This window comes from Paenibacillus sp. RRE4 (assembly GCF_031844205.1).
Lineage (GTDB): Bacteria > Bacillota > Bacilli > Paenibacillales > Paenibacillaceae > Paenibacillus > Paenibacillus xylanexedens_B.
On the sequence record NZ_JAUZUT010000010.1, the window covers coordinates 1 to 57671 of the forward strand.

Genomic DNA, 57671 nt, shown 5'->3' on the forward strand with positions numbered 1-57671 from the left:
CATCAGCGACGTTAGACGCTGTGAAACTCATCGGGGTATTGAAAAGAGCGATAAGCTCATTTTGAATCTGACGAGATTAAAAATCTCATTTGTGTTCCAGTTTTCATACAGCCAGATGGCATGTACCAAAGACCTTCACGTCATCCTGCAAGCAGAATGTTTACTCACTCGTTGTTCAGTTTTCAAAGATCAAACACGATTGTTTTACTTACTCCTTGCCTTCACCAAGTTTCGGCGGCGACTTGAATAATGTAACACATTTCGTTTGTTTTCGTCAAGAACTTTTTTTTAATTTTCTTTTTCATTACTTCATGTTCTTCACTTTTCCTCAACTGAATTTGTCATTTTCTGATGATTCACTCATTTGGGGAACGAAATATAATGTACCATAATCTACAGATCAGAGTCAACACCTAAACATATAAATTATTAAACAAACAAAAAAGGAAGGTTTCCCCTCCTTTTATACATCACTTCTCAACAGCAGATTCTGCAAACAGGTCAGGTCTCGATCCAATAGCGAATTTCCCTGCCTTCCCCTTCCAGTGAGGGCCATCCAGCTGATTCTTTTACTATAGAACGAAACACAAGTTTTCGAAGTACCAGCGGCAGGTCCTTACGAACAAATCTTAATTGAGGATGATGAACAAGTTCATTAATACTCCATGGCTCTTTTCGGCTTCTAATCACACGGAGCAGAAGTTCAGAGCATTCTCCCATTTTCGACATGACAGAAAACTCACAAGCGAGCAATACAAGCTCCACGCGCTGTTCCAAAGTTTCAGAACTTACCGTCAGCTCCTGATACAGCTTCCATAATGCACGATCTAATTGCTGCACATGAGTCCAGACGGCATGATCAGGGTAGATGCCCTGTTCAATAAGCACGATCCTAGCCCAGCTTCCCAGCGCCTCCAATGCATTGTAATAGGCATCTACAACATGCCCCTGCTGGATATGACGCTTCGCCTCAACATACATCCTTAGAAAACTGGTAAACTCGTGAAACAGTTTCTGCTCACGCAACTCATTCCCAAACGAAGATAACTCTTCTCTCAAATCGCTAATCTGGTTGCCCGTTTCCCAGATAATCTCCCCTTCAATCAGGCATTGCATGAGATTATCATGTTCTCCCGTAACCGCAGTAATCTGTAAATCAGACTGGCTGACATAGATCAACTGATAACGAAGATCTCCGTATCTGTAATGTTCGACCGTTGACATCGATTGATCTGTGTTATGCACAATCAGTACCATCAAGTCAAAATCCTGGATCAGGGAGCCGTGGAATCGCTCTCCCGGGTGGGAATAAGCGATAGCCCCAACTGCCCCTGTCTCTTCCGACTGCTCGGACAAAAAAGCAAGGTTCTTTAATTCCACGATTCCCTCCATACAATTTATACAATTCATGGCAGTTTAGCGCCAAGTCAGTTATAATGTAATTCGACATGATATACAATGTTTCCTTCTTTTTCAGGTCCGATACTACTCATACGATAGGAGCATTTTTTATGATTTTTAAATCAGCAAAAATTAATGCTTTTCGCACTTGGGGATTACTGTTAACCATGCTAGGAATGGGCCTAATGATACTCGGCACAGCCGGAATTGTGTTCTGGGGACATGCCGGAAAGGTTATCGCAGCGGTTGGCCTTGTAATCGGGCTTGTTGCCATGCTGGGCAGTTTGATCATTTATTTCTGGGCAGGCATGCTCTCAACCAGTGCTGTGCAGGTCGATTGTCCAGAATGCGGCAAGTTAACGAAGATGCTGGGTAAAACAGATCGTTGTATGTTCTGTCACACGATTCTGACGATGGACCCGAACAAAGCCAATACGATGAGTCCGCCTGTGGAACCAACGACTCCACCCGCCGCGCCTTCCAAGTAACTCACATGCGCCCGGAAATCCATTAATGCATTTTGTCCATAAATCTTCACCGTACACTCTTAAACTCCGTACTCAATCTACAAAGTCGGTACACGTTATCCAGCGCGGTTTGTAGTGCATAGAGTTGCAGGTGTATCTGTTGTTAACGTTCTGAAACAGTAGTCGTTCATCAAAAAAGGACCCGGTATCTTTACCGGGTCCTTTTTTGATATTGCACATGATGAGAATGATAAGTGCGATTTATTATAATTTACTTGGAATAACCAGCCTCTTTGAGGGTTTCCCAGGCTGATGCATTAGCAAAGCTTCTATTCCATGCAGCTACTCCGCCCAGTTTCAACGAAGAAATAAGATTCACCCTGGCTTGCAGGGATACGGCATCTTCGATCCAGATTTTTTTTACGGCGCCATCTTCCTTATACTCTACATAGTTTTGTCCGCTTGCTTGATCCAGAACAGGTTTGAGTTTCTTCTCTTTAATTAACTCCTGAACGGAATTCATACCTACCGCTTTGGAGGAAACTTTGATCTCTCCCTGCTCATTCGCTTTTTCAGTCCAAATCCGTGTATATAAAGGAACGGCCATAATAAGCTTATTCGAAGGGACTTCATCTTCTTCCAGTATGCGACGCATCGAGGATTCGGTCCATGGCAACGAGGCGACAGAACCTGCTTTCGGGCTGGCTGCCCAGTGCTCGTCATACGCCATCACGATAATATAATCGGCAAAAGCTCCTAATCCACGACGATCTAAAAACGCAGACCACATTTCACTATTTGATTTTGGCGTAACATCCACCGATAACATGAGTCCATGAATACGAGCCATCGCCTTCATTTCACGTACAAACTGGGTAACATTCGCTCCATCTTTGGTATACACATTTTCAAAGTCGATATTGATACCGTCCAGCCGGAACGTTTTGGCATAATCCAACATTTGTTCAATGATGTGTGTACGCTTGGCGTAAGTAGACAGTGCCTCCTTCGTAATGTCCGGATCGAAACTGTTATCCATCAATCCCCATACTTCCATCCCTGAGCGCTTGGCCCAGTTCACATAGGCTTGGTCTCCTTTGCTTTTCACTGAGCCATTGCCATCGGTAATATGGAACCATGTCGGGCTCACTACGTTTACCCCAGGCATCTTTCCAATGGAGCCCACGTCAGGCTGGCGATTGTAGACAGCTTCCCATACGAGATTCACAGGTTTGTTTTTCCACTTTTTCTCCGCCTCAGTGGGTGTAAACTTCGGCGTGTCCAGCGTCTTTTTCTCACCCAGAACAAGATGATCGTTATCTACATAACCTGCATAACCGTTATCCATCTGTACAAAGCTCTGATCTTTACCCGTCTTCCACACACGTACTCTGGTATTCTGCTTCATATCCGTGAAAATGGGAGAAGACTCTTCTCCGCTTTTATACAGAGGAACGGTCTGATCTTCTTTGGATGACAACGTATCAATCGTTGCATATTGGATCGTGTCCCCACCGCGCAACAAAATAACGGCTCCTGTTGTCGGATCTTCCTGAACGGCCAGCCCGTATACCTCCTTCAACGGTTGAAGGGGAATATACGCCTCATCAGACTTTACCTCCGGCTTTACTTTCAGCGGATAATTTTGATGATTCAGTTCAGCCCGGGTACTGCCCTCTTTCATATGCAGCACTCTCTGCGGAGAAGCAATAATGATATCCCCCGAATCAGGTTCATATCGTATTCCCGGATCTACCGCTTCTTGCAATACCTTCACGGGCAGTTTAAGCTGACCACCTGTGCCAGAAGCATCCTCATCCATAAGCTGTCCATCTACAAAAATAGGCTGATTTCTCCCGAGCCAATCCGGGTCCTCATAGACCTTATTCAACCATACGCTGGTAATAAGCCAATAGGCACCACCTGCCACCAAACATGCGCCAAGTAACCCTGGCCAAAATGAACGTCGTTTACGACGTGTATATTTGCTTTTTCTACCCAAACGACTACCTCCGTTAATTCCATAGATGATGGTAAACATCCCAAAAATCATAGATAATTTCACATGGATGTTTTTCTTAAAACTCTGTATAAATAAAAAACGTGAAGAATCCATACTGAATTCCACACGTTAATATTGTAAATCATCTCTATTGATGCCTGCAACTTTTGCACACACCATATACTTCCAATCGGTGACCATGTACCTCAAATCCCGTGCTCGACTCCGCCTGAAGCTCCACACTCTTTAACGAAGGATAACTGAAGTCTTCAATCTTGCCACACTGGTCACATATCACATGATAATGATCCGTCACATTGGCATCAAAACGGCTTGAATTATCTCCGTAAGTCAGTTCCCGGACCATACCGGCTTCCAGAAACATTTTCAAATTGTTATATACGGTCGCCACGCTCATACTAGGAAATTGGGGTTCGAGTGCCTTGTAAATCTCATCGGCTGTCGGGTGCCCCATCGATTCCATTAAATAGTTTAATATGGCATGACGCTGGGGTGTAATACGGACACCGGTCGTTTTGAGCTGCTCCAACGCATGTTGGACACGTGTTGCCATAAAGCCCACCGCCTTACCTTTCATTCTCTGTTTGAAAAAATGTATCCTCGTCGTCATACAGAGTATAATTTCCCGGCTGTACACAACGACAAATGCTCTTTCACGTCATGTAACCTTGCCAGTGTACATTTATTGTACGGCGATTGCAAGTTTATTGTCAACGCGGCGATGCAGGAACTTCGGTCGCATCCTCTTCGGAATTCTGACCTTCACCCGTCGTCTGCTGCCCTTCCCCATTCGTATCCACAGACTCTTCCAATATGGATTCTTGTGTAGAAACTGCCGGATTACGCTCTACCGTAAGATCACTATTCCCTTCAATTTTGATTCTATATTCTCCCTCACCCAGTTGCCCTTCAATCGTTTTGTTTTTGACGTCGAACGGCATATCCGTCTTTAAATCCCCGTAACTGCTGGAGCCCGAAAGACTATAATCACCACGGTCAGGGATCACAACGTTAATGGCTCCCACTGCACTATATACATCCCAATCTCCACCGACTTTAGCGGAAACAATGTTAATACTGCCATTCAGAGACTGAGCTTTCACGCCCAGATTAGCACCATCCAGTGTAATATTGCCATTCCGGGTTTCAGCTGAAAACTCGCCGAAGGAGTCTGTAATACTGACATTTCCAACTTGCGTGGTTAAATCTACATCTCCCGAAACACCGCGTGCTTTCATATCGCCACGGTTGCTATCCATGTCCACGTTCCCTATAGCATTCGCTACGATTACGTCCCCGTTTAGCGTTTTACCCGTGATATCGCCAACCGCATTCGTAATCCGAATCCGTCCATTGCCTGTCTCGGCAAGAATGGTCTTGATAGCTTCAGGACGGTTTAACAAAATGGCACCATTCGATGTGCGGATATCCAGATTGAAACGGCGATCGTCTGGAATGGTGATCATCATGTTCATGCGTGGTTGCGTTTTTTCATTTTCACCATACGCTTTACCTGTCGCTTTAATATGAATGACCTTATCCCCTTCCGCTTCTACAAAAGAAGCCGCGGCTACTGCCTTGGCCTGGACCTCAGATGCTTGGTCGACCCAGACAACAGTATTCACTTTAATCTCATCCGTATCTCCACGCTGGATTGTTATATCTCCGTTCACGCCTTCGACCACGATATCCGAAGTATCCATACGGACAGGAACCCCGATCGTGACCTTATCTTCCTTATAACCGGCAGCCTGACTGTAGTCCATTGAGGCAGCTCCCAGATTAAGACTGACGCGGTTCCACAGATGCATGTAGTGATCCTGTTCAGTCACAATAAATACAGAAGCGGTTAGAATCAAAGAGGCCAGAATGCCTTTGGCATCCGGTCTAAAACGTGCTTCTGGGCGCTCATCGGGCGGGGACAAACGATCTAAATCCCGTTTACTTCTCATGCGTGTCCACAGAAACAATACAATCCATTCCACACCCAGAGCCACAAGCAAAAACGGCCACCAATCCACGAATTCGTAGAGGTAGTCTGTTCCCCACTGTTTATCCATAATGAGCAGTACACCAACACTAGCTATTAGAGCAGCAGCCGTAAAACGTCCTACCCGAATTTTGCGGTTCATTCTTTTCCCTCCTTCCGTCCATATCCGTTGCCTATATTTTCTTCTTACGCAGCATAACCCAAAATTCCCGACCGAATAGCAATAAGCCGCCTGCGATCAACAGAATAGCAAAAGAATATCCGCCATACATGGCAATCAGCTCTTGAAACCAACGTGGTTTACGGAAGAACAGCACCATCAGCGAACCTCCCACAATTAACAGAAGGCCAAACGAAATGCCACGTTCCCACACCATCATGCTCTCCCGTTCAGAACGTTCGCCAGATTGCGGCTTGTCCAAATTACCTTGCGTTACAGCCCGGCGTCTGCGCAACAAAATCCAATCAGCCGATTGTAGCACATCATATACGTTGTAGAAGTAAATCACCGGAATACAAAGAGCCAGCAAGATCAGTAAAGGCACATTGATCTGTATGCCGATGGACGAGAAGTACAACAGAGCGGACAAATCAAGCAAAACAAGCAAAATAAAAGTCAATCCTCGCATGTACAGACGTAAATAAATATGTCCCATGCCCGGAACAATGGCACTTAAAAGCCCCGCAATAAACTTATGTGTTTTATTCCGTACCTTCTTGGGTTTCCTAGTCTTTCCTGTTCTTGCGCGATCTGTATGGTCCTTCTCCTTCTTCATAACATGCTCCTTTCTCTGAAAAATGACCGTTACCCCTCATCATGCATTTGGTTAGATAGTACCCTAAAGCGCCCGAAGAGTAACTGGAATAAAAATGGATATTAAGAAAAACCCTCTGCCATGCCTGCGCTCAGAGGGTTAAGAATTCCTTTATTCAATCGACACTTTGGTCATGTGTTCCCACTGTCTTAACTTGGAGACAATCTGTATTGTCTTAAAATCATGCGGCACTTGCACATGCAGTACAATTTCTATTTTCCGCTCAACGGATACGACTTCTGCAAAAGCCAAATCTGGTTCATTCACGGTAATTTTACGAACTCTGATCTTCTCCTGTTCCATAAAAGACGAGACCTTCTCTAACGTCCCTGGTTCGGACAAGGTATGAAGGGTTATGACATGCAGCTTATTGCCGCGCAAATACCTCAGCTCTAATTTGTTAAAAACCCAAAGATTCAAGAGTACCAGCACGGTGGAAACGATGGAGGCAAAAAAGAATCCAGCTCCTGCGGCAAGACCAATCGCGGCAACCACCCAGATCGACGCAGCGGTTGTGAGTCCCGTTATGGACTTACCCGTGAAAAGAATCGTACCTGCGCCTAAGAAACCGACACCGGTAATTACTGCTGTAGCCAGACGCGCAGGATCAATCCGCACGTTTAATTCATGCGCAAAATCCTTAAAACCATAGATAGACAGCATCATAATCAGCGCTGATCCAAGACATACCAAAATATGGGTTCTTAGTCCGGCAGCATGATTGGAACGCTCACGTTCCAGACCGACAAGTCCACCAAGCAGCATAGCCAGCAATAAACGAAGCAAAATATGCCATTCATCAATAAACCAAGGATTGCTCAACGTTCCAGTTCCCCCTCTAAGTTGTTCACATGCTTAAAGCTTATTCTTATGAAATGTCGTTAATTCCACTCCAGGAGCGATCTCTGCCGCATCGACAGGTTTAAATCCAAACTTCATATATAGATTCACCGCCGCTGTATTCAGCGTTCCTGTACATACGATGTAGCGTGGCAGATCGGGATATATTTCGAAGACATGCTTCATTAATGTAGCGGCAATTCCTTTGCGAAAGTGGTTCGGATGTACCATCATACGTGTGATCGTTAGTGTGTCCCGTTCTTCCTCCATCACAGCCACTGCACCGAGCAGCTCTCCATCCTGCTCATCGACACATCCGTAAAAGGTTTCCCCGCAATTCTGTAGTGTTTCCATCGTATCCAGCAAAGGCGGAATGTCTTGAAATCCGATAATCTTTGCTTCCAACCGGTAAGCCATATGTTGCAGCCTCCACAATTGGGCCAACATATCTTCATCACGTAGTGACAATGTTTGAATACTCATGATTAAGCACAACTCCTCCGTATCAGACTTCATAAACCGTTAAAATCTAAATAACACGGTGCGTCAGAATTTTATATACCAAAAAAGAGGCTGTCACAGGGACGAGCCTCTTTCTGTCCGACCTCACTGGAAGGATTAGCGGTTCAATACATCTGCGAGCAGTTGATTAGCAAGGGCCGGATTCGCCTTGCCTTTACTTTCTTTCATGACCTGACCTACGAGGAAACCGATGGCCTTTTGTTTGCCAGCCTTGTAATCCTCGACAGATTGCGGATTGTTCGCAACGACCTGCTCAACAATGGCGAGGATCGCTCCTTCGTCACTGATTTGCACAAGTCCTTTTTCTTCAACGATCTGTTGTGGAAGCTTACCGCTCTCCAGCATTTCCTTAAATACCGTTTTAGCGATTTTGCTGTTGATGGTGCCTTTCTCCAGCAATCCGATCATCTCACCGAGTCCTTGCCCCGTTAGCGGAACTTGCGTTACCTCAAGGTTATTGGTGTTAAGATAACCAAGCAGGTCACCCATAATCCAGTTGGAAACGGATTTGGCATCTTGGGTATATTTCAGACTGTCTTCAAACAGGTCTGCAATCGCTTTGGAAGAGGTGATCACCTCGGCATCATAACTAGGCAGACTGTAATCCGCAGTGTACCGGGCTTTACGCTGATCCGGCAGTTCAGGAATTGAAGCTCTGATGCGTTCCTTCCATTCGGCATCAATATGCAGTTTTACCAGATCCGGGTCCGGGAAATAACGATAGTCATGCGCTTGCTCTTTGCCACGCATCGACAAGGTTTTGCCCTGAGCTTCATCCCAGCGGCGCGTCTCTTGAACAACTTCTCCGCCGTCATCGAGAATTTCGGCTTGACGATACTGTTCATATTCCAAACCGCGCTGTACACCACGGAAGGAGTTCATGTTTTTGAGCTCCGCCCGGGTGCCCAGCTTCTCCTGACCATGTGGACGCAAGCTGATGTTGGCATCGCAACGAAGTGACCCCTCTTCCATCTTCACATCAGAAACGTCACAGTACTGCATGATCGCACGAAGTTTTTCCAAATACGCACGCGCTTCTTCCGGAGAAGAAATCTCGGGTTCGGATACAATCTCTACCAGCGGAGTTCCGACACGGTTGAAGTCTACAAGGGAGGCATAACCGCCATCTACGTGTGTAAGCTTTCCTGCATCCTCTTCCAGATGCAAACGTGTGATACCAATTCGTTTCGTTTCGCCGTTAACTTCGATATCAATCCAGCCATTCTCACCAATCGGCTGATCAAATTGTGAAATCTGATACGCTTTGGGTGAATCCGGGTAGAAGTAGTTTTTACGGTCAAACTTACTCACATCGGCGATTGTGCAGTTGAGAGCCATTGCGGCTTTCATCGCATAGTCAACAGCCTGACGGTTCAACACAGGCAATACGCCCGGATGTCCGAGACAGACCGGACAGGTGTGTGTATTAGGCGGAGCTCCAAAAGCAGTGGAGCAACCACAGAAAATTTTGGAGTTGGTATGTAACTCCACGTGGACTTCGAGTCCAACGACCGTTTCATATTTAGATGCGGACATTTCGTTTTACCTCCGTTCCGGGCAGTCTACAGCTGCGGACGCTGCTTGTGGAATGCTGTATTTTGTTCATACGCATGCGCTACGCGCAGTACGGTTGTTTCATCAAAAGCTTTACCGATAATCTGCAAACCAACAGGCAGACCGTCTGCGAATCCGCAAGGAATGCTGACCGCAGGAACACCCGCCAAGCTGACTGGAATCGTCAGAATGTCATTCAGATACATCGTAAGCGGATTATCTACCTGAGAACCCATCTTAAATGCCGTTGTAGGTGCAGTAGGTCCAATAATCACGTCAAACTTGGCAAAAACATCATCGAAGTCCTGTTTGATCAATGTACGTACTTTCTGAGCTTTCAAATAATACGCATCATAGTAACCGGAACTGAGTGCATAGGTTCCAAGCATAATACGCCGTTTTACTTCCGGACCAAAGCCCTGACTTCTGGACTGGTGGTACAGATCCAGCAAATTCTCCGGATTGTCCGCACGTACACCGTAACGTACACCGTCAAAACGAGCCAAGTTGGAAGAAGCTTCAGAAGAAGCAAGCAGGTAATAAGTAGCTACTGCATATTCGGTATGCGGTAGCGACACTTCTTCCCATGTCGCTCCAAGACCTTCCAGCACTTGAAGTGCAGCAAGAACTTTCTCTTTTACTTGCGGGTCTACACCTTCACCGATGTATTCCTTCGGTACGGCAATGCGCAATCCTTTGACATCCCCTGTCAGTCCGCTCAAGTAATCCGGAATATCTACCTTGGCAGATGTCGAATCTTTAGCATCATAACCCGCAATGGCTTGCAACACATAAGCAGAATCTTCTACATTTTTGGTCAGAGGTCCGATTTGGTCGAGGGATGACGCAAAGGCCACCAAGCCAAAACGGGAAACCAGTCCATAAGTAGGCTTTAAACCGACAATTCCGCAATAGGAAGCCGGCTGACGAATAGAACCGCCCGTGTCTGATCCAAGTGTGAAATACGCTTCTCCCGCAGCAACCGCTGCAGCAGAACCACCTGAGGAACCACCCGGAACACGATCAAGTGCCCATGGATTATGCACGGGTGAGAAGCTGGAATTCTCGTTGGAACCGCCCATGGCGAATTCGTCCATATTCAGTTTCCCCAAGGTTACGGTATCTGCTGCTTTAAGCTTCTCGACAACCGTTGCATCATACACCGGGTCGAAATTGCGAAGGAACTGACTTCCGCAAGTCGTACGCAGTCCGTTCGTCACGATGTTATCTTTGATACCTACCGGTAAGCCAAACAGCAAACCTTTCTCATCACCGCTGACAAGTCGGTCATCCAGCTGACGAGCGCGTGCGCGTGCGTTCTCCTCGTCCAGTGTCAAATAAGCCTTCACTTTGTCGTCATGTGCGCCGATATTCTGATACGCCTGATCGACCAGATCACTGACCGATAGTTCTTTGGCGTGCAGATTGTTATGTAACTCAGGCAACGATTGTTCAAATAAACTCACAGTGCTTGTCCTCCTTCCAATTATCCGTTATTCCATCACAGCAGGCACTTTAAACTGCCCGTCTTCTTCATCTGGTGCGTTGTGCATCACCTGTTCTATGGACAGGCTTTCCTTGGTTTCATCCTCACGCATCACGTTGCTGACATGCAAAACATGAGTTGTTGGCTCAATATTGTCCGTATCCAGCTCGTTCAGCTTCTCTGCATATTTTAAGATCGCGTTCAGCTGACCTGTCAACGTCTGTTCTTCTTCAGCAGTTAGATTAAGCCGAGCCAGCTTGGCTACATGCTGAACGTCATTGTTCGAAATACTCATTACCGGATGCCTCCTTCAATCGTTCTGTGCCTGAGACAAACCTGCAAACGAAGCGTTCGTTTAACGGGCTAAAGTCCCAAGATAACTTTTCTAATTATAGGTGAGATAGTTCGACAATTCAATGCAAATGCAAAAAAGGAGCCGGCATCAGCCGACTCCTGAAATTCTAATCCTTAAATCCATGCACGCAGATTAACCTGCTTTATAAAATCCGCCTGGGACATTACATCATTCGCGGTTTCTTCTTCCTCTTCCACAACTAGAGGTTCACCGTTCATCAGATGATGAAACAGCTTCTCATTATGTGTCGCAAGGGCGTAATCTATCAACGCTTCTCGCTCGACCCGCTCAGCTTCCTGCTTCAGCAGAACCTCTTCCAGATCGACGTCGCCGGATGGAACAAAAAAGTTCCGATTAACCAGCGGCACTCGAAGCACGTAATCGAACGCATTGTCCGGATTCCGGTCATAAGCGATGATGTATCCATATTCCCCCACAGGAAGATTTTGCTCAAACGCATCCGCGACGATGACAACCTTCTCTCCTAATCGCAGCATCGTCTAACCTCCTGGTAGTCTATCATTCATATTTATTTGTATAGTCTACTAGAAAAGAATAACGATGTCTAGGAATACTAGATTTAAACAACATATTTGTGCAAAATCTTTTTGGAGTTTTTCTCAAGACAACCCTAATCGTTCCCATATCATCTGTTATGTTTACTTCTTGCTGTGTCGTTTCATGTCTGTACGAATGACAACTAACCAGTAAATTAACAATGGACCTGGAACACTAGTAATACCCCACAATCCCCATAACCAAGGAAAACGTCCTCGTTTACGTGCGTCCAGAAAAATCCAAGTCCCTTGAAACAACAGCAGGAGCGCAAGGAATACAAGTAAAACCGGTGGAATCTCTTCTAACGAATAATGCAATCTATTCATGATGCATCGTCTCCTTCCGGTGCCGGACCAACGATACGACAGCTACACTGACAGCAATAACAGTACCCAGAACTTGTATACCCAAGTACACGGCAGGAGAAGAAACAAACAACAACGTTCCCAGTGTAATTATCGTCAGTGCGACGAACCAGAAGCAGATAATCTCAACCAGATTGGCTCTGCGCTTGATACGTCTTTGTTCCCTTACACGGGATTCGAGTGTTGCCAGGGATGGAATATCAGCAGGTTCACAGACATCATCCAGCGCTTTCATAGACTGTTGTAATCGCTGTACGATTTCCTTATCCTGTGACTCGTTCAATCTGCTCATTTTATTCCAGCTCCTTTCTTAATTGACGGAGACCATAAGCTGTCCGGGACTTTGCTGTTCCGGCAGGTACGCCTAACATCTCCCCGATCTCATCGTAACTATAACCATAATAATGTTTCAGCAGCACAGTAATGCGATGCTCGGGGGTTAGCCTCGTCATCGCGTCCATCACATCTGTCCATTCCTCGTTTCGACTTTCGAGTTGCCAGCGAAAACGTCGGATTGCCTGATGGCGAATCAAGTCAAGCCAGCTCTGCTCCCTCTTCTTTCGCCTGATTCTGTCTATGTAGATACGAGTTCCGATAGTGATCATCCATGATGAAAATGCTGATGTGCCATCATAACGCCGAATATTTTCCATACAGCGAATCATGGTGTCCTGCACAATCTCTTCAGCCAGATTAGGGTCCATCGTAACTTTCACAAGATATTTATAAACAAATGAGTAATGTCGCTGTAGTAGTGTTGCAAGTGCACTGTCATCGCCCTCTGCCGCTCTGCGCACTTCCTCCAATTCAGCTGTTCTCATTATGATGATCACCCGCTTCCTGTTCAATCTAAAGGTAATACGATAGATACTGCTCAAACGTTCAACGCTAAATGAATTTTTTTGAAAGGGCCTTATTGTTTTCAATTCTCGAGTAATATGTATACGACAATTTCCCGGGCAATCAGACTCCATTTCGGTAATCTTGCAGTTTGTCGAACCACCGCTGATTACGGGCTCCGTTTTGCAACACACGACTAGTCCATGTATTTTGCTGAAACATAAGGTCTGGTTTAGTACGATTTAATTTAGAATGCCCCTGATCAGAGCGGGATTGCTTTGTTTTTTTATAAATGGAATGATCTGTATCAGTACTAGCTTGACCTACACTCCAATGAGGATGTTTATTTCTATAAATTGGATTCAAACTGCTATTAGGTATGTATGCTTTCTGATGAACCGCTTCCTTAATAACCGAATTCATGACGGAATGTAACTCACGTCGTCGATCATCAAGACATGTGTATTCTGATTGCTTCGGCTGAAACATGTTTATTTTCTCCACATCGTTCTCCCTCACTCTCGCTTATGAATACGTACTCCTTATATTGTTCTAATCCAGCTAAAAAGGGCTGAAAACAAAAAAAGAACGCAAACCGGGTATAGACCACAGTCTGCGTGCTTCGCAAGTTAGGGTATTTCTATTCAACGCTTTAGTTAAGTGATGCCTTAACGCTTGTAACAACTAATTGCTATTCTAATGAAAAAGCTAACACTTGTCCAGACTTAATTCATAGATTCTGTCGAATTATCTGGCACGAACGTAAGGATTATTCTGTTTTTCATAACCTATCGTTGTTTTGGGACCGTGTCCCGGATATACCTTAACCTCATCGGGGAAACGATACAACTTATTCTGAATGGAGTCTACCAGATCGCGTTCACGTCCACCTGTGAGATCCGTTCTGCCTATGCCCATCCGGAACAACACATCCCCGGCAAAAAGATCATTTTCGCAAAGGAGACTGACACTACCCGGAGAATGTCCTGGCGTATGGTATACCTGAAACGTATGGCCAATCAGTTGCAGCTTCTGACCTTCATCCAAGGCAAACTCTGCCGGATTCGCTGTAATCGGTGGTGTGACTTGCGGCCAGTTCAGCGACCCGTTCAGCTTGGCCGTAGTCAGCCAATCACTTTCCAGATCATGCAAGTAAACGGGACAGCCCTTCAGCTTACGAATCTCCTCCAGACCGCCGATATGATCGAAATGAGCATGGGTCAGAAGAATCGCTTCAATCTCCAGATCCTGAATAGCCTTGAGTAGCGGGCCGGGATTCATGCCTGGGTCAACAATAACAGCTTTACCCGGGTCCTCGCCCTGTAACAGGTAGGCATTGGTTTGCAACGGCCCGAGCGTAAATGTACGAATGTTAAGCATATGAATTAAAAACCCGAAATCAGTTCACGCAGCTCACGAATGATCACTGCATGGGACTCCGTTCCTTCCCCGTAACGTTTCAAAATCTCTTTGCGCGCTTCGGCCATATTGTCCTGATAGTCTGCAGCTTCACGGTCAGGATTCAGTCGTTTGAACTCGACCATAACCTCTTGTACGTGCTGCGGGCGCGGCCCCCATTGACCCAGAACATGTCCGCCTGTATCTGCTACGATCACAATCGGCACAGAACGGCCACCCATCGTCAGGAATTCATCCATCACATCCGGATGATTTTCCATAATCAGAACTTCAGTCGGGATGCCTGAAATCTCCAGCGCTTGAAACACAACCGGAATATTACGCACAACGTCACCACACCAATCTGCGGCCAGAATCAGCACACGAAGGTCGTCACGATAGTTCAGACTTTCAAAGAACTCACGATCCTCTTCGTTTGCCCAGACAAAGCTGTCATAGTTCGCCTGAAATTCACTTTGATTTTTGGTCATACTCGCGATAAATTCCTTCGGTGGCAAGCCTTTACCGAATTTGTGAGACAAGTTAGGTTTGGACATTACTTCGCACTTCCTCTCTTTTTACGTACATTCATCCATTTGATAACAACATAAATAATCATAAGAGCAAGCGCGACAAGCAAGATCGGCGTAATAAAGGGAGCCGCTTTCTCGTCTACATGCTTCCACTGATCTCCAAGAATCATTCCTAAATATATAAACAATGCAGTCCAAGGTATAACAGCGAGTGTTGTCAGCAGAATGAATTTGCCTGTGTGCATTTTCGTGATGCCAGCCGGAATCGAAATCGCATGTCTTACGACTGGAACAAATCGTGCTGTAAAAATAACACCTGTGCCATATTTGCGGAACCACTCTTCGGAATGATCGATGTGTTTTTTCTGGATCAATATGTATTTGCCGTAACGTTCAAGTACAGGTCTGCCGCCATAACGACCGATCCAGTAAATAAACAGCTGGGCCAGCACTCCGCCCACTGTACCGAAAATCATCGCACCGAAGAAGTTAATGTTATGCTGAGAAACGAGAAAACCGCCATATGCCAGCACAATTTCACTTGGGATAACCTCCAGCATTAACCCGAGCATGATGCCAAAGTATCCGAGACTTTGAATCCAGTCGAATAATTGGCTGACAATGTTATGAATAACGTCCATCTCAACCCTCTTTCTTTTTCCTGAATGGCGGTGCCTGTCGCACCATGGATGTTCGTCCTTATTTTATCACAGCCCCCTGAACGTGGCTACTTAAGAGAACTGGACAGTGTCCTGATGGCCCTGCTCCGCATATGGTATGGGGAGAGGAGTGTGGGAACGTGACATTTAAATCCACGCCCGGGTCTCCCCCGGTCAAGCATAAGCAATCCGGACAACAACTGCCCTCTGCCCGAGGCATTCGCCGCGCCTGTAGTAAGGAGTTATACCGGACAGCCAAGAGATTGAAATTGTATATCTCCCCAGAACGTATGAAGCAGGCCGAGGAAAAGTACTACGCCAAAGTTATTGCGAATCTGCTCTGGATTGGAGAAAATCGCAATGACCGCAAAAAATTGTGCGAATGGTGGAATACCGAAGTCAGTGCAGATATTGCTACGCTCTGGGAGGTTGAGGTTGAACCGCTGAAAGAAGCATTCAAACACGCCTTTGGTGGTTACCGTCTCTAGAAAGTTAGAACAGGCAGGCGAAAGCATTCTCGTCCGCCTGTTCAAGACCCGCCGAGAAAAAGCAACATGTCCAAGCTTTCTTTTTACAATGAAACTGCAAGGCTTTCAAGGAACAAGAGCAAGCGTAGAATGCCAAATAAAAGGTTCGTTCGTCAACTGAATTAACGATTGCAACGTTGTTGAATTAGCAGAAACGAGTGAGCTATTCAAACAGTATCTTGGTTCCTCTTAATCTGCACTTCTCTGATCTGCTTCAGTGCCACAGCCATATATAATGGATGCTACTTTAATTTTTTTTGCGTAGTCACTTCATGACCAAAGGAACCCGCAACAATTCTGTGCAAATTCTCTGCAGTCAACGAAGATGAAGGATGCATATGAAAACGACGATCGTTACGCATCCGTTCTGTATTTACCTGAGATGCTAGTTCTCTGTAATGTTCATATATTTCTATCCCGATCGCCGCAGTCTTTTGGGCTTGTCGGACTTTTCCTTCTGAAATCTCACGCATCGTCGCCTGTTCCATCCAGTAGAGCACCGTCCTCTGGGTTATAACGTCATAACGATTCATGGCATTGGCTGAAATGAAATATGCACCCGCTTGCTTCCCTTCTCCAGATTTGGCTTCCCATCGACCAAGCTCCACATAAAGGTCCGGATTACTAGGTGAATGGGACAAGCTGTTCAATAAGACGGGTCTGGCTTCCGCTTGAGGCAACATACGCGCAAGAGAAATCGCTAAATCAGGCCGTTCTGGATTCAAACGATATGCTGATCGAAGATACCGGACACTCGCTGTTGTCCCCATTGGCTCAGTCAGTGCATGGCGATACTGCACATCCGCCCATGCGCAACGTGCTGTAGTCCAGACAGTACCCCCAAGCCAGCATGTAAGCAGAAGTAAGACTGCATACCGTTTGATGTGGCCTGATATGACATATGAAAACGACGTAGGGGTGCAGGTACGGATGTAACTACAAACGTTATCATAGATGTGGGTCTGAGCACTGTAATTCGTAAGACAGTGTTGATGCGATGAGGCTGCTTCCGCTTCTATTCTCAGCGCAACCGCCCATGCCGTGAGCCAGATGAAGAGCATCCAGCTGAGCGCATAACTCCAGTCGAAGTCCACGATTCCATGCAGGACGAAGACAAGCACAGGCGGCAGTAGCCGCGGCGCGAAGCGGCGGATACTGCGCAGGGTGAAGAGCATCCACCCTGCAATCAAGGCGACGCCGAGCAGGCCCGTATCCAGGGCCAGGTCGAGCAGCCCGCTGTGTACCTCGCCGCCGACATACGGCGAGGACTGGATGGCGCGGAACATGTTGCGCCATGTATTCCCTCCGTGGCCGAGCCATGCGGCCTCGGTCCATAACCGCAGGGCATCCCGCCACAGCTGCAGGCGGGATGCCCCTGTGCCGACACCTGCCGCGAAGCGTTCGGCGGTGGAGGTTGCGGCCATCAGTGCGGCGGCGATGCACGCCAGCACGGTGGCCGCAAGAGCAGTGGCGCGCCCGGCGGGGCCGCCACTGTGCCAGAGACGGCACAGCAGCAGCGTGCCGAGCAGCGCAGCTGCCCATGCCCCGGCCAGGGCCAGCAGGCCGGGCACGGGTGCAGGCGCCAGCTGGGCAGCAGCCAGCTGGCGGTACAGCCAGGCCGCGCACGCCAGGGGCGCGGCCAAGGCCAGCAGCAGCGGCAGGCGGGCACCGCGCCGCTGCAAGAAGGCGGCGGCCGCGGCACAGCCGGCCGCTAGCCAGGCGCCGCGCGACTCGCTCAGCAGGAGCGCGGCTTGCGCGGGCATGAGCGGCAGCACCGCCGCGAAGAGCCGGCGTGCCGGGACGGCTCGCCCAGCCAGCACCCCCGCGGCGGCCGTCAGCCGCTCCAATGCGTACATGCCGACAACGGCACCGTACGCATTGGGGTACTGCAGCAATCCGCCGAGCCGGGCACCGGCGGAGCTGATCTCGGGGTCAGCTGTCCGCATGACCCCGTAGGGCAGCGGCAGCACACCACACACGGCTAAAATGCCGCTTAGCACAAGCAAGCCGCCCGCCAGCTGCCAGCCAAAGGCCAGCCAGCGCACACCATCCTTACTCGCTGCCAGCAACACAGCGAGCAGGGCAAACATCGCGAGCAAGCTCCAGCGCAGCATCTCATGGATACTGCCCTGCGTACTTACCGAGCCTGCCCAAGCATGCAGGGCATAACACGCCATGATTGCCAGAGGAATCCCTACATGCACTAAATCTACGACTTCCAGCCGAGTGGATTCCGACCGAACGGAGGCCATGCCATCAATTCCCCTTATCAGTACGCCTCGTTTATACACCACGAGAGAGAACAGCATGACAACACCAGTCATCAGAATAACGGGGTACAGGTCGGCCGAATGGAACAATCCTCTTCCCAAACATCCTGCCAGCAATATAGCTGCCATGCTTACACCTAAGACTACAATCCACCATCTGGATTCTCTATTACGATTCTCACTACCCTTATTGCCCGTTTCAATCTCACAACTGGACGCGGATGCCCCATGCCCAGAGATCAAGAAACGACGCGGACTGGCTATACCGTTATATGTATTGTGATCAACTCTGAAATAGCACCCCTTTTTCAGAGGATGACTTGCACCCACATTCATACTCACCCCTATGAGTTCTGATCGGTTAGAGGCTCCTTCTCTGATCTCTTTCCTTTCATTCAGAAAGCTCTGATGTTGATCTACATTTCCTACTTGTTGTCCATTCTGCTTTGCCTCCCATGCACCCTGATCTGGATGTAGCTCTCTGTTCTTCACCCCGTTTCCTCCTCCCTTCATTATTTGAAAAATAAAAAAGGCAGAAGAATCCCTATTCGGGTCCTTCTGCCTTGGTTTACACCCTCGCCGTCAGATCGGTTTATGATCTGGATCGGCAACCGTCGCTGAACGGGAATCGGATGCACACGCACAGCCTTATTTTAATCATTCATTCTCTTAACCATCATGAACTTGTTCACGCATCATGCCGACATCAATGGCATCCTATATCTTGCACATCAAGTAAAGCGACCCTGGTACCAGTATGTCCTCTTCTTCATGTATGCAGACCAGTCATGCACGAAACATGCCTGCTTCGGTGCTTCTTGTGTTCTTTATTGGACTATTTATCATCCATTACCTTCATGCCAAACATTAGTGAAGATTACACTTCGCAGACCGCTCCAGGTTTTCCCTGTCCACTTTTCCACCCGTTATGCTCCCTTCAACCGGCAACAGATCCGCACAAGCACGCTCCAGATATGGATCGGCATGAATGAAATCACGGAATGCGGTGTATTCACCCCACAGGTCCTCCACTTGACCCGCCTGACCGCGAACGGCGCGAATCAGAATATTTTTCGGTGTATTCTCCAGATCAATGAATTCGAGCAACTGTGTTTTATATCCCATAATATCCAGCAGTTTGGCGCGAATCGCATCTGTTGCCAGTGCAGAGAAACGCTCCTTCAAAATGCCATGGGACAGAAGCGGGTTCATCACCGGAGACTCAACCTGGTCATACAGCTCATGCTGACAGCAAGGAACCGACAGAATGACAGAGGCTCCCCAGCGCACGGCTTTCTCCAATGCCGCATCCGTAGCCGTATCGCAAGCATGGAGAGTAACAACCATATCCACTTCGTTCAGTTCATCATAATCCGCAATGTCACCCACAAGGAACTTCAGATCACCGTAATGCAAACGTCTGGCCAGGTCGTTACAGTGTTCAATGACATCCGCCTTTAAATCCAGGCCGATAATGTTAAGCGAACGTCGCTGTTGTACGGACAAATAATGATACAGGGCAAAAGTCAGATACGACTTGCCGCAGCCAAAATCTACGATGGTGAGCGGACGTCCTTCCGGTAGATGGGCAATAACATCCTGCACCATTTCAAGGAAACGGTTGATCTGCCTGAACTTATCATACTTGCGTGCAAGCACACGTCCTTCCTCGTTCATAATCCCAAGTTCAACGAGGAAAGAAACCGGAACGCCCTCTTCAAGTACATATTGCTTTTTGCGATTATGGGACAGATCCACGGCTGTTTTGGATGGGGATTTGGTCAGAATCGATACTTTATATTTTTTGCTGATCAAAATTTGATAATCGGCCTCTGTCGTACAGAGCAGTCCCTGGCGAAATGTCTCTTCACATAACAAAGTCATACGCTCCAGCGCTTCAGCCGGGGTCAAATTCTCATGCAACACTTTATTCGCGTAATGAAAAGCAAACTGGTAATGAAGCTGATTCTTTAGCGTAACCGGCTTCACCTGCACTTTGGTAAACGAGACATTGTCCCGTCTGCGCAGCTGACTCCAGGTCGCCGTAATCAGCGAGTTCTGTTCAAAAATATCTTGTATAAGCTTTCGCAACGAATCCACGGGGTACATCTCACTTTCGGTTTGGTTTGGTCAACCGTTACCATACCATAATTCCGTTCCCTCTCCAAGTGAAGAGCTACTCTCTATAAGTTCAGTCATCCAATATTCTATAAGTTCAGCGATCCATTCGGTTATTCTTCTGTTACGACCTGCTGACGTTTGGTTTCAAGTGCTGTAATCTGCGCCAGCCCCTCTTCGACCTCAGCTCGCGGCAAACCACCCTGTTCAAGCTGCTTATCCGTAAGTTCCGTCAGCCTCTGATAAAATGCTCGCGCGTCCTCTTCATACTGTACCGGATAATCCGCACCCAGATGCATCAGTCTGTACCAGCCGTTCTCCGCCGCATCATATCGGCCCTGTTGCTCCCGATATAACGCAAGTTGCTTCTCCGTTCGGGCAGGAAGCTCGTACCCCTTAATTTGCTCTATAATTCCTTCTATACGGTCAGGCCCCTGTAACAACTCGCGATTAGCACCATGATTCTGGGCATACAGATAAAAATGTAACGCTCGCATTAAACGAACAAGCGCCGCATCCTCTGTGTCCATTTTCTCCTCATCATCGATGCCTTCGACTCTGGCCTTCTCGTGATAGATATATGCTTCTTCCTCGATCAGTCTTGCCGCTTGCTGCAGATTGTCTACCTCAATGACACCGCGAAAACGGAACATCTCGATCACATCCTCCGCAGGCAGAGAGTTCAGGAGATTGAGATTCATGCCAAATTGCCTGCGCATCAACTCATCCAGTTCAGACAAAGCCTCCGTATGTTTACGTTGCTGTCTAAGCGTAAAAGCCTTGCCGATCGCCTCTGTCATTTCCTCCATCATGCGGAGCAGATAATCCTTCCTGAACATCGGTGCGCCCCCTTAGATCTTCACTCATTGATCGCATACTTTATATCGCGTATTCATATGATTTATTTTAATTCATGCCGTGAAAAAAAGCGAAAGTCCGGCTTCCCCATGCTTTTGAAGCCGGTCAGCAAACACATCAAAGCCCCTGCTTGTCCACATGGACACACAGGGGCTTCATATATAAACTCGATTGATTGAACTTATGGTTAGTCAGACAATCCCGTCATAAACTGTTGAATGACCTGAATCAATTGTTCTGGCGCTTCATACATACTCATATGTCCTGCACCTGCAATGGTAGCCTGCACAATATGAGGCTTGTCACTCGTAAACGTACGTTCCGGTGGAATCAACCCATCCTTCTCCCCTGCTACAAGTAATACTGGAAGCGGTGTGGCAGACAACACATCACGGCGATCCGGACGTTCACGCATAGCCAGTGCCGCGCCAACCGCACCTTGAGGGGCAGTTTGATAACCAATTTCCTTTACACGATTCACATGTGTCGACATTGGTTCAATATGCTCCGGAGCGAAAAGACCAGGTACCAGCCCGTCCACAAAATTCACAATACCTTCGGTCTGAATCGTAGATACTGCACGCAAACGTTTCTCCTTCGCTTCGTCGCCGTCCGGATACGCTGTTGAATGGATCAAACCGAACGCGTTGAGTCGCTCCGGATGGTGCTGTGCAATAGAAAGTGCAATATACCCGCCCATGGAATGTCCCAGAATCACTGCTTTTTGCACGTCTAGCTCATCCAGCAGTTGCAACACATCGTTGCCCATCTGTTCAATGGTGTAACTGCCTACAGGTGCATCCGTTTTGCCGTGCCCACGCAGATCAGGTACGATACAACGATAGCTGCGAGCCAGCTCCGGTACTACTTCATCCCAATAGGAAGAACTTCCGCAGTATCCGTGAAGCAGTACAAGCACTTCTCCCTTACCCTGCTCAGCATAACAAATCGTTGTTCCATCACACATCACTTTTTCCATATTAATCCCTCTCTCTGCGCGAATGTAATATTTCAGGTTGTATATTATTAAGCATTCATCTCATAAATGAAACGTTCATCATCCATTCCAGGCTTCCGTCACCGCATCTGCAATCGTTTGTGACATACCCATGACCAAGTACAGCGAAGTCATCTGCAAAATCGAATAGGGTCTCGGTCCGTTGGCATTTACAACCGCAGCTACACTGTATTCTCCAACAGGTGGCAAATGACCACCTACGGATTGAGCAGGGCGCAAAGATGTTACCGATACATAGTATGTCCCGGTAGCATCCTTTGGGCCCAAACATGCATCTATTGCTATAACCTTATGGTGTGAAGGAATCTGGGCCAGTCTCTTTTCAAGAGTATCTGCATCGCAAGGAGTTGCCAGTGTACCGATGACATGAGGTATGCCACGCTCCTCCAGCAAAGTCCCCGTCATCGGTCCAAGTGCATCTCCGGTCGAACGATCTGTACCGATACATAGAAACGTAATCTCGTCCAGTTTATGGAGCTCGGAGATCTCCTTGAAAAAAAGGGCCATCTTGTCTCCAGGCACACCTTTACGTACACCTCGGCTCTGTTGCCGGACAAGTTCCCGTTTATATACGGCCAAACTGAATTCCCTCCTTGTTACACACGAAAATATTGGACAACCCTGGTGCTACCTTTACTTCCAGTCGTTGTGATCTATTCTCATATTGTAACCGATGCTCCATTCTCCCGCAAAATTATTGGCTTGTCCCCTTCCACTCATGCTACAATAACAGAAGTTCCGTTTGGACAAATGAGTAACCCATCTCCGGAGATGGAAAGGATGAAGTTAACGATGGATTTAACACAAGTAACAGCAGAAAATATCGAATATATGATTGAAGCCATTAAGACCAAATTGCGGATGGCCAGTGGTGCCGCTATGCAGGGTTCATCATTCCCGCTTGAGAAATATGAAGATTTGCAGGATTTGTACGAAATGGTGATGAGCAAAGAACATTTGAGCATCTCCGAAGTAGAAGCGGTCGCTTCTGAACTCGGTAAACTCCGCAAATAAACTTCTCTCTACAAATGCGATTATCTTCACACCTGTTACAAGATAAGCAACAAAAAGGACCTGTCTTACATCAGAGCACTGATGCTGGACAAGTCCTTTTCTCTGTATTAAGGAAGATCCACAAGTACAAATTCGGCAGGCTCACTACCTGTACTGGTCATTTGTAAATCACAGCTTTTACGGATGCGAGCCGCATCTCCGGGCTTGAGATGAAAGTTTCCATCGGAACACTGAATTTCCAGATGTCCGTTAATGAGAAACAAATGAGTACGACGCTCCTCATGTTGCGGAAACATTAATTTCTTTCCTGACTCCAGTTTGGACAGATAACAGGTTACATCCTGAGCGATGCGGAGTGAATTGTCGTCTATCGATTCATCCGATGGACCAGAGGCACCTGACACAACTGGACATAGTCGGTTGAGCTGGGCGGACTCTTCTATTTTCCGATAAGCATAAGATGGCTTCAGCATTCGCTGAGAGGGCAAAAACCACATTTGCAAGAAACGTACCGGTTCATCCGTGGCTGGATTGGTTTCGGAGTGCTCTACGCCTGTGCCTGCACTCATCACCTGAACTGTCCCCGCTTCCAGCAACTGTTCTGTGCCCATACTGTCTGTATGTTTAAGCGTGCCTGATATCACATAACTAACAATTTCAAGGTCGTGATGTGGATGTTTCTTAAAGCCTTCTTGCGGCATCAGTATGTTGTCGTTGTGGGCTAACAGACAGCCAAAATGAGCATTGCTCGGGTCCTCATAATCCGCAAAGGAAAAGCTGAATTCGCTGTGTATCCAACCGCGATCCGACGTGTGTCTTTCTTCCGATGTCACTACTTTAATCATATTCATCCACCTCCAGAGGATTGGAACTGCCGTATGGCAGTAATCCATGCGTGTTCAAAATGATATAGGTCAATACCAGTTGGTATGTGATCTTTACCCGGGGTCCGGTCATTCTAATCACGTTCCTTCTAAAGGTTACACGCTATCTTTTCATGAGTGGAGCACAAATTCACTATCCATTTTACCAACGAGCGTCCCTGCATCATTGCGTATGTCTGCAGGAAACACTTCTGCCAGGCGGGCAATGGTTTTGGGATTGGAATAGTTCAGTTGCTTCAATATCGATTGCGCAATGGAAGCCCATTCTTCCTCAGAGCCATCCAGCACTTTGAAGGTGATGCCCAGTCTTTCTTTTTTCAGCGCAAAACCAAATACACCCTTGAATCCGCCCTTCGCGACAATATTATCGTCCTCCAGCAACACTGAATCCACTCGATTCTTGCCACCGACCATCAGAGGGTGCTGATTCATAGCCGAAGTGATCGTCTTTACAGCCATGCGTGTAGGCTCATCTGCAATCAGGTCAGGACATGCAAGCTTGAGATATGCATTGGCCAGTGCAGACAAAGGCAACGAAAATACCGGAAAACCACAGCCATCCGTTCCTAACTGAATGTCTTTTACTTCAATATCCGCGAGACCTGCCAGTGTTTCAAGGATTTCCCGTTGCACTGGATGATCTGGCTCGGCATAGCTCTCCAAATCCAATTTTCTCATCTGACTATAACCCAGAATGCCCAGATGTTTACCCGAACAGTTATGCAGTATTCTGCGTTTCTCTCCTTGCGCCCTCAACCAGTTATTGCGGCTTTCTTCATTAAGCGGATAGCTTGGTGCACAGATCAGACATTCCTCACCAAGTCCGATTTTATGAGCCAGATGCTCCAGCACTTGAATATGCTCCGGCTCAGAACGATGTGATGAAGCCATGATCGCAATCTCTTGTGGTTTAAGACTATAATGTTCGCCTATTCCAGCCCGAATCCCTGGAATCGCTTGAAACGGTTTGGCGGATGAACGTGTAAACGCTCTGAAATGAGGATCACCAGCCGAATAGACAACCCGGCCATGCTCATCTGTAATACATATGTGTCCGTAATGAGCGCACTCCATCACGCCTGCACGGTATTCTTTAACTAACAAAGCACTCTCCACGCGAGTTTCTCTCCTTTTAAATTCCCAAATTCATCTCTGCTTTGCTTCACGGCGCTGCATGGGATATCCTCATTAGTATAGTACAAAAACGACGGTTTTACAGTTTTTTCGACAGTTGTTTCGGGTAAAGCTTTATCAGCCTGACTGAAACAATAGACCTTTCTTGAAGGAGATACTGCTTATGTTGCGCAATTCTCAACATCTATCATCTGAATCATCTCATGTAATGTCTTTGCAATCTCTGCTGAAATACATCCTGATTGCTTCTCTGCTAAGTTCAGCTACTGTTTTATTATTGGCTGGTATCGGAGCGTGGATGGGTCTGGAACGTTTAATTCGACTGGACAGTCAAGTTCAGCAGCTATTTTACCTTCACTCGCAATCCCGTCTGTCTCTGCTACCCTACACTTCCTTCATCACGGCACTCGGTTCATTTAAAATATCAGCACTCGCTGCAGCAGGGTTCGCACTGTTATGTTTCTTACAGCGTCATCCCAGAACAATGATGTATGGTTATACCATCTGCGCAAGTTTCGGAATGATGTGGATTTTGAACACGTTCTTAAAAGAAATATTTAGACGAAGCAGACCCGAACTGGATCATCTTCTCGTTGTGCATGGATATAGTTATCCCAGTGGTCATGCCATGATTTCGATGGGTTTTTACGGTATGCTTTTTGTCATCTGGGCCATCGAATGGAAGGAACGGGATGTAATTAGAAGATGGCTTCCTGTTATTTGCGGTATTCTATTTGTTATGTTGATCGGCGTGAGTCGGGTTATGCTGGGGGTTCATTATCCTACCGATGTTTTTGCCGGATTTGCCGCAGGCTTCGTCTGGATTGGCTGTATGATTCAGGGAATAAAACACCCTGCCATTTGATCCCCTGTATCTAATTTCCAGCTTATTCATCGGACAGTTAGTTGTTTCACCATGTTGCACGGCGTTTATATACGAAGTAAGCAAACGCGAACAGACAACATCCTGCATCAAGTTGAAAGGAGGCGGTTGTTATGTGGGGCATTATTATCAGCATTGTCATGGCGATCATTATCGGTTTGATTGGAGATGCACTTGCCGGTCATAACATGCCGGGCGGCGTGATTGGTGCGATGATTGCCGGATTCGCCGGAGCCTGGCTGGGAGCACTTTTGCTTGGTAACTGGGGACCGGTTATCGGTAACTTTGCCGTCATTCCAGCCATCATTGGTACAGCGCTCTTTGTATTCTTGCTGGGGCTTGTGTCCAGACTGCTAAGACAGGCTGCCTGATTCGGGTTAGATGGTGTTCGTTGTTTCGTATTTGTTTCTCAAATTAATGAAGGAGTGATTAGACATGAATAAAGCAGAAGAACAATATCCTGTACAAAGTGGTTCGACTTTCGCCAAAGGCATTTTCATCGGAGGTTTGCTGGGCGCTGCAGCTGCCTTGTTATTCGCCCCTAAACCAGGACGCGAATTGCGTGGTGATCTTTCCGAAAAGGTAGGTATGGTGACTGACCGTACAAAGGAAGTAGCCACTGTTGTTGGTGACAAAGCTTCTGAAATTGCCAAAACGGTATCTTCCAAAACGTCCGATCTGGCAAGAACAGTAAACCAAGGTCGCAATGACGTTATGGATTCCGTAAGAAAAGCATCAGCAGATGTTGCTGAGGAAGCAACACGTGCATCTGAAGAAGTGGCTGCCGCTTCCGTAGAAGCGAAGGAAGATGCGCGTAAACAATTGAACTCGACAAGCCTGTAAGGCCTGATGAGATCGAGCAATGAATAGCCAGCTGCATTCCAGCTGGCTATTTTTTATCCAAAGCGAACGGAGGAATGACAGATATGAGTAAAGTCACGATTAATGGCAACACCTCAGTACCGGGAGGAACACCTGCACAGCAGTATGATACCAGTGAACATCCATTCGAATTGCGTCACGAGGTCAAGCGCCTAAACACACGGCTTGATCAGATTGCCGACAGTCTGGAGAGGGCTCAGATCAAAGACATCATTGAAAATTACAGTAGTCCCAAGAAACGAATCATTACCAACTTTACCGCAGGTATGGCTCGTGGACTTGGATTGACCGTCGGTACGTTTGTTGTGCTCGGTTTGCTTGCCTTCATTCTTAGCCAATTTGTCAATATGCCTATCGTGGGTCAATACATCGCCGACTTGCTCGGTTACATTGAGGATTACAAAAAATAAAAAAGGAACCGCCCGGTCTGTGACTATCGCGGTTCCTTTTTTCCTCTGTCCCAGTTCCCCCGTGCGGAGGACTGTGCAGATTTTACTTTTAACAAATCCCCTGTCCATCCTTTCATCATCATCCATATATACATGCTGATCATGCTACAGATGATGAGCGCAATAACAAGCACGACTCCCCATGTTTTGTCGATCAGGGGCAAATTCTCAAAATTCATCCCCCATATAGCACCTGCGGCTGTTGCAGGTGTGAATACGGATGTCACAATCGTCAGTGTCTTCATAATTTCGTTGCCGCGCACGCCTGATATCGCGTTGTCTATCGAGATTAAGGTATCAATCTCCTTTTCATAATGCTGGAACAGACACTCCATTCGCTCCACACGGTACTGAAGTTGCTGATAGAAACGATTCTCTGTAATTTCATGAAGGTAGGCTTCCCGGGAAGCGGCCATTAATTCGGTGTAAGGAATGAACAGATTACTCCAGTACAGCAATTCGAAACGCGCTGCCAGAATCTGATCCATTAATGTCCGCGCATTCCGTGATTCCATTCTCCGCTCCAGATCACGCAAATTCATCTCAAAATGATCCATTCCCACATGATAATAATGTAATATGGCCCGAAAAAGCACAAACATGCCTTCTCTGGCCTGCGTACATTGTTGCAACATATGCATTCGTTCGCCCGATTTCATAATGCCCCTCGTATTGTCGTCCAAATTGAGCGTAACCAAATGTTGCTTGTCGACATAAAAAAATATCTGATTATCTCTTCGTTGATCTTCTCTCTCATTTTTTACAGCATATAAAAAGGAGCCAAAAATAACCGCGTCTTTGCCATTAAAATAACGAACGGACAAGTAGTTTGATTCGGCTTCCGGTATTTTGCTTAACCAGTATTGCATTTCTGGAAATGCCTGTTCCAGATCACGAAGTGCATTTTCCATACTACTAGAATCCGGTGCTACCCAATCCCACCACTGCCAATCTTCGGAGCAGGATAACTGATCACGCCGAGCTTCCAGTTTGACTTGATTCACCTGACATACCTCCTGAACATATTTGTTTTACTGCAGCCAAGTCTCCCCCTCGATGAATTCAAAAAGGACACGTATGCAATCCAGTGCAATACCGTGTCCTCGTCAAGCCGTATTGGGGCAACAATTGGAATAGTGTATCATAGCAAAGAAGCGTTAGACATAATCTGCTTCAGTTTCTCCGTAGCCCTTTTCTGGATCCGGGAGACGCTCATCTGCGAGACACCCAGTTTCTGGGCTATAGCCCGCTGTGACTGTCCATCCTGAAAGGCTAAAATAAGTACTTTCTGTTCTTGCTCCTTAAGCTGACCTAATGCCTGCTGTAAATCCATTCGTTTTTCCACCGAATCAAAGTCATTCACATCCGCGCTGATCAGTTCACCAAGTGTCGCGGCACTGTCATCCTGAGATAATGGAGAATCCAGAGAAACATAGTGGTAACACTCCCGACCGGCCAGAACTTCAATCGTTTCCTCCGGAGTAAGATCCAGGTACTCAGCAATCTCATTAACCCCGGGTGAACGTTCTAGCTTTACCGTCAGCTCATCAATGGCATGTTGCACCAATGCCCCTTTTTCCTTGATTCTTCTCGGTACTTGAATGTACCATGACTTATCCCGTAGATAATTTTTCATATGACCGATCATACTTTTCATCGCATACGGTTCAAATGGAATCCCCAGATTGATATCATATTGCTTCAACAATCGGATCAAAGCCATTTGACCTGTCTGGTACAGATCCTCATATAAATCCGGTCGATTCCGGGCAATTTTACCCGCAGCCATTTTGACCATCGGCTCGTACTTGCGGATCAGAACCGTAGCGATTTCGTTGTCCTGTGTTTGTTGGTATTCCCAGATCAAACCAATCGCTTCAGACATGGACTCTGGGGGAGTCACTTTCTCATTCATACTTTCTCCTCACTTTTTGCAAGACGTTTTACGAGTACTACTTTCGTACCTTTGCCCGTCTCACTTTCAACACTGACATCATCCATCAAGGCTTGCATCAGGTAGAACCCAAGTCCGCCAATCTGAGCGTCTGTCAGTTCTTTGTCATGAAGTCCGGAACGTGATACGGCTGGGTTCACATTCTCGAAGCTGGAACCTTCGTCTTTGACAGTGATCGCGAGAGTCTCACCATCGACTTCAAAAACGACTTCAACCATGCCGCCTTCATGAGAGTAGGCATACAATACGGAATTGTTACAGGCTTCGGACACAGCAACCTTCATATCCTCGATGTCTTCATAAGAGAATCCCATTTTGGACGCAACACCATATAGATTAAGTCTTACAATATCCACATATTCAGCTGTCGCCGGTAAATTCAGCGTAATTCTTTGGACTTCTGCATTCATTCCTTTTTCGATCCTTTCCTATTGGGAATTCTTCTGTGTAACAAAGAATTTGGCTATACCCGTCATATCAAAAAGTTTCTGAATTTGCGCAGGAACTTCCTGTACTTCAAAGCGAGCTTCCATTCCGTGTCTAGCCTTGAGAACAGATAACAGGATACCAATCCCTGTGCTATCAATGTACTTCAGATCTTTCATGTTAATAATCAGATCCTGCTCCTTATTGTCCACGAGCGGTTCCATTACCAAACGGAAGTCAGGAGCAACCGACAAATCCAGTTCGCCAGTCAGATACACTGTGCATACACCGTCATGTGTTTCGGTTCTTGCGTTGAATTTTTCATTTTTATTTGTATTCATTAGACATCTCTCTCCTGATCAATGGTTTCCTTACCTTATAACCCAACTTACGCACGAGTGAAACAGGAAACATAACTGGTAAAACTTTCAATTGGCCTGATCCATTGCTGAACCACCCGGATTAATAACCTGGCGTTTTTTCTGATAATGGGAAAGCTTCTGTTTGACACTACCCATTTTCACCGGCTTGCTGATATAATCATCCATTCCAGCCTCGGTACAGCGCTGCTGTATACCTTCCATTACGTTAGCTGTCATGGCTATAATGACAGGTTGCTGCTTCTGGGACACGCTTGCGCGTATTTTTCTCGTACATTCCAGACCATCCATCACTGGCATCTGTAGATCCATAAAAATAAAGTCATATGGCGACGGGCTTTCCATCACCATGTCCAGAGCCTTCTGCCCATCTTCCGCAATATCGGAGAGAAGTCCAAGCTTATGCAACATGATGGCCATCAACTTCTGATTGATCGGATGGTCATCCACGATTAATACCGTTGCATGTTTATCTTCATGACTAACGTCTGTCAGCTTCTCTTCGCCGCTCCCCTGAACCAGTTCCGTTTCAATGTAACGCTTGGCCTGAATGGTAAACACAAAGGTAGCTCCCCGCTTTTCAGAGGTATCGAGATAAATCTTCCCACCCATCATCTCTACCAGTGTTTTACAGATCGCCAGACCAAGGCCAGTTCCACCATATTTTCGAGTCATGGACGTATCAAGCTGAGAGAACGGCTGGAACAAGCGATCCACTTTCTCAGGTGCGATGCCTATTCCTGTATCTTTGACAGCAAACTCCAAAGACATGTTGCCTTCCTTCTCTTCGTTCACGGACACAATGAGATAAACACCGCCCTGCTCCGTAAATTTCACCGCGTTGGCGATCAAATTCAGAAGCACTTGGCGGAGGCGTGCCATATCTCCATAGATTAATTCAGGCACAGCATCTTCCAGGAAAAAATCCAGTTCCAGACTTTTCTTACCTGCTTCTGCAGCGAACAGACCGAGCACTTCACGTATGCAGGAAACAAGTTCAAATGGATGCTCCTCCAGCTCCATCTTGCCGGACTCCATCTTGGTAAAATCTAGAATATCATTAATTACCGTGACGAGTGCATCGGCGCTACGGCGAACGATATCGACATATTCCTTCTGATCTTCCTTCAACTCGGTTTCCATCAACAGGTCCACCATGCCAATGACTCCGTTCATCGGCGTACGGATCTCGTGGCTCATCATGGCCAAAAACTCCGTTTTGGCATTAGCGGCAATCTCGGCTTCTTCTTTGGCCTGCACAAGCTGCTGATTCATCTTCTCCAGCTCCTGCGTCTTCTGGTGAAGCAACATCGTCTGTGTCTTTAGTCTTTTGTTCGAGATAAACATCTCTACAAAGCCCTCGATTTTGGATTTCAAAATCTGGGGAATAAACGGTTTGACCATATAATCAATGGCTCCCGCTGAATATCCGGCAAACAAATGCTCGGCCTCTCTGCTATTCGCCGAAATGAAGATGATGGGCACATCTTTGGATTTGTCTCGTGCCTTGATTAATTTCGCTGTCTCAATCCCGTCCATCCCAGGCATTTGCACATCAAGTACAATGACCGCAAATTCGTCTTTAAGTAGACACCGGAGTGCCTCTTCTCCGGAATTTGCCTTGACTAGTTTGTATTGCTCTGATTCCAGAACCGCTTCGAGCGCAAGCAGGTTCTCAGGGCGGTCATCTACCAGTAATATGTGGATTGGTTCATTGAGCCCCATAACTAAGCCTAACCCCCTATTTGATCTTCCGGTATATTTTTTCGGTCCGGTCTAACGGCTCATAGGCATCACTATATTCTGTAAAATGAATGGATTCTTTCGATCCCAGAACGAGTATGCCAAAGTGGCTCAAGCTCTCATGAAACAGCCCATGCACATGGTTCCGCAGCTCATCGTTGAAATAAATCATGACATTGCGGCAAAAGATAACGTTAAACTCATTAAATGACCGGTCTGTTGCCAAATTATGTTCGGCAAAAATAATGTTTTTCTGAAGAAACGGGTGAAATATAACGGAATTATATTTCGCTGTATAGTATTCGGAGAAGGCTTTCGTGCCCCCTGCCTCCAGATAATTTGTTGTAAACAACTTCATTTTCTCAATACCGTATACGCCTTCCTTGGCCTGTTGCAGTGAGCGGTCATTCATATCCGTTGCATAGATTCGTGCCTTGTCATACAGACCTTCCTCATGCAGCATAATCGCCATGGAATACACTTCTTCACCCGTAGAGCAGCCTGCATGCCATATCCGAATATAAGGATAGGTTCTCAGAATAGGAATGATCTTTTCGCGAAACATGCGAAAAAGCGATGGGTCTCGGAACATTTCCGTTACCGGAATGGATAAATTCTGTACGAACCGTTCAAACGATGAACGGTTGTGCAGTACCTTTTCCTGTAGCCCGGATATGCTTTTCACTCCTTCTGCATGCGCATAATGCCATATTCTTCGTCTCAGGGATGGCAACGCATAATTTCTGAAGTCATACCCATACAAACGATGCATTCCTTCCAGCAGCAATTCAATCTCAATCAGTTCCCGTTCTTCATCTTGCGGTATACGGATCGTATCTGCTCCCGTCTCGTTAGGTTCCCACGGTGTCATAGCTTCTCTCCACTTCATCTTTGGTTACTTGCGTATGCGTTATTGTCCTTCATTACCCAAACCATACGCTTACGAATACAGCCATACCCGCATTAACGATAACAATTGATCGGTTTGAATCGGTTTTTTCACATAATCGGATGCTCCAGCCTCAATACATTTCCCTCGATCCTCTTTCATCGCCTTCGCTGTGAGCGCAATAATCGGCAATTTATCAAATTTCGGATTCTGTCTGATCCGTGTCATCGCTTCGTATCCGTCCATCTCTGGCATCATCATATCCATCAGCACCAGATCAAACTCCGGATTTTTCTCCAGTGCCTCCAGCGCCTCACGACCGTTCTCAGCAAACGTAACATCCATTCGGTACCCTTCAAGCACACTGGATAATGCAAACACATTCCGGATATCATCATCGACTAGCAATATTTTCTTGCCTTCGAACAAGGTCTCTTTGTTATGAAGCTTCTGCAAAATACGGCGTTTGTCCTCGGGCAGGTTGGCTTCTACCCGATGCAGGAACAATGTCGTTTCGTCCAACAATCGCTCCGGTGACTTCACGTCTTTGATAATGATCGATTCCGCATATTTACGAAGTTTCATCTCTTCCTTGGAATCCAGCTCTTTACCCGTATAAATGATGATTGGCAAGTCATTCAGATATTCATCATCCCGAATCTGATCGAGCAATTCGAAACCCGTCATATCCGTCAGCATCAGATCCAGCACCATGCAGTCGTAACGCTGGCTGTGCAGTTCATTCAGTGCCTCTTGCCCTGTAGAAACAGCCGTAATAGCAACATCATCATGACCGATCAATTCAATGATTGCTTTGCGCTGAATTTCATCATCTTCAACGATGAGCAGTCGTTTTAATTGATTTTCCGTATAGGATTCGATATGGGAGAATGCTTTATCCAGCGAATCTTTGCTGGATGGCTTTTTCAGATATGCGATGGCCCCCATCATCAAACCTTGTTTCATATCATCCACAACCGAAATGACATGCACCGGGATGTGACGTGTTACGGAGCTGCTCTTTAGCTCGCCCAAAATCGTCCAACCATCCATCACAGGCAGCTGGATATCCAGAATGATTGCGTCAGGCAAGTATTCACGGGCCATCTCCAGCCCCGTATCTCCCTGAAGAGCAACCAATGCCTTGAAGCCCCGGCCTCTCGCCATATCCATCAGAATGTGGGCAAACTTTACATCATCTTCGATGATCAGCAACGTTTTATCACCTTCTACGATGGCATTAGCATCGTCTTCTATGCGTGTCAGCTCTGCACTACGAGCAGGCGATAATTCAGCCACACGAGTTCGTTCCGGGTCAGAGACAAGAATGGATTGTTGCGAAGAACGGGCAGGCTGAATATCCGGCACTAGCGCTTGTTGTTCTGAAGATACCGCTGCTTCCCTTGCTGCTTCTTCCTCTGCCCATTCAGCCTCTTCATGATTATCCGGCAGGAACAGGGTAAAGGTGCTTCCCACTCCTTCTGAGGAATCCACCTGTATAGCCCCACCGAGCAGACGTGCCAATTCGCGGCTAATCGATAAACCAAGTCCCGTACCACCGTATTTACGACTGGTTGTGCCGTCTACCTGCTGGAACGCTTCGAAGATCAGATCCGTCTTGTCAGATGGAATGCCAATGCCGGTATCTTTGATGCTGAATCCAAGGTATTCCTGATTCGTATTCAGATATCCCGGCAATTCCTCTGGCTTCATACGCTTAGCAATCAGACTCACCGAGCCACGGTTTGTAAACTTGAATGCGTTGGACAACAGGTTTCTTAAAATTTGTTTCACCCGATGACTGTCTGTATAAATCCATTCCGGAAGTGAGCTATCAAAATCAATATTCAGATCCAGTTCCTTCTTGTTAGCCATCGGACCAAAGTTCTGGGTGACAAAGCCCGTTAATTCATCCAATCGGACGGTTTCGTAGTTGATGTCCATCTTGCCTGCGTCTACTTTAGACAGATCGAGAATCTCATCAATCATCTTCAGCAAATCTGCACCTGACATATAAATGGTTTGTGCATATTCCTGCTGTTTGCTGCTGAGATTGCCATCCTTGTTCTCCGACAATAACTGAGACAATATGAGCAGACTGTTCAGTGGAGTACGAAGTTCATGCGACATATTGGCCAAAAATTCCGACTTGTACTTACTGGTCATCGACAATTGCATCGCCTGTTGTTCCAATTGTGTCTTCGTTTTCTCTATTTCATCATTTTTCTCTTCCACTTCACGTACCTGTTCTTCAAGCGCACGCGTTTTGGCAATCAGTTCGGTATTAAAATGTTCCAATTCCTCCTGCTGACGCTGTAGCAACTCCTCCGAACGTTTAAGCGCATCCGTCTGTTCTTCCAGATTCTCATTGGAACGGCGCAATTCTTCCTGCTGTGTCTGCAGTTCCTCGGATTGCACCTGTAACTCTTCCGTAAGCGCCTGCGACTCCCGCAGCAACTCTTCCACACGAAGACGTCGCCGAACATTATTGAGGATGACACCCAAATTCATAATCAACTGACCGAACAGCTGCTTGTGCATCTCATTAAAACCTTCGAACGAAGCCAGCTCCACCACACCGATTAATTCGTCTTCAAACACAACCGGGTAGATCATAATTCCTGCAGCTCGCGCAGAACCCGAAGCAGAACCGATGCTCACATATTCGTCAGGTGTATGATCCAGCACAATTGGACTCATATCCAGGGCAGCCTGACCAATCATGCCTTCCCCGATCCGATACACCTCTTTACCGAGCTCTCCATTTTCTTCAAAAGCATATGAACCATAACGTCTCAGCTCATCTGGATGCTTCTCTTCGTCGATCAAGTACACTACACCCAGCTGCGCACCGAGCACAGGTGTAAATTCACTGATAAACATCTGGGAAATTTGACGAATGGAGCCGATTCCCCGAAGAAGTTCGGGCACTCTCGCAATGTTGGAACTCATCCAGTTCTGATCCTGCTGAGCCTGCACATAGGCTTTCTCGATCTCCAGCTTCTCTTCCAGATCGTTAGACACATCTTTGAACACGGTGGCAATTTGACCGATCTCATCCGTGGACTTGATTTGAATCCGGCGGATCGTTTTATAGCGACCTTTGCCAAAACTCGTGATCATCATCGACACTGTATTCAACCCACGCGTAATACTAGGAAGCACCCACAGGATGACTCCCAGGGCAAGCAGTAATCCCGCGACCATGATGCTGACCGTAATCTGAACCGCTCTGGTATATGCGGCATTCGCATTCTTGATCTCGGCATCAATCTCCTGATCCTGATAACGAGATAGGGCATTCAGGCTATCTACGGCTTCCTTCTGAACGGCAAGTCCCGTAGAGTTGCGATAGTTGTTCGCATCCTGCACCCGGCTCTGGGACATCAGACTGATGACTCTTGTCGCATAATTCGTGTAAGCATCCCAGGCATTATTCACACGATCCACGAGTTGATGCTCCGTAGCCGTATCTGCGCGATCTCTTACCTCTTCCAGATAACCGACACCTTTTTCCTTCATTTCCTTCAGATCTGCTTCTGTCGCACTGACCGAATTGCTCGGGTTTAACAACAAGTTAGCTACTACTTTGGCAATATCATTGACTTCCCCACGTGCCGCGGAAGTAAATCGCACCTTGAGATAACGTTCCTGATACATCTGGTCGATCTGTTTATTACTGCTGTTAAGCCGCTCATAGCTTACAAAAGTAAGAGCAATCATAATGGCCATCAAGGCGGTAAAACCAATCAGCAGTTTATTTCTGATTTTCATTCCATTACCGCCCCTTTATCTAGCGTAATCCACACGAGACACTTATCATCGTCCCGTTCCGGATTCAATTCATCATCGAAGAACAATTCCTGCATCGCCTCTTCATTCCATGCATGGGAGCCTCTTAATTGCTCTTTCAAAAATTCCAACTGTTGCTCCTGATCGCCCTGAACGGCTTCAAGCAAGCCATCCGTATACATCGCAATATGTCCATCGCCTTCGTAATGAATGGTCTGCGGTTCAATTTCCATTTTGTCGAACAAACCCACCGGGTAGCATACGCTGTCAAATGAAGTTACACTGCCGTCACTACGGAAAAACAGAGCTGGAGGATGCCCTGCATTGACATAATCAATCCGTTTCATACGCGTGTCTACGACTAAATAGATCGCGGTAAAGTAGTACTGCACCAGTTGTTTGCCCAGATGCAACTGGTTAAAGCGACGGTTTAACTCCTGAATGACCTTCTCCGGGTCTACATATGTCGTCACTGTATCCTTAAGCACAGATGCGATAAACATCGTGAACAGGGATGAAGATATGCCATGACCCATCATGTCCAGAAGCAAAACCCCATATCGCCCCTCTCCAAGCGGGAACCAGGAGTACAAATCACCTGCTAGCTCAAAGGACGGTTTATAGATGGCATGTACCTGAAATAACGGATCTTCGATGGCATGACTCAGCACGGCGCTTTGCACCATCGCCGCCAGTTTGAGCTCATCCTGAATCCGCTGGTCACGCTCCTTGTGCCAGTCTTTCTCCTGTTTCAGACGCAAGGCTAGCCGGATTCGGGCCATCAATTCCACTTTGTTAATCGGCTTCGTTACATAATCCGATGCACCTGCATCGAGCGCTTCGGCCAGCTTCTTGGAATCACCAATAGCAGTTACCATAATAATCGGGATATCTTTCAGATTTTCATATTTCTGTACAATACTGCACGCTTCGATGCCATCCATCTCCGGCATCATCATATCTAACAAGATCAGGTCAATATCCGAGGGTTTTGGACGCAGTTCGCTGTGATCTTCACCAATTCCCAATACTTCGAACATCTCCATAGCTGAGCTTGCTGTCACAATATCGCGGTAATTTTCTTTTTTCAAAATTTCTCGAATGATAATGACATTCGTCGGATTATCGTCAACAATAAGTATTCTCATTTCTATCTCCTTATCTTTGGCGTCCGGGTTTGTCGATAGTTATCTATTCAACGAACAACCTTATTTATACATATTTCGCATCCAGAGCGGGCAGTAGACATAACAATTCCTAGTCTAACTATAATGATAAATCCAGAAAATGACTATCAGCAAATCAAACCATTAGAGGTAGCTTTCCCTTGATTTTATGGTTTTTGCAACGGTTTATACCAGGTGCCTGGCCCATTACTGAGGCAGAACTTGCAAAAACATAGATAAGGAATGGGGTTCCCCCCATTCCTTATCTATGTTTTTGGTTAAGTCTGTCCCGGTTCACCGCAGGGCACTATTTGATATAACACTCCTGCGTTCAGGATGTACATATTAGTCTTTCTTTTTGGCAATGATCAGTACCTTGCCTTTATCCAATTCACTTTCATAGAAATCAGCCTCGGCTTCGGTAAACCCCATCGATACGATTTTGGCCCGAAGTTCGTCACCGCGTGAACGGAACAGATTCGCCATGGAATCAAATAAACCTTCCTCCTTGATGCCAATCTCGTTAGCATCTGCGGTATCTGCAATGCGATCCGTACGATCCTTCTCATGGGCTAGAACGAAGATATGATCAGCTAAGTATCCAGTAGTCTGCAACTCTTTCACCGCTTCTACTGCTTGAACTCCGTTTTCTACCACTTTGGCATACGCCTGTGCGTTGGTTGAATTCATCGTTTCCACTCTCCTCTGATTAATCTTCTTTATCGCGCTCTTATAGTATATAACCATACTATTTTACGTTGAAACGTAGGCTGGATCAGAATCTCAGGAAACCGTATCGTCGAAAAAGTCAACAGCATCAATCTGTTTAGAGCCTGATTTCATATATACTTTGATCGCGTAATGACCACGAAGAAATACCTCGCCATCTTCAGCAACAGCGTAAGGCTCGCCCAAGATTTGATGTATAGCATCCATATGCATTGGGACAGACTTCCCATTCAAGTTCAAGTAGTCATGCGAGCCATCCACACGGATGAACTGAATCATGTCTGTGTCTTCACATATCCCCACATTCACATGACGGAAATGATATTCCGGACATCCCATATAAGGATCTTCTTTGACGGCAACTGGCTGACCTAACTTGGCAAATAATTCATGCTTTCCATCCTCCAGTGAAACGCCATTCAGAGTCCGAAACTGCTCGAACGTCCCGGAACGATCCATAGCCAAAGTCATCTCTGGCTCCTGTTCCTCCATTACCGTCCATTGCATGTCATGAGCAGCTGGTGTTGCTGCCGGTTGAACGGAAAAGGGAGAAATTACGCTAAACATAGTCACTAGCAGTAGTTTCATCATGATTCTCACCCTTTCATCAAGTTCATCACCGCCCTGAAGGCTTCACCAATTTTCAGAAAGCAGTCACGTTATTTACGCATCCGTTGCCACACATTAGCGGCAAGATCAACATAATTCATCCAGTTCTTCCCGCCCTTTGTTTTATCCTGATATGTAGCTTCATAAGATTGCACGGTACGCTCCGCGGGCGTCGCAGGTGGAGCTGTTACCTGATTGGATTGAGACGGTTTGCCTGCTTCTGCTTTGGAGGGTCTATTCTGAAATCGAGTCATCAGTGTAGTGGACACCTGCTTGGCAGCCGCCGTTACTTCACTTAGAACTTCTCCCAAATTCTCAACGGATTCCATTACCGGGTCAATCTTCTTCATTTTGTGTTGCACATCAGCCGTAATGTCATTGGCATGTCGTACTGTCTGTTTTACTTCATAACTGAGTTCATCAATCGTTTTCTGCACTTCCTGCAATGTCTGAGAAACATTGTCCAGTGAGCTCTGGGCAGATTTTAATGTGCGAATCAAAAAGAAAACCAGTACAGCAAATGCCACTGCAATTAGGGCCACGCTCAGTTGATAGATCATAAAAGAACCTCTCTTTCCATGGTTGCGTTCGGTTTTGTTATTGCTATAGTTACCCGAGGCTTTCCCGGGCGAAACAAAGAAAAATGTCCCTCCAGCGACGTATAGAAGAAGAAAAAAACACCATGTTTCAAGTCATTTGACCTCGGTTAAGGTTAGACTACACAGGGCAGTGAGACACTCAACTCACGCCACAAACTATAACACGAAAGGATGGATTCTCATGTTAAAATGGTCTGTCATTTTTCTGATTATCGCTCTGGTTGCCGGAATCTTCGGGTTCTTCGGAATTGTTGAAGCAGCTGCCTCCATTGCCAAAGTATTGTTCTTCATCTTTGTTGTACTCTTTGTCATTTCCCTTATTACGGGACGAAGCCGAATGCGATAAATGTGGATGTCTAAATCTGATGATTGCATTACATACGAAAGCCGATGATGCCTCCAGGCATGTCGGCTTTTGTGCGTTCCAGGACAGGTAGACCTACCTATTTTTCTATATTTATGTATTACACTCCCTTCTGCTTTATTCCAGAAAACACCGCCGAAGAGTTCTCAAAAACAGGACTTTAATGATATGGTCAGCCCGATTTCATGCCTCGTAAGTCTGATTTTTACAGGCTTTCTATATACCCACATATGCGCCAGTTGACTCTGGAGGAACCAAGAAAAAATTGTTATAATTTGTGATTCATAGGTGAGCTTGCTTGGTTACTTTTAACACAGGACACCAAAAACTACATATTTAACCGAGGAGGAAAAACAAATGAAAAAAATCGTAAGTTTTGCCGCTGCTTTAACATTGATGGGTTCCATGGCTGCCGCTGCAGGTGCTGAGGAAGCGGTTACCGGCACGGTAACACCAACAACTTCCGGTACTGAAGCAACTACAACTACACCGGCAACAACAAAACCGGCTGTAGAAGTGAACAAACCTGCTGTTCAGACTGTTGAAGGCAAGGTTGAAACCGTGACAGGCAGTACCTACAGCGTAAATGGTAATAATCCTGTGCCTGGATCTGACTTAATGTTCGAAGAGCCGCTTGTAAAACCGGGTGACGAGGTTGTAATGCCAACCATGTTGCTCAACTTGCTGGAACGCACATGGTTCTATGATGCACCAAACGGTAAACCGATCGGTGCTCTGAGCGCGCAAGTCGTTGATACAACAGGTGAAATTGTTGACGGATTCGACGGCGGCGAATGGGTCCAAGTATACACTTGGAAAGGCAAAGCCTGGATTCACGTTGCGATTCAATAATATCGTATAATCGTTTCTAACATAAGTAAAGAGGACAGTACGCCACACTCGCGTCTGTCCTCTTTTTGCTATATCTATTTTGTGAAAACTCCTGCTTCAAGTGATTTATGACAGGTGTATCTCTTCAGATCGAGGCTCAACATGTACATGAACGTGCATAATGTTATGCGAACGTTTCAGTCGTGACTCCACCTGATTACAGATTTCATGACCTTCTACCAGTGTTAATCCCCCGTCGACTTCAATGACCACATCTACCAGAACATGGCTACCATGTACTCTCGCCTTCACATCCTTGATCGTTTCTACACCAGGAACCCGGGCAACGGCAGATCTTAGATCCGTCAATTGCTTTTGATCAAAGCCATCGGTAAGCAGATGAGTCGAATCACGGAAAATTTCCCACGCTGTTTTACAAATCAGCAGCCCTACCAGTATAGCAGCTACTTTATCCAGCCAAGGAAGTCCGAATTGTGAACCAACGATGCCAACGGCAGCACCGATACTCACCCAGGCATCGGAACGATTATCTTTAGCCGCCGCATGCAAAGCCTGGCTATTAATTTTTTGGGCTAGACGCGAGTTGTAGCGGTACACCCCCAGCATAACTACAGCACAGATCGAAGCTACGCCGGCCGCCCATAGGTTCGGAGCAGTGTAATCGCCAGCATACCAGGATCGGACCGCCTCAACCAATACTTGAAGTCCTACAACCGCCATAATAAATGAGGCAAGTAATGCCGCGATCGTCTCAGCCCGAAAATGGCCATAGGCGTGATCCGAATCCGGCGGCTTTTGCGATATGCGCAGGCCAACTAATACTGCCACAGATGCCACAATATCCGTAGCATTATTGATACCGTCTGCAACCAGAGCGCTGGAAGCAAACAGATATCCACAAATCAGCTTAAATGCAGACAAAACGAGGTACGCCGCGATGCTGATCCAGGCTCCCCGCTCTCCTTTACGTATTTCTTCATAAGCGTTCAAGGGGACGACACTCCTTTTCACGATTCCAATAACTAAGTTTTTCCATAGTACCAAATGCAGGCCGTGTGGGTCTATAGAAACAGTGTTGCCGGGTAGCATGGCTGTAGGCAAGCCGAAACAAAGTTTCCAATAGGCAGGGCTTTAGAGATGAAGAAACAATGTTGGTTCAGGTAAAACTGGTGGAAAGCAGCATTTTATCAGGTTGCCCTTGTGAGGCCTTTATAAAACGTATAAAATGAGTACATCCCGTCCTAATTGGACGGCTTACTGCAAGACCGGGAGGGATATATAATGAGCGAAAATAATGAACCGAAAAAGATCAGCCTGCAAGACGCGATCCGTCAAAAGCTGGCACAAAAGAAAGAACAGCAAAACTCCGGCAACCAGTCCGGTGCTTACTTTGAAGGCGGCCCTAAAGCCATGAAGAGCCAGAACAATAAAAAGCCAAACAACCAGCGTCGCCGTACAGGAGGCTCTTAGGTTGCAACAGATTTACTGGAGCGATTCAGCTGCAGTACAACAACACAAAAAAGCCGCAGGCCCTCTTGAAGGACCTTGCGGTTTTTTGTGTGTTCTTATTTTGGAAAGGAATTAAGCTTCAACAGGATACATCTTGTTACGCAGCTCTTTTACTTCTTCGCTTTCCAGATATTCATCATAGCTCATCTGACGATCGATGAGGCCCGTAGGCGTAATTTCGATGATACGGTTTGCAATCGTTTGGATGAACTGATGGTCATGGGAAGTGAACAGCATCGTGCCATCAAAATCGATCAAACCGTTATTCAGTGCCGTAATGGATTCGAGATCCAAGTGATTCGTCGGTTCATCCAGAATGAGCACATTGGCGCCTGTCTGCATCATTTTCGCGAGCATACAGCGTACCTTCTCTCCCCCGGACAATACACTTGCTTTTTTCAAAGCTTCTTCCCCGGAGAACAGCATACGGCCCAGGAAGCCACGCAAGTACGTCTCATCCTGGTCTTTGGAGTATTGACGCAGCCAATCCACGAGGCTCATCTCTACACCATCGAAGTATTGTGAGTTATCTTTCGGGAAATACGCCTGAGTTGTGGTTACACCCCAAGTATATTCTCCCGCATCCGCCTCTGTTTCACCCATCAGAACATCAAACAGCAGTGATTTCGGGTTGCCGTTCGGGCCAACAAAAGCGATTTTGTCGCCTTTGTTTACCACAAAGCTGATATCGTTCAGCATGCTCTCGCCTTCAACTGCTTTGCTTAGACGATCCACAGTCAGCAATTGTTTACCCGCTTCACGCTCAGGCTTGAAGTTAATGAAAGGATATTTACGGTTGGACGGACGAAGGTCATCCAGCGTAATTTTGTCGAGTTGTTTCTTCCGGGAAGTCGCCTGTTTGGATTTCGAAGCGTTCGCGGAGAAACGTTGAATAAAGGCCTGCAGCTCTTTAATCTTCTCTTCTTTTTTCTTGTTTGCATCCCGCTGCAAAGCAAGCGCCAATTGGCTGGACTCGTACCAGAAGTCATAGTTACCTACGTACAGCTGGATTTTACCAAAGTCGATGTCCGCGATGTGCGTACATACTTTGTTCAGGAAGTGACGGTCATGGGATACCACGATAACGGTACCTTCATAATCCATCAGGAAGTTCTCGAGCCATTGAATGGATTCGAGATCCAAGTGGTTGGTAGGCTCATCGAGCAACAGGTTGTTTGGACGACCAAACAGCGCTTGTGCAAGCAATACGCGGACTTTTTCGTTACCGCTAAGCTCTACCATTTTTTTGTCATGCATATCGCGATCGATCCCGAGACCGATCAGGAGTGCTGCTGCATCCGGCTCAGCATCCCAGCCGTTCAGTTCAGCAAACTCACCTTCAAGCTCACCTGCACGTAATCCATCTTCTTCTGTGAAATCTGCCTTCGCATACAAAGCATCCTTCTCTTTCATGATGGAATACAAACGAGCGTGACCCATAATGACGGTTTCGAGAACCGGGTACTCATCATATTCGAAGTGGTTTTGCTTCAATACGGCCATACGTTCGCCCGGGGTGATGTGCACCTCTCCCGAGTTGGCTTCAATCTCGCCGGACAAGATTTTCAAAAATGTTGATTTGCCGGCTCCGTTCGCACCGATCAGGCCGTAACAGTTGCCTGGCGTGAATTTGATATTCACATCTTCAAAAAGTGCACGTTTTCCGTAGCGGAGCGTGATGCCGCTTGTACTGATCATTAAGCATACCATCCTTTATTGGTTAATCTGCATACTGCATGAATAGCAACCTGCGTAAATCATGGATTCAATATCCGATGCCTATTCTGGCACCATATTATAACACAAAAAAGCGGCAAATTCGAAAATCAGCCGCTTTTTACGGATTAAAGTTTTGGTAAATATGCTGTTCATGCACGTATGTTTATAGATTACCATATCTGCCTGACTTTTGTTAGGCCCGGTTAACATACTTTTCATGGAATTTTTAATTCATGCTCACTCGGTCTCATCGGCTTCATGCCGGATGCGAAGAGTTTCACCATGTCCAAGCACTCTAATCCGTTCCTTGGCGATGTCGAGTCGTTCCCGCTCCGCCTCCAGCCGATCCAGTGCTTCCTTGGGTGTGTCGTCCGCCAGCTTGAAGGTTCCGTAATGCATAGGCACCATAAGTTGCGAACCTGTTTCTACGAATCCCTGTAATGCCTCCTCTGGTGTCACATGCTGGGAGGTCATGAACCATTCGGGGTCATACGCGCCAATCGGCATCAGCGTTACGCCAATGTCGAAGCGTTGACCAATCGTTTTGAACTCCTTGAAATACCCGGTATCCCCCACAAAATAAAGGACAGGTGGATAACCTGTTGCTTGTTTGTCATCGTGAGCTTTCCGTGATTCAGGATTTGCTGAAGCAGACCGGTCTGGCATTTCTTTTGCTGCTGCGCTCTCTTCTGACACATGTACGGCGTGATTCGGCTCCAATACGTAACCGCCCCAATGAGACGTATTCGTATCAAATAACGTTCGGCGTGTCCAGTGCTGAGCAGGCACAAACGTAATCTTCACTCCACCGAGCACCATATGCTCCCACCATTTCATCTCCTGACAGCGATGGAATCCCTTACGGATCATCTTGCGTTTCAGGCCGTCCGGCACAATCAGCAGTGTCTTCGATGTAATCAATTTGCGCAGGGAAGCCAAATGTAAGTGATCATAGTGGGAGTGAGAGATAAGGATGACGTCGAGCGGCGGAATATCCTGAATCGGAATGCCGGGGGCACCGAGTCTGCGTTGAAACCCCATTTTTTCCGCCCACACCGGGTCGGTCACAATGTTCAGTCCATAATATTGGATGAAAAAGGTGGAGTGTCCGATCCACGTGATCGTGGTTTCTTCCCGGTTGGCATGTAAATAATCCAGTTCAGGCTCGTGCTTCGGCACCTTGTAGGAATAGTCCTTTACTTTGCGGCGCCGCTGTTCTCTCCACTGCTTGAACTCCTTCAGCGTTTTGTCTGTACTGACATTATCGATATTGTTATAACGAATTTTGGGCATGAAGGGGCCTCCTCCCTTCCTCAGTTCTTAACATCAGATTACCCGCATCGGCAGTGGACGTACCACCTGACATAACTACAGCGGCAATGTAATCATTCCTTTGGATTTTTGCATACCGCCATATAGATAAACAGAAAGACAATCGCGGTCACCATAATCAGAGGCGGAGCATACATGATCGTAAACGTCTCAAAAAAGCTGAGCCCCGTGATCCCCGGTATGCCTTTCACCCCTTCTTCCAAAAGCGGATGCAAGTGCACACCCGGATAAATACCAGCGGGCCACGCAGATCTCAGCACCGAAAGTTGCCGGGGTAGCAGAGCAGACAGCATATAGAGAATATTCAAAATCGTCGTCGCAAACATGGCGAAGTCATCCTTTCCTTTTCCCGGCGTTACCGCGCACATAATTGGCATCAAACAGGAACAACTTCATAATCAGCACCAGCGATGGGATGAGCACCAGGAGCCCGAGACTGAATGCCGTGATCAGCGCAATCCCCATCGTTCGGTTCGTAAAGCTATCGTAAATGTTGATGTACGGGTACAGAATATAGGGCAGATGTGAGCGACCATATCCGTACCAGGCAAAGGCAAATTGGAGCATCACCGCGATAAAACACCAGCCCAGGTATTTCTCCTTCCACACAAGCGACACTGCGATAACAAAACAGATAAAGGATGCGATAAACATCCATGACATGTCCACCATACGTTCAAAGTGAGCCGGATTTTGTTTGTTAATTTGCAGGAAGGCCAGGAAACTCGCAAAAATCGTGGGCAAGCTCCACAGCAACGCATACTCCCGAAGTACGCCAAAGGCCGGTTCATCGCCCGCTCGCTTCGCGTAATAGGACAGGAACATCGCCGAAATGTACAGCACACTCACCAAGGCCAGCAATACAACAGACCATGTATAGGGATTTGTCAGAAATTCACGCCAGCGAAAAAATACCTTTTCGCCTACCTGCTCGATAATCCCGCCTTCGGATATCGCCAAAATGGTGGAGAACACTGCCGGGATCAGCAACCCCGTTGCTCCGTACAATGCCAGATAGATGCTGCTATTTTTCCCGTGGTTACCATAGGTATTGTAGGCGTAATACACCCCCCGGATTGCCAGTAGCACAATCGCTAGCGAACCCGGAACAAGCAGAGCTGTACCATAAAAGAACGCACTATCCGGGTAGAAGCCGACCAGCCCCACCACAAAGAAAATGAGAAACACATTCGTCACTTCCCACACCGGGGAGAGGTAGCGCTGAATAATGTTATGAATTTTGTTTTCATGTCCGGTCAATATGCTGTAAAAGCTGAAGAATCCTGCGCCAAAGTCAATCGACGCCACGATCAGATAACCGAACAGAAACGTCCACAATATCGCGATGCCTGCAATTTCAAAGTTCAATGCACGATGCCTCCTTCCAGTCCAAGCGAATCCAGTTCCTTCTCCGCTTCCTTATTACGGAACAACTTGCTGATCACGCGGATACAGGAGAAACACAGCACCAAATACAGCAGAATAAACAGCACGAGCATCCATCCAACCGAAGTCGAGGTCGTTGCCGCCTCGGACACCTTCATATATCCGCGCAAAATCCAGGGCTGTCTCCCCACCTCGGCAAACATCCAGCCAAGTTCAATCGCAATCATCGCCAGTGGGCCGAGAAGCACGATGCCAAGCAGCAGCCATTTGGGATAAGGTTTGCGTCCCGGAAGCCAGCGACGAAGCACGTACAGTACCGGAATCAGCAGGATGATAACCCCTGTTGTCACTTTCAGGTCAAACATGTAATGGATGGACAACGGCGGCCTGAGATCGGCAGGATATTCTTCCAGTCCCTTCACTTCTGTATCCGGTCGATTACCAGCCAAAATGCTCAGCGCATAAGGAATTTCGATAGCATATTTGACCTCGTTGTTTTCATCCAGAATCCCGCCATAGACGAGCGGTGCTTCCTTCATCGTTTTGAAATGCCACTCGGCAGCCGCAAGCTTCTCAGGCTGATATTTCGCCAGAAATTTGCCTGAAGAATCACCGATCATAACGGTGCTAATCGCAAACACAAGCGCAGAAACGGTTGTGAGCTTGAGCGCTTTTTTGTAATACACATGATCTCGTCCACGCAAAAGACTGAACGCCGCAATCCCTGCCAGCACGCCTGCACTCAGCGTGTAGGACGAAGCGAGCACATGGGACACTTTCGTTGGTGTCGCCGGGTTCAGCATCGCGGCAATGGGATCGATATCTTTCATGATGCCGTTAATCAAGGTGAAACCTTGTGGCTGGTTCATGAATGAGTTCACGGTTGTGATAAATATCGCGGAAGCGGATGAGCCAAGAGCTACCGGAATAAGCAACAACATGTGCGTGTATTTCTTTTTGAAACGATCCCAGGTGTATAGGTAAATTCCGAGAAATATCGCTTCTACGAAAAAAGCAAATGTCTCCATAAAAAGCGGCAATGCAATCGCTTGACCAGCGACACGCATAAACATGGGCCACAGCAAGCTCAGCTGTAAGCCGATGGATGTGCCTGTAACTACACCTACGGCCACCGTGATCACAAAACCTCTCGCCCACCGACGAGCCAGCAAGGTGTAATGAATGTCATTGGTACGTAGCCCCCGCCATTCAGCCAAAGCAATCATGAGCGGAACACCTACACCAATGGAAGCAAAGATAATATGCACAAACAGGGTCAGACCGGTCAGAATCCGGCTGAGCAGTACAGGGTCCAGAGATGACATGGATACACTCCTCTTTCAGCGTAATCGTTATCGTTATTTGATTGTTTCGTTGTATCGTTATGGGTTATGTACAGGCCTAGACAGGATTTTTAATAACTCATAATGCGGATGATGCTTTTGACCACGGCGTACAGTACAACTACAGCCGCCACCAGACAAACGATGATGAGCGTTTTCTCTTGTTTGCGGAACATATACGGGTTGCCCTCCTTTTGCATAGGATGCAAATTATGGCTCTATATACAGTGTGCAAAAATTCCCGTTTTTTTATCCCAGATGAAGAAAAACAAAGTTAGAACGATAAAAAAAGCCTTTACCTTCCGCACGGTCACGTGCCAAAAGATAAAAGCTCACGATACGATATTAACTTACGGTAAACAGACTAGAGGACAACGTCCTGTTTGGGCAGCCTGACTTTGAACGTACTGCCTTTCCCTGGAGCCGACATGAAGGTCAGACTCCCTTGATGGTCCTCCACAATTTTGCGGGAGATATATAATCCGAGGCCCGTGCCACCAATCTGACGATGATCCGAATTATCTACACGATAGAATTTGTTAAAGAGCAGATCCTTCTCACTCTCGGCAATACCTATGCCATAATCCCGTACATCAATGCATAGGGCTCCCTCTTCTTCCCATAATGTGACATCAATTCGCTCTGCTCCTGGAGAGTACTTTACCGCATTACCTATCAGATTATGCAATACTTGAACGATCCGGTTCTGATCCGCATAAGCAAAGAGATCACCATTAAAGGCATGCACATAGATTCGCTGAGAAGACTTCATGTTCCACTGCTCTGCTACACCTTCAACCAGGTCCACGAGAGGAACGTAGGTCATATGGTAAGTCATGCCTTCGTTATCCAGACGTTGAATATCAAGCACATCATCAAGCAAGCTGCTCAGACGTTTGCCTTCAGATGCAATGGTCTCCATAAATTCTTTACGTTGGGATGCCGGAAGGTCATACATTAACATCAGTTCAACATATCCCATGATGGTAGCCACAGGTGTACGAAGTTCATGGGAAACCACGCTGATCAACTCATTTTTCATCCGATTCAGCCGCTCTTCACCCGTTAAGTCACGAAATACGAGCAGGAATCCATGATTTTTCCCCGGCACGTCCATCTGTTTCATATACAACGAAAATACGCTTTGCTCCACATTGTCAAAACAGAAATTGGTCTCGATGAATGCTTGTTCTCCATTCAGAAACGCTCTTGTCTGTTCTGTCAGATTGAAGTCGTTAGTCTGCACCATTGAATCGATGGCTTGAGCCAAGTCAGTTATGGATTCTCCAAGGAAATTACCGAGTCCGAACATCTCTTCGATTCTGCGATTCACAATCGTGATCGTACCTGAACGGTCAGACATGACAAGCCCTTCGCGAACCGATTCAATGAATTGTTCACTGATATCGCGCTGTTCCTGAATCGCTGCCTTCTCTTGGAACAGCTCCAGATTAAGGTGCTCCAACACAAGGGCATGACGCACCCGATCTTCTTCAGCACGAGTACGTTCTGTAATATCTTTGATGAACAGATTGTACAGCGTCTCGTTTTTCCCCAATTGAATCTCTACGATTTTATACTCGATCGGAAATACGGAACCGTTCTTGCGAATACCTGATATTTCATCAACTGTTGTGTACCGCTTGCCTTCGACAAACGGATATCGCTCTAGCAACACTTTAATTTCCTTACAGCCGACTCCTTGAAAAAGAGACGGGGCTTGTTTCTGTTGCACAACCTCTTCCCGCTCAAGTCCAAACATTTTCTCGGCCTCGGGATTAAATTCAATAATGATCCCGTGAGAATCAACCGCGACAATGGCATCAATCGAAGATTCAATGATGGCCCGTTTGATGCCTTCGCTGTTTTTAAGTTCTTTTGTACGGGCAATTACTCTGTCTTCCAGCGTTAACTTGTCTAATTTGATCTGTTCAAACTGTTCAAGTAATACATCCGCCATTTTGCGTAAGTTTCCGATGAGAATTTGCACCTCAGTCACATGACTGTTTGGCCAATCCATGCCTCCGTTTCGAAACAATAAACGTGGAAGAGAACCTGTTAGCCGGGTCAAGCGAAGCAAGGGTCTTACCACTTTGCTGCTCAAAGGGGCTGCCACAATCATAGATGTAACGATAATAACGAATAAAGATTGCAGCGTCGTCAAATAGATCTTTTCAATCTGCGTGTAATACTGGGACGAATTGGTTTCAACCAAAACCTCGTAAGGAGTTTCTGCCGTTTCCTCAGCCTCATAAATGAAAGAAGCCTGTCTCCAATGATTCAGGATATCAGTGTAATGAGCTTTCTCTGAATTTAACAATATTGGGCCGCTCGCCGATGTAATCACTTGGAAATGTTGCATATTCATGAACTCTCCCGGCTGATATTCGGGCAGTCCAGAAACAACGATCGCTTTACGCTGATCCAGCAAAACTACATTCATACCCAGCAAATGGTGGTAACGCTCTACATTTTCTACAAGGTTATCCGGTGTTACATAATGCTGATCTAAATCCTGAACAACAGCATTCGCTGCATGCCTCATATCCCGTAAGATGGATTCATTCATCTGGCTCAATTGTCTCCGGGCATCCACAGACAAGAGAACAAGGGATACAAAGACAACAAAAGCAACCACATATTTAAACGCAATTCTGGATAGGGGAATCGTGCCTGCGCGTTTTGCCTGATGTTCCCCCAGCGTGATCCAAAAATCAACTACAATGCCTGCAATCAGGGCATTTACCATGCTCACGACAGCCATGTACATAAATTCATATTTGATCACTTCCACACTCAGACCTAATACGTAATATCCGTAACCAATTACAGGAAGCAACATTGAAACCCAGAACACAGCATTAGCTTTGATCAGACTGCCTTTTTTTGAAGAACGTAGTTGCCAGCCCAACATCCAAATCAACTCTATAAAATGTCCTGCCATAATATAAAGGTTATGCGTATCCATACCAACGATCAGGCTTTTAATCAGATAGATTAACGCAAGTGTTACAAAACCGTAGATCCCTCCATACAAACGAAGGGCAACCAATGCCGCAGCACTAGTGAGTACAAATTGCACGCCATAGAACAATGTAAACGGAAAAATGGCACTTAGCGTGCCAAAGATCACGAGAAGGCGTGCTCCAATCCATGGTCTTCTCAGGTGCAGTAGAATCCGTTCCAACAGGTTCCTTGCTTCCGTTATCCCATACATATACATCTGTTCCCCCTAATAGCCGGTGATAACTTTGAACCTTTTTCCCCTTTAACCACTCTGATTCATTATACTTTAAGTAACATTCATTGTACTTATGGCAAAAATTATGATTCGGCAAAAAAAGTAAACTCATGATAAACTACATTATCAAGTAAAGTCATTTTGCAAGTTGGTGTCACTTCCTATATTCTGGAATAGAACCATTAAATTTTTTGCAGTATTTTTAATCATTTTATCGTATTTTCTTAACAAATCCTCGTTCGTAAGGAGTGTGAAGCTATGTCAATCAAAGTACTTCTTATAGAAGATGAAAAGAATTTAGCGGACATGATCGCTTTTTTTCTTGATGAGGAAGGATACATAACCGAGCGGGTTCATCATCCCCGTGAAGCACTTCATTTATTTTCACAGTTTCAACCTGATATTGTGGTAACAGATTTGATGTTGCCCGAAATTGACGGTAACGAGCTTGTTGATGCTTTTCGGCAACATTCCACCGTTCCTGTCCTGATGATATCTGCAAGTACGATGTTAAATGATCGACTTCGTGCCTTACATAACGGTGCTGACGATTTCCTCTGCAAGCCGTTTAGTCTGAAGGAGTTGGACGCCAGAATTAAAGCATTGCTACGCAGGTCGATTATCACTTATCAGGATAAATCGGTTAAAGAGAATCAGCCATCTGAAGTGACGGGGCACATTAATGTAAACGAATACAGGAGAACGCTATTTGTAGATAGTGTTGAAATCGATGTAACCCATATTGAATTTGAAATTATGAAGGAATTGTATCGCAACCCGGGCAAAGTGTTTACCCGTAATGAACTGATGGACCGTATCAAAGGCTCTGAACGCGCCTATCTGGATCGAACCATCGACGTACATATCTCTAGTCTTCGCAAAAAAATAGAGCCCGACCCCAAAAATCCCCGTTATATTAAAACGGTATGGGGTACAGGCTATAAATATATGGTCTAGTTGGTCTTCGAATAAAGCCGTCACAAAACATAAACATAACAAAGGTTATAAAAACAGCTGCAAGCGCCATGCTTCTTTCGTTTTACCTGATGTGTAAAGCGGAAGGCATGGTTATCGGTGTTTCATACCCGAAAGTTTGCAGCCACTTCTCAATGCCGCTAACCAATTGATCGGGGGCTTGCTCGTTCCAGAGCATCAACTTCATAACACCAATACCTGTAACCTGTTGCAGATGACGTTTACGAACCAAGGATGTAAAATCGGTAATGACCAGTAGAGGCACATCCGGTACAAAAGCGCGAATGGCTTTCGCCGCGGCTATTGCCTGATCAGCGTTCCTATAATCCACAATGCAAAAACGGGAATTCTCCCAATCCCCTCTTCCTGTTCCCTTTACTGAATCTGATGGCGCAGAAGCAATCCAATCCTCAAACAAAGGTTTGATTTTCTCAAAGTTAATACAACGCTCTCCATCCGTTAGCACAGTAACAGGCTCCATAGATATAACCTCCAATAGCTTCTTACCTATATTGTGTCAGGTTTCATTTAAAAATGTTTGTGCACGAACATGAAAGAAGTGTTAACAATCTTCGCACTTCTTCACATACCTGCGCCGATGCTTCTCCTCGGCATGTAATTTCGCAGTTTTCCTGATTTCATGTAAAATAGAGGTATCCGTTAAAATAAAGGTACTGTGTGATTTATTTTACGGGAGCTTATGTATCAATCTGCTATTATAGGAGGTTTCACCCATGAATATAGTTTCCATTGAACCAACACCGAGTCCAAATACGATGATGCTACATCTCGACGAACGTCTGGAAGACGGGATTCGCAAAACCTATACACTGGACAACGAACGTTCAGCCCCGGCGTTTATTCGCCAGATGTTACACATTCCAGGCGTGAAAAGTGTATTCCACACGACCGACTTCGTTGCTCTGGATCGTAAAGGCAATGCAGACTGGTCTGTGATTCTTGGTGAAGTGCAGAGCCGTCTGGGTCAGGAAAGCGTAAATCTGGACTGGATTGAATCAGAAGATGCTTCAGGTGAACACTTTGGAGAGGCACAGGTTTTTGTTCAGTTTTTCCGCGGAGTGCCGATGCAGATTCGGGTTAAAGCCGGAACGAAAGAGGAACGGATTTCACTGTCAGACCGTTTTGTCAAAGCCGTTACGGAAGTTGCCAGCGCTACACTGATCAAAGAACGTAAACTGAGCGATTACGGGGTACGGTATGGTGAGTTACCGGATATTGCGCGTGAAGTTGAACAGGAACTGGAAGCGGCTTACCCACCGGAACGATTGGAGCAGGTCATTCAGCAAGCTATTGCGCATGGTGCAAATACAGAAGAATTCGTCGAGCATCGGCGTGCGCTGGCTGGACCGGAACTGGAAGAAGCTCTTCAGAGCGAAGACTGGAATGTACGTTATGCCGCACTCGATGGTATGGAACCGACAGAGGAAAGACTGCCTCTGGTAGCTCAGGCGCTACGTGACAGTAAAATGCAAATTCGTCGCTTGGCCGTTGTCTATCTGGGGGATATTCGTACACCTGAAGCGATGGAGCTTCTGTACGAAGCGCTTCGGGACAGTTCTCCCGCTGTACGGCGTACTGCCGGGGATACGTTATCAGACATCGGCGACCCTGTTGCCACACCGGCCATGATTGAAACATTAACGGACAAGAGCAAACTTGTGCGCTGGCGTGCGGCTCGTTTTCTGTATGAGGTCGGAACCGAAGAAGCGGAGCAGGCCTTACGTCTCGCCGCGGAAGATCCCGAATTTGAAGTGAGCTTGCAGGCCAAAATGGCGCTGGAACGTATCGAGTCTGGGGAACAGGCCGCCGGAACGGTGTGGCAGCAGATGGCAGGACGGAATAAAAAGCAGGAATAGATTTATCTTTTAGTTTTGTCCTTTAGTAAGCCTTCCAAGGAACAATCCAACATTTGTTATTGCGCTGTAAATCGATGAGCGGTATACTTGTTGTCTGTTTGATTAACAGATTACACGCTGTTTGAAGCGTGATTTCTAATTTCATAAACAATAGATACACCTCATCCATTGCATGGTGAGGTAGAGGTCGCGGGTGCGATCAGTAAGCTGAAGAAGGCGCTAGGAGCCGCTGTTGAGATCAGCCGAAAGGTGTACCCGCCGAAGTTTACTGGACGTTCCTTTATCGGTCCGGTGAGCTGGGGCTGCAGCCGAAAGGTGCAGAACTGTCACAGCAAAATTCGTATCTTTTTCTAAAAAAGGTATGACTTCTTCTGTGTTGAGCTATCTTAATCATCTGGGACATGGTGCGGATATAAAATTCAAGACCGCTGGCTCATGCCTGTGGTCTTTTTTTGTTTATGGATCTATGAACTGCATCAGCAATACAAATGAAGGAGTGTTTTCATGCAAGACCGCAGTAACCATTCACACACTACAACTGGACCTACACTGAAAAAAGGATTGCGTGCACGTCACATGACCATGATTGCCCTGGGCGGCTCGATTGGTACCGGTCTGTTTCTGGCAAGTGGTACAGCCATCTCGACTGCCGGTCCTGGGGGTGCATTACTTGCCTACGCGGCTGTTGGAATCATGGTTTATTTTCTCATGACCAGCTTGGGTGAACTCGCAACCTTTATGCCGGACTCTGGTTCTTTTAATACGTATGCCGCACGTTTCGTTGACCCCGCTCTCGGCTTCGCCATGGGCTGGAACTTCTGGTACAACTGGGCGGTAACCATTGCCGCCGAGCTCGCTGCAGCTACCGTTCTGATTAAATATTGGTTTCCGGACAGCTCTTCCATGTTATGGAGTCTGCTATTCCTGGTACTGATCTTTGCCTTGAATATCCTGTCCGTGAAAGGATACGGGGAGTCGGAGTACTGGTTTGCCATTATCAAAGTGGCCACCGTCATTATCTTCCTGAGTGTCGGCGTGTTAATGATCTTTGGTATTCTAGGCGGTGAAGCTGTTGGCTTCAGCAACTTTACAGTCGGTGATGCACCATTCCACGGTGGCTTCTTCGCCGTGCTCGGCGTGTTTATGGCCGCGGGTTTCTCCTTCCAGGGAACGGAATTGATCGGTGTCGCCGCAGGTGAAAGTGAGAACCCGCGCGAAAACGTGCCTCGTGCCATTCGCCAGGTCTTCTGGCGTATTCTGATCTTTTACATTTTGGCGATCACTGTAATCAGTTTGATTATTCCTTACACTCACCCGAATCTGCTCAAGGGTGATCTGGAGAACATCGGGGTCAGCCCGTTTACGCTCGTCTTCGAAAAAGCAGGACTTGCCATTGCCGCTTCTGTCATGAATGCTGTCATCCTGACTTCCGTGCTCTCGGCCGGCAACTCCGGCATGTACGCTTCAAGCCGAGTGCTCTATGCACTGGCCCGTGATGGCAAAGCTCCACGTTTCCTTGGCAAGCTGAATAAACGAGGCATTCCGATGAATGCGCTGCTCGTCACAACCGCTGTTGGCATGCTTGCATTTCTGGCTTCCCTGTTCGGTGACGGCATTGTGTATACATGGTTGCTGAATGCATCCGGCATGTGTGGATTCATTACGTGGCTGGGTATTGCCATCAGCCATTATCGCTTCCGGAGAGCCTATGTTGCACAGGGTAGGGATCTGAGAGATCTGCCTTACCGTGCGCGGTGGTTCCCTTTTGGTCCAATCTTTGCCTTTGTGCTGTGTATCATCGTTATTCTGGGACAAAACTATCAGGCATTCACAGGTGATCAGATCGACTGGAGTGGAGTCCTGGTTGCTTACCTGAGTGTACCGTTATTCCTGATTCTGTGGCTTGGTTACAAATGGATCAAAAAGACCAAAGTTGTTCCGCTACAGGAATGTGACTTCACGCCTACCGAATCGTCAGGTATTAAGGAGTAGGACCGTCGCTAAGTTAGTCACTTTTGCTCAACTCTACTTCAGGTTTAACCCTAGGATATGGATTCAGTATTCCCCTGTTCTACAGAGACTTTTTTTGTAGAGCAGGGGATTTTATTTTTCAGTGCCCCCTGCATACTGAACATCACAAAGAGCGCTCCGGATACCGGAGCGCTCGAATCTCTAATCATTGAAAGACACGTTGCTGTGCATATGCTTTATCTGTTGTGCGTGGACTGAATCCTAATCCTGTCCATTACAAGGTCCAATTAATTTTGACACGCAGGTCTGATGTACCTTCCATCTTGGAGACAAAATAGGAGATCGACTTCATACCCAGCTGGTACAGATCCTGCAAATCTTCGATCAAACTGCTCTCTGTGCCCTTATATCTAAAGGTTAACGAAGTTCCGCCCTCATTTAGCACACCCTGAACTTTGGTTTTGAGCACTGCCCGTTCCTTGACTGCATCCTGTTCATCGTATAAGGAGTACTCCAGAGCACGGTAGAGCTTCTCATAAACCTCCTGCTTGTTCCCATCCGACTTCGCCAGTTTAAGCAGAGCGTCTCGGTAAGGCGCATAAGCTGCAGGATACTTGTTTTTACCTGTCCAGACATGGTCACGTGCCATCTCTTTATCACTTAGCAAGTAATAATTATGGCTAACCACACCTTTGCGATCAGGCGTTGGATCATCCCATGTTGTATCGAGGTGATACCATTTGCCATCCAGCTTCACCAGGTTCCAGGCATGGAGTTGCCCGCCTGCTTGACCTTCAACGATGCGATTTTCAATCCCTACCCGCTCCAGCATGCGATATGTGAGCAACGAGTATCCTTGACATACGGTACTGCCTGTCGCAAGTCCGTCATAAGCCGTATATTTTTGTAATGAAGTATCATAAGCAAGATTCAGCACAATCCAATCATGAATCACTTTAACCTTCTCATGAC

General features: G+C 46.7%; 58 protein-coding genes and 1 riboswitch (1 of these 59 running past the window's edge). Of the genes, 13 read left to right on the forward strand and 45 right to left on the reverse strand.

What is annotated here, in order from left to right; all coding sequences use genetic code 11:
- Positions 1-501: 501 nt before the first annotated feature.
- Entirely contained in the window at positions 502-1380 is an 879-nt protein-coding gene (locus Q9R46_RS24910) for a nucleotidyltransferase-like protein (protein WP_251511901.1), read from the reverse strand.
- Positions 1381-1511: 131 nt separating this feature from the next.
- Between Q9R46_RS24910 and Q9R46_RS24915 the strand changes: the two genes are divergently transcribed.
- A complete protein-coding gene (locus Q9R46_RS24915; protein WP_090924511.1) occupies positions 1512-1889 on the forward strand; it encodes a DUF2614 family zinc ribbon-containing protein in 378 nt (125 codons plus the stop codon).
- A gap of 250 nt (positions 1890-2139) precedes the next feature.
- Here Q9R46_RS24915 and Q9R46_RS24920 read toward each other — a convergent pair whose 3' ends face one another.
- From Q9R46_RS24920 to uptA, 17 genes are all read right to left on the reverse strand, one after another.
- Entirely contained in the window at positions 2140-3870 is a 1731-nt protein-coding gene (locus tag Q9R46_RS24920) for a glycosyl hydrolase family 18 protein (RefSeq protein WP_311282177.1), read from the reverse strand.
- A gap of 148 nt (positions 3871-4018) precedes the next feature.
- Positions 4019-4444, reverse strand: a complete 426-nt coding sequence (gene perR / locus Q9R46_RS24925; protein ID WP_090924521.1) for a peroxide-responsive transcriptional repressor PerR — start codon at positions 4442-4444, stop codon at positions 4019-4021.
- 157 nt (positions 4445-4601) lie between these two features.
- Positions 4602-6023 (reverse strand): DUF4097 family beta strand repeat-containing protein, encoded by a 1422-nt coding sequence (locus tag Q9R46_RS24930; RefSeq protein ID WP_311282178.1) that lies wholly within the window; start codon positions 6021-6023, stop codon positions 4602-4604.
- A gap of 31 nt (positions 6024-6054) precedes the next feature.
- Positions 6055-6657 carry a hypothetical protein gene (locus Q9R46_RS24935; RefSeq protein ID WP_311282179.1) on the reverse strand — a complete coding sequence of 201 codons (603 nt, stop codon included), beginning with the start codon at positions 6655-6657 and terminating at the stop codon, positions 6055-6057.
- Positions 6658-6807: 150 nt separating this feature from the next.
- Positions 6808-7518, reverse strand: a complete 711-nt coding sequence (locus Q9R46_RS24940; protein ID WP_145334919.1) for an MgtC/SapB family protein — start codon at positions 7516-7518, stop codon at positions 6808-6810.
- Positions 7519-7551: 33 nt separating this feature from the next.
- Positions 7552-8019 (reverse strand): GNAT family N-acetyltransferase, encoded by a 468-nt coding sequence (locus tag Q9R46_RS24945; RefSeq protein ID WP_311282180.1) that lies wholly within the window; start codon positions 8017-8019, stop codon positions 7552-7554.
- Between the two features lie 135 nt (positions 8020-8154).
- Positions 8155-9594 carry an Asp-tRNA(Asn)/Glu-tRNA(Gln) amidotransferase subunit GatB gene (gene gatB, locus Q9R46_RS24950; protein WP_154891712.1) on the reverse strand — a complete coding sequence of 480 codons (1440 nt, stop codon included), beginning with the start codon at positions 9592-9594 and terminating at the stop codon, positions 8155-8157.
- Positions 9595-9620: 26 nt separating this feature from the next.
- Positions 9621-11078, reverse strand: coding sequence for an Asp-tRNA(Asn)/Glu-tRNA(Gln) amidotransferase subunit GatA (gene gatA / locus Q9R46_RS24955; RefSeq protein WP_311282181.1), 1458 nt, complete (start codon positions 11076-11078; stop codon positions 9621-9623).
- A 27-nt stretch (positions 11079-11105) separates the two neighbouring features.
- A complete protein-coding gene (gene gatC / locus Q9R46_RS24960; RefSeq protein ID WP_090924504.1) occupies positions 11106-11393 on the reverse strand; it encodes an Asp-tRNA(Asn)/Glu-tRNA(Gln) amidotransferase subunit GatC in 288 nt (95 codons plus the stop codon).
- A 173-nt stretch (positions 11394-11566) separates the two neighbouring features.
- Positions 11567-11950 carry an ATPase gene (locus tag Q9R46_RS24965; RefSeq protein WP_145334911.1) on the reverse strand — a complete coding sequence of 128 codons (384 nt, stop codon included), beginning with the start codon at positions 11948-11950 and terminating at the stop codon, positions 11567-11569.
- Between the two features lie 162 nt (positions 11951-12112).
- Positions 12113-12337, reverse strand: a complete 225-nt coding sequence (locus tag Q9R46_RS24970) for a hypothetical protein (protein ID WP_145334909.1) — start codon at positions 12335-12337, stop codon at positions 12113-12115.
- Positions 12330-12668 (reverse strand): YxlC family protein, encoded by a 339-nt coding sequence (locus Q9R46_RS24975; protein ID WP_145334908.1) that lies wholly within the window; start codon positions 12666-12668, stop codon positions 12330-12332. Before Q9R46_RS24975 ends, Q9R46_RS24970 begins: the two co-directional genes overlap by 8 nt.
- 1 nt (position 12669) lies before the next feature.
- A complete protein-coding gene (gene sigY / locus Q9R46_RS24980; RefSeq protein ID WP_311282182.1) occupies positions 12670-13197 on the reverse strand; it encodes an RNA polymerase sigma factor SigY in 528 nt (175 codons plus the stop codon).
- Between the two features lie 142 nt (positions 13198-13339).
- The gene (locus tag Q9R46_RS24985; RefSeq protein WP_311282183.1) at positions 13340-13705 is read right to left on the reverse strand and encodes a hypothetical protein; all 366 of its coding nucleotides are present in this window, start codon (positions 13703-13705) and stop codon (positions 13340-13342) included.
- Between the two features lie 258 nt (positions 13706-13963).
- The gene (locus Q9R46_RS24990) at positions 13964-14596 is read right to left on the reverse strand and encodes an MBL fold metallo-hydrolase (RefSeq protein ID WP_311282184.1); all 633 of its coding nucleotides are present in this window, start codon (positions 14594-14596) and stop codon (positions 13964-13966) included.
- Positions 14597-14601: 5 nt separating this feature from the next.
- A complete protein-coding gene (locus tag Q9R46_RS24995) occupies positions 14602-15171 on the reverse strand; it encodes a thioredoxin family protein (protein WP_311282185.1) in 570 nt (189 codons plus the stop codon).
- On the reverse strand, positions 15171-15788 hold the full coding sequence (gene uptA / locus Q9R46_RS25000; RefSeq protein ID WP_145334898.1) for an undecaprenyl phosphate transporter UptA: 618 nt from the start codon (positions 15786-15788) through the stop codon (positions 15171-15173). The genes Q9R46_RS24995 and uptA overlap by 1 nt, the downstream gene beginning before the upstream one ends.
- Positions 15789-15919: 131 nt before the next feature.
- On the opposite strand from uptA, the gene Q9R46_RS25005 reads away from it, so the two are divergent.
- Entirely contained in the window at positions 15920-16294 is a 375-nt protein-coding gene (locus tag Q9R46_RS25005) for a dehydrogenase (RefSeq protein ID WP_397386419.1), read from the forward strand.
- Between the two features lie 281 nt (positions 16295-16575).
- Here Q9R46_RS25005 and Q9R46_RS25010 read toward each other — a convergent pair whose 3' ends face one another.
- From Q9R46_RS25010 to yyaC, 5 genes are all read right to left on the reverse strand, one after another.
- Entirely contained in the window at positions 16576-18732 is a 2157-nt protein-coding gene (locus tag Q9R46_RS25010; protein WP_311282186.1) for an O-antigen ligase family protein, read from the reverse strand.
- A 738-nt stretch (positions 18733-19470) separates the two neighbouring features.
- A complete protein-coding gene (locus tag Q9R46_RS25015; RefSeq protein ID WP_311282187.1) occupies positions 19471-20712 on the reverse strand; it encodes a class I SAM-dependent methyltransferase in 1242 nt (413 codons plus the stop codon).
- Between the two features lie 122 nt (positions 20713-20834).
- Positions 20835-21560, reverse strand: coding sequence for a DUF6483 family protein (locus tag Q9R46_RS25020; RefSeq protein ID WP_311282188.1), 726 nt, complete (start codon positions 21558-21560; stop codon positions 20835-20837).
- Between the two features lie 206 nt (positions 21561-21766).
- Positions 21767-22558, reverse strand: a complete 792-nt coding sequence (locus Q9R46_RS25025) for an alpha/beta fold hydrolase (RefSeq protein WP_311282189.1) — start codon at positions 22556-22558, stop codon at positions 21767-21769.
- Between the two features lie 78 nt (positions 22559-22636).
- On the reverse strand, positions 22637-23176 hold the full coding sequence (gene yyaC, locus Q9R46_RS25030; RefSeq protein WP_311282190.1) for a spore protease YyaC: 540 nt from the start codon (positions 23174-23176) through the stop codon (positions 22637-22639).
- Positions 23177-23389: 213 nt separating this feature from the next.
- On the opposite strand from yyaC, the gene Q9R46_RS25035 reads away from it, so the two are divergent.
- A complete protein-coding gene (locus tag Q9R46_RS25035) occupies positions 23390-23611 on the forward strand; it encodes a DUF1128 domain-containing protein (protein ID WP_311282191.1) in 222 nt (73 codons plus the stop codon).
- A 107-nt stretch (positions 23612-23718) separates the two neighbouring features.
- Here the strand turns inward: Q9R46_RS25035 and Q9R46_RS25040 are convergent, their stop codons facing one another.
- Both Q9R46_RS25040 and Q9R46_RS25045 read right to left on the reverse strand, forming a co-directional pair.
- Entirely contained in the window at positions 23719-24456 is a 738-nt protein-coding gene (locus Q9R46_RS25040; RefSeq protein ID WP_311282192.1) for a pirin family protein, read from the reverse strand.
- A gap of 150 nt (positions 24457-24606) precedes the next feature.
- Positions 24607-25611, reverse strand: a complete 1005-nt coding sequence (locus Q9R46_RS25045) for an asparaginase (protein WP_311282193.1) — start codon at positions 25609-25611, stop codon at positions 24607-24609.
- 181 nt (positions 25612-25792) lie between these two features.
- On the opposite strand from Q9R46_RS25045, the gene Q9R46_RS25050 reads away from it, so the two are divergent.
- The 4 genes from Q9R46_RS25050 (at position 25793) to Q9R46_RS25065 (ending at position 27804) form a co-directional block, all read left to right on the forward strand.
- Positions 25793-26494: a phosphatase PAP2 family protein gene (locus tag Q9R46_RS25050; RefSeq protein WP_311282194.1), complete on the forward strand. Its 702-nt coding sequence runs from the start codon at positions 25793-25795 to the stop codon at positions 26492-26494.
- A gap of 131 nt (positions 26495-26625) precedes the next feature.
- On the forward strand, positions 26626-26883 hold the full coding sequence (locus Q9R46_RS25055; RefSeq protein ID WP_090924488.1) for a GlsB/YeaQ/YmgE family stress response membrane protein: 258 nt from the start codon (positions 26626-26628) through the stop codon (positions 26881-26883).
- Between the two features lie 64 nt (positions 26884-26947).
- On the forward strand, positions 26948-27355 hold the full coding sequence (locus Q9R46_RS25060; RefSeq protein WP_090924487.1) for a YtxH domain-containing protein: 408 nt from the start codon (positions 26948-26950) through the stop codon (positions 27353-27355).
- A gap of 83 nt (positions 27356-27438) precedes the next feature.
- Positions 27439-27804 (forward strand): DUF5665 domain-containing protein, encoded by a 366-nt coding sequence (locus Q9R46_RS25065; RefSeq protein WP_139168946.1) that lies wholly within the window; start codon positions 27439-27441, stop codon positions 27802-27804.
- A gap of 23 nt (positions 27805-27827) precedes the next feature.
- On the opposite strand, the gene Q9R46_RS25070 is transcribed toward Q9R46_RS25065, so the two are convergent.
- From Q9R46_RS25070 to Q9R46_RS25120, 11 genes are all read right to left on the reverse strand, one after another.
- Entirely contained in the window at positions 27828-28847 is a 1020-nt protein-coding gene (locus tag Q9R46_RS25070) for a magnesium transporter CorA family protein (RefSeq protein WP_311282195.1), read from the reverse strand.
- 137 nt (positions 28848-28984) lie between these two features.
- Positions 28985-29758, reverse strand: coding sequence for a sigma-70 family RNA polymerase sigma factor (locus Q9R46_RS25075; RefSeq protein WP_090924486.1), 774 nt, complete (start codon positions 29756-29758; stop codon positions 28985-28987).
- The gene (rsbW, locus tag Q9R46_RS25080; protein ID WP_145334870.1) at positions 29755-30207 is read right to left on the reverse strand and encodes an anti-sigma B factor RsbW; all 453 of its coding nucleotides are present in this window, start codon (positions 30205-30207) and stop codon (positions 29755-29757) included. Before rsbW ends, Q9R46_RS25075 begins: the two co-directional genes overlap by 4 nt.
- A gap of 18 nt (positions 30208-30225) precedes the next feature.
- Positions 30226-30564, reverse strand: a complete 339-nt coding sequence (locus Q9R46_RS25085; RefSeq protein ID WP_090924484.1) for an STAS domain-containing protein — start codon at positions 30562-30564, stop codon at positions 30226-30228.
- A gap of 87 nt (positions 30565-30651) precedes the next feature.
- Positions 30652-32328 carry a response regulator gene (locus Q9R46_RS25090; RefSeq protein ID WP_145334868.1) on the reverse strand — a complete coding sequence of 559 codons (1677 nt, stop codon included), beginning with the start codon at positions 32326-32328 and terminating at the stop codon, positions 30652-30654.
- A gap of 16 nt (positions 32329-32344) precedes the next feature.
- Complete coding sequence (locus Q9R46_RS25095; RefSeq protein WP_090924482.1) at positions 32345-33217, reverse strand: CheR family methyltransferase; 873 nt, start codon at positions 33215-33217, stop codon at positions 32345-32347.
- Positions 33218-33286: 69 nt separating this feature from the next.
- Complete coding sequence (locus Q9R46_RS25100) at positions 33287-37009, reverse strand: response regulator (protein WP_145334866.1); 3723 nt, start codon at positions 37007-37009, stop codon at positions 33287-33289.
- On the reverse strand, positions 37006-38175 hold the full coding sequence (locus Q9R46_RS25105) for a PP2C family protein-serine/threonine phosphatase (RefSeq protein ID WP_311282196.1): 1170 nt from the start codon (positions 38173-38175) through the stop codon (positions 37006-37008). The genes Q9R46_RS25100 and Q9R46_RS25105 overlap by 4 nt, the downstream gene beginning before the upstream one ends.
- Before the next feature lie 363 nt (positions 38176-38538).
- Positions 38539-38883, reverse strand: coding sequence for a YflT domain-containing protein (locus tag Q9R46_RS25110; protein ID WP_090924479.1), 345 nt, complete (start codon positions 38881-38883; stop codon positions 38539-38541).
- Positions 38884-38976: 93 nt separating this feature from the next.
- Entirely contained in the window at positions 38977-39513 is a 537-nt protein-coding gene (locus Q9R46_RS25115; RefSeq protein WP_311282197.1) for a hypothetical protein, read from the reverse strand.
- A 68-nt stretch (positions 39514-39581) separates the two neighbouring features.
- A complete protein-coding gene (locus Q9R46_RS25120; protein ID WP_145334860.1) occupies positions 39582-40091 on the reverse strand; it encodes a DUF948 domain-containing protein in 510 nt (169 codons plus the stop codon).
- Between the two features lie 220 nt (positions 40092-40311).
- On the opposite strand from Q9R46_RS25120, the gene Q9R46_RS25125 reads away from it, so the two are divergent.
- Both Q9R46_RS25125 and Q9R46_RS25130 read left to right on the forward strand, forming a co-directional pair.
- Positions 40312-40476: a DUF1328 domain-containing protein gene (locus Q9R46_RS25125; RefSeq protein ID WP_090924476.1), complete on the forward strand. Its 165-nt coding sequence runs from the start codon at positions 40312-40314 to the stop codon at positions 40474-40476.
- Positions 40477-40851: 375 nt separating this feature from the next.
- Positions 40852-41346, forward strand: coding sequence for a hypothetical protein (locus tag Q9R46_RS25130; protein WP_123065860.1), 495 nt, complete (start codon positions 40852-40854; stop codon positions 41344-41346).
- A 105-nt stretch (positions 41347-41451) separates the two neighbouring features.
- On the opposite strand, the gene Q9R46_RS25135 is transcribed toward Q9R46_RS25130, so the two are convergent.
- A complete protein-coding gene (locus tag Q9R46_RS25135) occupies positions 41452-42336 on the reverse strand; it encodes a cation diffusion facilitator family transporter (RefSeq protein WP_186331821.1) in 885 nt (294 codons plus the stop codon).
- Between the two features lie 291 nt (positions 42337-42627).
- Here Q9R46_RS25135 and Q9R46_RS25140 point away from each other — a divergent pair, with 291 nt between their 5' ends.
- Entirely contained in the window at positions 42628-42816 is a 189-nt protein-coding gene (locus tag Q9R46_RS25140) for a hypothetical protein (protein ID WP_145334854.1), read from the forward strand.
- Positions 42817-42927: 111 nt separating this feature from the next.
- On the opposite strand, the gene Q9R46_RS25145 is transcribed toward Q9R46_RS25140, so the two are convergent.
- The 6 genes from Q9R46_RS25145 to Q9R46_RS25170 form a co-directional block, all read right to left on the reverse strand.
- Positions 42928-44553 carry an ABC-F family ATP-binding cassette domain-containing protein gene (locus tag Q9R46_RS25145; protein ID WP_311282198.1) on the reverse strand — a complete coding sequence of 542 codons (1626 nt, stop codon included), beginning with the start codon at positions 44551-44553 and terminating at the stop codon, positions 42928-42930.
- A gap of 258 nt (positions 44554-44811) precedes the next feature.
- The gene (locus Q9R46_RS25150; RefSeq protein WP_311282199.1) at positions 44812-45867 is read right to left on the reverse strand and encodes an MBL fold metallo-hydrolase; all 1056 of its coding nucleotides are present in this window, start codon (positions 45865-45867) and stop codon (positions 44812-44814) included.
- A 92-nt stretch (positions 45868-45959) separates the two neighbouring features.
- The gene (locus tag Q9R46_RS25155) at positions 45960-46232 is read right to left on the reverse strand and encodes a hypothetical protein (RefSeq protein WP_311282200.1); all 273 of its coding nucleotides are present in this window, start codon (positions 46230-46232) and stop codon (positions 45960-45962) included.
- A 7-nt stretch (positions 46233-46239) separates the two neighbouring features.
- The gene (locus Q9R46_RS25160) at positions 46240-47274 is read right to left on the reverse strand and encodes a cytochrome d ubiquinol oxidase subunit II (RefSeq protein ID WP_311282202.1); all 1035 of its coding nucleotides are present in this window, start codon (positions 47272-47274) and stop codon (positions 46240-46242) included.
- On the reverse strand, positions 47271-48617 hold the full coding sequence (locus Q9R46_RS25165) for a cytochrome ubiquinol oxidase subunit I (protein ID WP_090924468.1): 1347 nt from the start codon (positions 48615-48617) through the stop codon (positions 47271-47273). The genes Q9R46_RS25160 and Q9R46_RS25165 overlap by 4 nt, the downstream gene beginning before the upstream one ends.
- 382 nt (positions 48618-48999) lie before the next feature.
- Entirely contained in the window at positions 49000-51852 is a 2853-nt protein-coding gene (locus Q9R46_RS25170; protein ID WP_311282203.1) for an ATP-binding protein, read from the reverse strand.
- Between the two features lie 282 nt (positions 51853-52134).
- Between Q9R46_RS25170 and Q9R46_RS25175 the strand changes: the two genes are divergently transcribed.
- Positions 52135-52833, forward strand: a complete 699-nt coding sequence (locus Q9R46_RS25175; RefSeq protein WP_311282204.1) for a response regulator transcription factor — start codon at positions 52135-52137, stop codon at positions 52831-52833.
- A gap of 82 nt (positions 52834-52915) precedes the next feature.
- Here Q9R46_RS25175 and Q9R46_RS25180 read toward each other — a convergent pair whose 3' ends face one another.
- Positions 52916-53332: a hypothetical protein gene (locus Q9R46_RS25180; RefSeq protein WP_145334838.1), complete on the reverse strand. Its 417-nt coding sequence runs from the start codon at positions 53330-53332 to the stop codon at positions 52916-52918.
- A gap of 253 nt (positions 53333-53585) precedes the next feature.
- Between Q9R46_RS25180 and Q9R46_RS25185 the strand changes: the two genes are divergently transcribed.
- Together Q9R46_RS25185 and Q9R46_RS25190 are read left to right on the forward strand one after the other, a co-directional pair.
- The gene (locus Q9R46_RS25185; RefSeq protein WP_311282205.1) at positions 53586-54728 is read left to right on the forward strand and encodes a virulence factor; all 1143 of its coding nucleotides are present in this window, start codon (positions 53586-53588) and stop codon (positions 54726-54728) included.
- A 173-nt stretch (positions 54729-54901) separates the two neighbouring features.
- Positions 54902-55120, forward strand: a riboswitch (Lysine riboswitch).
- 112 nt (positions 55121-55232) lie between these two features.
- Positions 55233-56720 (forward strand): amino acid permease, encoded by a 1488-nt coding sequence (locus Q9R46_RS25190; RefSeq protein WP_311282206.1) that lies wholly within the window; start codon positions 55233-55235, stop codon positions 56718-56720.
- A 253-nt stretch (positions 56721-56973) separates the two neighbouring features.
- Here Q9R46_RS25190 and Q9R46_RS25195 read toward each other — a convergent pair whose 3' ends face one another.
- Positions 56974-57671, reverse strand: partial view of a transglutaminase domain-containing protein gene (locus tag Q9R46_RS25195; RefSeq protein WP_145414508.1) — the 3' portion only. 430 nt of this gene lie beyond the right edge of the window; only the last 698 of its 1128 coding nucleotides appear in the window; the start codon falls outside the window, past its right edge; it ends in the stop codon at positions 56974-56976.

What these genes read in the sequence shown, in the direction of transcription:
- Q9R46_RS24915 (WP_090924511.1), top strand. Translation starts at nt 1,512, where the DNA reads ATGATTTTTAAATCAGCAAAAATTAATGCTTTTCGCACTTGGGGATTA.
- perR (WP_090924521.1), bottom strand. Translation starts at nt 4,444, where the DNA reads ATGGCAACACGTGTCCAACATGCGTTGGAGCAGCTCAAAACGACCGGT.
- Q9R46_RS24930 (WP_311282178.1), bottom strand. Translation starts at nt 6,023, where the DNA reads ATGAACCGCAAAATTCGGGTAGGACGTTTTACGGCTGCTGCTCTAATA.
- Q9R46_RS24935 (WP_311282179.1), bottom strand. Translation starts at nt 6,657, where the DNA reads ATGAAGAAGGAGAAGGACCATACAGATCGCGCAAGAACAGGAAAGACT.
- Q9R46_RS24945 (WP_311282180.1), bottom strand. Translation starts at nt 8,019, where the DNA reads ATGAGTATTCAAACATTGTCACTACGTGATGAAGATATGTTGGCCCAA.
- gatB (WP_154891712.1), bottom strand. Translation starts at nt 9,594, where the DNA reads ATGTCCGCATCTAAATATGAAACGGTCGTTGGACTCGAAGTCCACGTG.
- gatC (WP_090924504.1), bottom strand. Translation starts at nt 11,393, where the DNA reads ATGAGTATTTCGAACAATGACGTTCAGCATGTAGCCAAGCTGGCTCGG.
- Q9R46_RS24965 (WP_145334911.1), bottom strand. Translation starts at nt 11,950, where the DNA reads ATGCTGCGATTAGGAGAGAAGGTTGTCATCGTCGCGGATGCGTTTGAG.
- Q9R46_RS24970 (WP_145334909.1), bottom strand. Translation starts at nt 12,337, where the DNA reads ATGAATAGATTGCATTATTCGTTAGAAGAGATTCCACCGGTTTTACTT.
- Q9R46_RS24975 (WP_145334908.1), bottom strand. Translation starts at nt 12,668, where the DNA reads ATGAGCAGATTGAACGAGTCACAGGATAAGGAAATCGTACAGCGATTA.
- sigY (WP_311282182.1), bottom strand. Translation starts at nt 13,197, where the DNA reads ATGAGAACAGCTGAATTGGAGGAAGTGCGCAGAGCGGCAGAGGGCGAT.
- Q9R46_RS24985 (WP_311282183.1), bottom strand. Translation starts at nt 13,705, where the DNA reads ATGTTTCAGCCGAAGCAATCAGAATACACATGTCTTGATGATCGACGA.
- Q9R46_RS24990 (WP_311282184.1), bottom strand. Translation starts at nt 14,596, where the DNA reads ATGCTTAACATTCGTACATTTACGCTCGGGCCGTTGCAAACCAATGCC.
- Q9R46_RS24995 (WP_311282185.1), bottom strand. Translation starts at nt 15,171, where the DNA reads ATGTCCAAACCTAACTTGTCTCACAAATTCGGTAAAGGCTTGCCACCG.
- uptA (WP_145334898.1), bottom strand. Translation starts at nt 15,788, where the DNA reads ATGGACGTTATTCATAACATTGTCAGCCAATTATTCGACTGGATTCAA.
- Q9R46_RS25005 (WP_397386419.1), top strand. Translation starts at nt 15,920, where the DNA reads ATGGTATGGGGAGAGGAGTGTGGGAACGTGACATTTAAATCCACGCCC.
- Q9R46_RS25010 (WP_311282186.1), bottom strand. Translation starts at nt 18,732, where the DNA reads ATGGCAGCTATATTGCTGGCAGGATGTTTGGGAAGAGGATTGTTCCAT.
- Q9R46_RS25015 (WP_311282187.1), bottom strand. Translation starts at nt 20,712, where the DNA reads ATGTACCCCGTGGATTCGTTGCGAAAGCTTATACAAGATATTTTTGAA.
- Q9R46_RS25020 (WP_311282188.1), bottom strand. Translation starts at nt 21,560, where the DNA reads ATGTTCAGGAAGGATTATCTGCTCCGCATGATGGAGGAAATGACAGAG.
- Q9R46_RS25025 (WP_311282189.1), bottom strand. Translation starts at nt 22,558, where the DNA reads ATGGAAAAAGTGATGTGTGATGGAACAACGATTTGTTATGCTGAGCAG.
- Q9R46_RS25035 (WP_311282191.1), top strand. Translation starts at nt 23,390, where the DNA reads ATGGATTTAACACAAGTAACAGCAGAAAATATCGAATATATGATTGAA.
- Q9R46_RS25040 (WP_311282192.1), bottom strand. Translation starts at nt 24,456, where the DNA reads ATGATTAAAGTAGTGACATCGGAAGAAAGACACACGTCGGATCGCGGT.
- Q9R46_RS25050 (WP_311282194.1), top strand. Translation starts at nt 25,793, where the DNA reads ATGTTGCGCAATTCTCAACATCTATCATCTGAATCATCTCATGTAATG.
- Q9R46_RS25055 (WP_090924488.1), top strand. Translation starts at nt 26,626, where the DNA reads ATGTGGGGCATTATTATCAGCATTGTCATGGCGATCATTATCGGTTTG.
- Q9R46_RS25060 (WP_090924487.1), top strand. Translation starts at nt 26,948, where the DNA reads ATGAATAAAGCAGAAGAACAATATCCTGTACAAAGTGGTTCGACTTTC.
- Q9R46_RS25065 (WP_139168946.1), top strand. Translation starts at nt 27,439, where the DNA reads ATGAGTAAAGTCACGATTAATGGCAACACCTCAGTACCGGGAGGAACA.
- Q9R46_RS25075 (WP_090924486.1), bottom strand. Translation starts at nt 29,758, where the DNA reads ATGAATGAGAAAGTGACTCCCCCAGAGTCCATGTCTGAAGCGATTGGT.
- rsbW (WP_145334870.1), bottom strand. Translation starts at nt 30,207, where the DNA reads ATGAATGCAGAAGTCCAAAGAATTACGCTGAATTTACCGGCGACAGCT.
- Q9R46_RS25085 (WP_090924484.1), bottom strand. Translation starts at nt 30,564, where the DNA reads ATGAATACAAATAAAAATGAAAAATTCAACGCAAGAACCGAAACACAT.
- Q9R46_RS25090 (WP_145334868.1), bottom strand. Translation starts at nt 32,328, where the DNA reads ATGGGGCTCAATGAACCAATCCACATATTACTGGTAGATGACCGCCCT.
- Q9R46_RS25095 (WP_090924482.1), bottom strand. Translation starts at nt 33,217, where the DNA reads ATGACACCGTGGGAACCTAACGAGACGGGAGCAGATACGATCCGTATA.
- Q9R46_RS25100 (WP_145334866.1), bottom strand. Translation starts at nt 37,009, where the DNA reads ATGAAAATCAGAAATAAACTGCTGATTGGTTTTACCGCCTTGATGGCC.
- Q9R46_RS25105 (WP_311282196.1), bottom strand. Translation starts at nt 38,175, where the DNA reads ATGAGAATACTTATTGTTGACGATAATCCGACGAATGTCATTATCATT.
- Q9R46_RS25110 (WP_090924479.1), bottom strand. Translation starts at nt 38,883, where the DNA reads ATGAATTCAACCAACGCACAGGCGTATGCCAAAGTGGTAGAAAACGGA.
- Q9R46_RS25115 (WP_311282197.1), bottom strand. Translation starts at nt 39,513, where the DNA reads ATGATGAAACTACTGCTAGTGACTATGTTTAGCGTAATTTCTCCCTTT.
- Q9R46_RS25120 (WP_145334860.1), bottom strand. Translation starts at nt 40,091, where the DNA reads ATGATCTATCAACTGAGCGTGGCCCTAATTGCAGTGGCATTTGCTGTA.
- Q9R46_RS25125 (WP_090924476.1), top strand. Translation starts at nt 40,312, where the DNA reads ATGTTAAAATGGTCTGTCATTTTTCTGATTATCGCTCTGGTTGCCGGA.
- Q9R46_RS25130 (WP_123065860.1), top strand. Translation starts at nt 40,852, where the DNA reads ATGAAAAAAATCGTAAGTTTTGCCGCTGCTTTAACATTGATGGGTTCC.
- Q9R46_RS25140 (WP_145334854.1), top strand. Translation starts at nt 42,628, where the DNA reads ATGAGCGAAAATAATGAACCGAAAAAGATCAGCCTGCAAGACGCGATC.
- Q9R46_RS25145 (WP_311282198.1), bottom strand. Translation starts at nt 44,553, where the DNA reads ATGATCAGTACAAGCGGCATCACGCTCCGCTACGGAAAACGTGCACTT.
- Q9R46_RS25150 (WP_311282199.1), bottom strand. Translation starts at nt 45,867, where the DNA reads ATGCCCAAAATTCGTTATAACAATATCGATAATGTCAGTACAGACAAA.
- Q9R46_RS25155 (WP_311282200.1), bottom strand. Translation starts at nt 46,232, where the DNA reads ATGTTTGCGACGACGATTTTGAATATTCTCTATATGCTGTCTGCTCTG.
- Q9R46_RS25165 (WP_090924468.1), bottom strand. Translation starts at nt 48,617, where the DNA reads ATGTCATCTCTGGACCCTGTACTGCTCAGCCGGATTCTGACCGGTCTG.
- Q9R46_RS25170 (WP_311282203.1), bottom strand. Translation starts at nt 51,852, where the DNA reads ATGTATGGGATAACGGAAGCAAGGAACCTGTTGGAACGGATTCTACTG.
- Q9R46_RS25175 (WP_311282204.1), top strand. Translation starts at nt 52,135, where the DNA reads ATGTCAATCAAAGTACTTCTTATAGAAGATGAAAAGAATTTAGCGGAC.
- Q9R46_RS25180 (WP_145334838.1), bottom strand. Translation starts at nt 53,332, where the DNA reads ATGGAGCCTGTTACTGTGCTAACGGATGGAGAGCGTTGTATTAACTTT.
- Q9R46_RS25185 (WP_311282205.1), top strand. Translation starts at nt 53,586, where the DNA reads ATGAATATAGTTTCCATTGAACCAACACCGAGTCCAAATACGATGATG.
- Q9R46_RS25190 (WP_311282206.1), top strand. Translation starts at nt 55,233, where the DNA reads ATGCAAGACCGCAGTAACCATTCACACACTACAACTGGACCTACACTG.